Below are 55,502 nucleotides of genomic sequence, written 5' to 3' on the forward strand. Positions count from 1 at the left end.
AAAACGTGCTGCGCGGGAAATGTGCAGCTGCTCCGGGAAGACAAACCGTCCCTGTGTAATCGCCACCACACTCTCAGCGCAGCAGACCAGATCGTCCGCCGTCACCTGCTCTCCTGCATAGTACTCAATCGCATCCACAATGTCATCCGCATCTGTCAGAATACGTGTCGGCACAGGAAGAATCTTCAGTTCAGCCATTCTGCACCTTCCCTTCCCGTACAAGCGCAACCCCGGCGAGCGCGGCAATCTCCGCCGCTGTCATCTTCATCAGTACCTTGGAATAATGCGCCGGCATCCGCCCCGTCTCCAGATAGATCAGATCCATGCGAAAATCCACCATGTGGGCAATCGCATCATCGAGTGTATGTCCGTTTCGCCCCTCAATAGAGAGCTTGAGAGCAAGATTTATGCGCTGCTTCTTCTCTATCAGTGCCGCCTCGAAGTAGTCATCCTCGCGCGGTACCCCCTCACACTCCACCTTGCCGTGCACCAATGCGCCATCGTACTGCTCATAGGGCAGCTGAACACGCAGGATCGCATCCATGATTGTTCCGCACTGCTTCCCCTCATTGGCAAAGGGAATCGTCGCACCGATCACCAGACGCCTGGGCGTCCGTTCCACGACAGAAAAGGGCGTCATCTCCTCCGTCTTCGGCACGATCACCTCCGTACCAAGATAAGCAAAGAGTATCTTCACGCCCGCATACACAATAAAAACGACTGCGATCAGCAGATGCAGCCACCACGAAAATTCAGATCCCAATGTCCCGTCCTTCTTTCTCCGCCGTCATCGCCGCTTCCATCGGCACATAGAACTCCTTGGGCAGGCGCGTTATATGTCCCGTATCGCGATGCGTAAATACATTTTCTGAGAAGCCGCTCACCAGCAGTGTTCCCGCCTGATTGAGAATGCGGTAGGAGAACACCATCTTGGCCTTTGTGAGCGCCGTCGCCGTGGTCTCGATCACCAGCTCATCATCAAAATGACCTGGTGCATGGTACTCCGCACCGACCTTCGTGATTGGGAATACGTACCCCGCCTCCATCAATGCGCCCAACGTGATGCCGATGCGCCGCAGATACGCGACGCGTCCGATCTCAAACCAGCGGATGTAGTTCGCATGATGCACGACCGCCATCGCATCCGTATCGTAAAAATTCACCCGATGTGTTACCTCAACCGGCATGAAAACTCCTTTCAAACAATCTCTTCCATTCGCGCGGCACGCGCGAGATCCGCCTCCATGTGCGCCAGCTCCTCTGCACGCACAACGGGACGCCCCGACTCAAAAAACGTGCAGTGTGCGGTCTGCGCACCGATCGGCTGCGTTCGCAGCCCCGTTCGCCGCGCGAGCTCCTCCACCGTTCCCTCATTCCCATCCACGAGACGCACATTCTGCGGCAAAAGCTGCCGCATCGTATCCTTGAAATAGTTGAAATGCGTACAGCCGAGCACGATCGCAGAATAATCCGCAAAACGATACGGTGCAAACGCATCCCGCAGATACGCCTCCACCGCCGATGAGACGAACTCCTGCCGCTCGGCGAACTCCACCAGCTGCGGCAGTGCCAGGAGATCCACCAATCCGTTCGGGTCGCAGGAGGAAATCAGCCGTTTCAGCTTCTCCCCATGCACCGTGATCGGCGTCGCCGTGACGAGCACACGATGATCCGCATCGCGCGTGAGCGCCTTCTTGACCGCAGGCTCCATCCCAATGATCGGCACATCGTAGAGACGGCGCATCTCATCTACGGCCACAGAGGTCGCCGTATTGCATGCGACGACCACAGCATCGGCGCGCTGCTGCTCAATGAGAAAGCGAAACGCGGTACGAACAAAGCCGCGCACGGCGGGAACAGATTTCGTCCCATACGGCACATGATCGCGGTCAGCATAGAAGATAAACTCCTCCGACGGCAGCACACGGCGAGCATGACTAAGCACCGTCAGACCGCCATAGCCTGAATCAAACAGCGCAATGCGCATCTGTCCATCTCCTCTTCCTGATCGAAACCGACGGTTCTATTATAGCAACTTCTTCTCTCTTTGGCTAGTTTACGTTACGGCAGCATGATATTGTGGCGGGGCTATTATGGGAGAGTTTCTGTTGTTAGGCATCGGCAGCACGAGGGCATTCTTGGCCGTCCTCCTTTATCTTACCGGGATTCTGGCGATTTTAACGCGAAAATACGCGCTCACTTTTTTCCAGGAACTGGACAAGATGCCCGACTACCCTCGTACCAATCATGAACTGCAGGTGCTCAGAGGAATAAAGGATCAAAAGATATTTTTCATCATCTTAGTTGTCTATTTCTTCGCCATGGGAACAGTTACGCTGTGTTATGAATAAATATGCTGTATGCGCCATATTTTCTCATGGGACACAGAGAATCCGCTGTTATGCTCCCGTTGCATTCATACTTTTTCGCCCGCATAATCTGCCGCATTCTTTGACAAAATTGCGTGTCCCCTGTATAATCGATTTATTGAAATTTTATGATTCTTTTGTAACTGAGAAGGCATGGCAGTATGAAACAGCGGCTGACGAAAAAGGAATATCTCTTTGTCGCATCCCTCCTCTTCGGGCTGGTCTTTGGTGCGGGCAACCTGATCTTTCCCGCATCGATGGGTCAGCGGGCGGGGATGGAGATGCTGCCCGCCCTCGTCGGGTTCTGCATCACAGGCGTGGGGCTGCCCCTGCTCGGCATTGCGGCGATCAGCATTACGGCGAGTGACAGTCTCTCCGCGATTGGGAACAGGGTGGGGCGGCGTTTTTCCCTGCTCTTTACCTGCGCACTCTATCTCTGCATCGGGCCGCTCTTCGCCATCCCGCGCACGGCGACCGTTTCCTTTCAGGTTGGCATTCTGCCGTTCGTCGCCCCTCCCCTGCACGATGTTCTGCTCCTCGTCTTTACCGCGCTCTTCTTTTCCGTGGTGCTCTTTTTCTCCCTGCGTCCGTCGGGGATTCTGATCTGGGTCGGCAAGGTGCTGAATCCGCTCTTTCTCTTTTTTCTCGCCGTCATGATCGTCGCTGCACTAAGAGAGCCGATGGGCAGCGTGTGGACGATGCCGCCCGCCGGAGCGTACGCAGAGAATGCCTTTTTCACCGGACTGCTCGAGGGCTATAATACGATGGATGTGCTCGCCGCTCTCGCCTACGGCAGCATCCTCGTCGCGTCCATCCGCCGTCTCGGGCTGTCCTCGCCCGCTGGTCTCTCCTACAGCACGATCGTTTCGGGCAGTCTCAGCACACTGCTCATGGCGCTCATCTATCTCGCACTCACCTACGTCGGTGCACAGAGCCGTGCCGTCTGCGGCATTGATGCCAACGGCGGCGATGTACTCGCCCATATTGCGGCGCATTACTTCGGCGCGTACGGCGGCATTCTGCTCGGGATCACGATCACCTGTGCGTGTCTCAAGACCGCCATTGGACTCGTCACGGCATGTGCGTCAACGTTCGCCGTGCTCTTTCCGCGCAGTTTTTCCTATACAAAATACACCGTGCTTTTCTCCGTGTTCTCGTTCGCCATATCGAATGTCGGTCTCAGCCGCATTATCGCGTATTCCCTCCCCGTGCTCTACTTCCTCTATCCCGTCGCCATCGTCCTCATCGCCCTCTGTCTCATCGAGGGGCTGATCGGCTATCACCGCCCGCTCTATGTCTGGAGCATTGTCGGCACGAGTGCGGCCGCATTCTTCGACTTTCTCCACGCACTGCCGCCTGCTCTGCAGAATGCGGCTGCATGGACGCCTGCCCTGTGTACGGCAGGAGAGGCGCTCCCCCTCGCATCCCTCGGGATGGGGTGGGTCGTGCCCACGCTGATTGGTCTTTCGGTCGGTACGCTCATCTGCGCATGGCAAAAAGCGCACAGCTATTGACGCGGCGTCTCCTTTTTGATAGAATGCAAAGGTATTCCTTACAGCGTATGGAGAGGTGTCCGAGTGGTTTAAGGAGCCGGTCTTGAAAACCGGTGATGCGGCAACGCACCGTGGGTTCGAATCCCACCCTCTCCGCCATAATGAACAGTAAAAGGTTGTTATACGAAGGCTCTGCTTCGTATAACAACCCTTTTTGTGTTCTTTCCGTCGCTGCGCAGTTTCTCCCTGTCAAAAAGGGAGCGTCTCCGGCTCGCTCATACGCGCTCGCGTATGATGACCTTCTCCTCCGTATCAGTGTCGCGAAGCTGCACCGATACGTCCTCGGCAGATGCCGTCGGCACATTCTTGCCAACATAGTCGGCACGGATTGGAAGTTCCCGATGACCGCGGTCGATGAGCACGGCGAGCTGGATCGTGCGCGGCCGCCCAAGATCGAGCAGGGCATTCATCGCCGCCCGTACCGTGCGCCCTGTGTAAAGCACATCATCGACAAGAATAACGGTCTTGTCCGTGATGTCAAGGGGGATCTCCGTTGTGTGCACGATGGGCTGATAGGCGAGCTCGTTGAGGTCGTCGCGGTAGAGCGTGATGTCGAGTACACCGCGCGGCAGTTCCCGTCCCTCGATCTGCGCGATCTCCGCGCCGAGCCGTGCCGCGATCGGTACGCCGCGCTTGCGGATGCCGACGAGCACAAGATGCTCCGTCCCATGGTTTTTCTCTACAATCTCGTGCGCGATACGCATGAGAGCGCGGCGAATGCCGTCCTCATCCATCAGCACGGCCTTTTCTCTAAACTCAGTCATGCGATCAGCTCCTTCGGAGTGTGTGCAGAATCTCCTCCATATCCGCCGGCAGTGGCGCGGTGAACGTCATTTCCTCCTGCGTACGCGGGTGTGTCAGCGTGAGGGTCAGCGAGTGCAGCGCCTGTCCCGTAATGGCAAAGGGGTTCTTCTTCGCCGTATACTTCGTATCACCGACCAGCGGATGTCCGATGCTCGTCATGTGGACGCGGATCTGATGCGTCCGCCCCGTCTCCAGACGGCAGGCAACAAAGGTATAGTCGCCGAACCGCTCAAGCACCTCAAAATGGGTTGTCGCAGGCCTACCGTTCTCACGGACAATCGCCATTTTCTTGCGGTCCGTCGGATGCCGCCCGATGTCCCCCGTAATGACACCTGCGCGTTCGACGATGTTGCCGTACACGATAGCGCGGTACTCGCGCCGCGCCTCCTTGTCCCGAATCTGGCGGGCAAGATAGTGATGTGCCATATCATTTTTTGCCGCTACCATCACCCCCGAAGTATCCTTATCAAGGCGGTGGACGATGCCGGGACGCAAGGCGCCGTTGATGCCTGAAAGGTCACTGCAGTGATGAAGGAGTGCATTGACGAGCGTTCCCGTATGGACCCCTGCCGCAGGATGCACGACCATGCCGCGCCGCTTGTTGATGACAATAATATCGGCATCCTCATAGAGTATATCGAGCGGGATATCCTCTGCACATATCTCCGTCTCCTCTGCGGGGGGGAGCGTACAGACAACCATCTCCGCGCCGCTCAGTTTAAAGTTTGCCTTGCGCCGTTCACCATCCACGGCAACATTCCCTCCCGCAATAAGCCGCTGGGCATAACTGCGCGAGAGGGCAGGCATCTGACGCACCAAAAAGACATCCAGACGTTCACCCACACGATCAGAGGTAAATCTCACGACAGGAACTCCTTCTTCTGCACAAAGAGCGCCCAGAGGACGCAGATTGTTCCCAAGACAATGGCAATATCCGCAATGTTAAACACCGGCCAGATGCGAAAGTCAAAGAAATCAACGACACGCCCCATACGGATGCGGTCTGCCATATTGCTGAGTGCCCCTGCCGCAAAGCCGACACTTCCGTAGTGAATAAGTGCACTGCTCCGCGACAGGCGTGAATAAAGAAACAGAAATACGAAGAAGAACAGTGCTGCAGTGAGCAGGAACAACCACTGCTGATGCTCAAATATACCAAACGCTGCCCCGGGATTCAGGACATAAGTCAGATGAAAGACGGAAGGCACAATGGGAATGCTCTCTCCCGGCAGCATGGTCGTCTCCACATGATACTTGACCATCTGGTCAAAGAGTAAGATCCCGCCAAACAGTGCGGCGGCTTTCCGGCGACCGATCATTGCCTTCAATCGTCCTCCTGCTCTTTTGCTTCTTTCATTAACTGCGGCGCAGTCGATGGAGTTTCTCTTTCGTGCACCATATCCGGCATCTCTGCGATGGCATCGTTAATCAGGGCAAGCTCCGCCTGTACATTCCCCTTCATACGGCGCAGGAATTGGTGCTTCTCGCGCACCAGCCGCTCATACTCTGCGACAATGCTGCGTACCTTGTCTGCCGCCTCATCCAGCTGTGCCTTTGCCTGCAGCGTCGCCTCACGGCGTATGTTCTGTGCCTCCTTCGCCGTCGCCTCAAGGAGGCGGTCAGCGCCCTGCTTCGCGCTTGTGCTCATTTCCTCAGCTGTTTTCTGCGCGACGATGAGCGTCTCGCGCATACTCTGCTCGATGCGGCGAAACTCTCCGTTTGCCGAGCGTTCACGCTCCAGCTCGCCTCTCAGCCGCTCATTTTCATCCAGTACTGCCGTGTATGCCTTCATGATCTCATTGAGAAAATCGTTGACCTCGTTCTCGTTAAACCCGCGAAAACTCCGACCAAACTCCTTGGCATGAATATCCATCGGTGTCAGCATCGCGCTCCCGCCTTTCTTCAAAAGAATCGATGCAGTACAACAACCGTGCGTCCCTTCTTCGTCTGTCCGCGCACCTCAGTCACCTCGACGCGGCCGCGCCCACGCATGGATAGTACGTCCCCCTCTTTCACTGTCTTGGATGCACTCGCCGTGCTCTGCCAGTTATGCTTCACCTTATCGGCGGCGATGTCGTCCGCTGCACGGCTGCGTGAAATGCCGAATCCTGCCGCGACGATGGAGTCGAGCCGCAGCGACGCCACCGTCGCGCGGATCTCCTTCGTCCGCTCCTCACGCGGCGCAATCTCCGCCAGATCAGAGGGGGCGGTCTTGACACTAACCGCGCCGATCATCGTCAAGTTCTCGATCAGGAACGGGGCAATCTTGGCATCGCAGAGAATTTTCGCCGTATCAGGCGCGGGCAGAATATCGCCGATCATCTCGCGCTCGATGCCGAGTCCCATCACGGCACCGAGAACATCGCGATGTGTGAGCCGAGCAAACTGCCCGTTCCACGCTGCCTCCACGCAGGCGATGCCGAAATCCTCCGTCCGCCCTGCAAAGTCCCGATGGCGCAGCATCGCACGCGCGCGTTCCGCCCCCTGATAGCCGCCGTCAAAGTCGAGCTGCAGATCGTCATAGCTTGCGCGGATTGTTTCGGCAATCTCCTGTCCGTATGGGTCAAGGAAAGGACTGATACGGAATCTTCGCGTCTTGATGACCGCCTCAGTGAGATCGAGCAGGCGTACCGCTGTCTCCTCTCCATCACTGCCACGATAAAAGCGGAGAATCCGCTCCTTCTGTTCCGATGCCATAGTCCCTCCTCTGGAAAATGCTGTTATCCCTGCTGTTTGCCAAGTTCCTTAGAACGCTCTGCCGCCGCGAGCACCGCCTCGATAAGCGCTGCGCGCACGCCGGCATTCTCCATCACGCGCAGCCCTGCTGCCGTCGTCCCTGCCGGGCTGGTCACTGCGGCACGCAGTGCGGCAGGTGCAGCCCCATCAAGCACCATCTGTGCCGCTCCGAGCAGTGTCTGTGCAGCGAATACCTGCGCCGTATCATGCCGAAGCCCTGCGGCAACACCGCCATCCGTAAGTGCCTCGATCATAAGGAACGCATAGGCAGGACCACTGCCCGAAAGGCCTGTCACAGCATCAAGATCACACTCCTTCACCTCGACGACACGTCCCGCCGTGCCGAGCACCACGTCCACCGCTTTGCGCGCGGACGCATCCGCATCGCCGCTGCACGCATAGGCGGACATCCCCGCGCCGACGGCCAGTGGGGTATTCGGCATGGCACGGATGATCGGATGCCTCGGATATGCCGCTGCGATCTGCGCCATCGTCAGTCCAGCCACGATGGAGAGCACGAGTGCGCCCCTCCGCAGATACGGAGTCGTTTCGTGCATCGCCGCCGCAGCCGCAGCGGGCTTTACTGCCAACACGAGAACATCAATATGGGGCAGAAAATCCTCTGCCCCGACCTGTGCATTCACATGATACGTTTGACGAAGTACATCACACCGCGCTGCCTTATGCTCCGATATGAAGATATGGGACGGCGGGACTGCCCCCTCCGCTGTCATTCCTGCGATCATCGCCTCTGCCATCGCACCGCCGCCGATGATGCCGATCTGCTGTTTATCGCCCATGCTCTAACCTACCGGTCCAGGAAGGACATATTATCCCCAAGGCGGCGTTCCTCCTCAGAATAGCTGACGTTGACATTGCTTGGCGCACAGAGGATAACATTGTTGCTGATCTTCTTGATGTCACCATTAAGTGCATACGTCGTTCCGCTGATGAAATCAATAATACGGTTGGCGACACTTTTTTCCGTCTTTTCAAAGTTCAGCACAACCGGCTTCTTCTTCTGAAGGTTGACCGCCACCTGCTGTGCATCGTCAAAGGACTGCGGCTCGATGACAATGACATTCATACGGTATGCAGCAACAACATTATCAATTGGCGTCGCACCGGGAGCTGCACCGGCAGGCGGAGTAAAGTCGGGGAATGCTGAGAGATTTGCTCCTGTCTCGATGCGCGGACGTCCCGCATGCGAACCTATCTCTGTCACGGGTGCCGGTTTTCTCTCCTCTCGCATTTCGAGGTCTTCATCTTCCTCGGACGAAATACCGAATAGATTCTTAAAAAATTTCACAATCCCTCACACTCCTAGGGTATAGTCACGTGCACCAAAAATCGCTGTGCCGACACGCACCAGATTTGCACCCTCCTCGACAGCAATGCGGTAATCGTGTGTCATGCCCATCGAGAGATATCGAATATCTGCCTTGTGCGGTTCTGCCGCCTTCGTCTGCTGGAACAATTCATACATCGCACGAAAGAGCGGACGACACTGCTCCACATCCTCATAATTCGGCGCTATACACATAAAACCCTGCAAGCGAATCGAATCCATTCCATCAATTGCCGCAAGAAGTTCCTCAAGATCCTCACGATAGATGCCTGATTTGCTCTCCTCCCGTGCAAGGTTGACCTGTACAAGGATATTCTGTACCTTGCCGAACTTCTCCGCTGCACGGTCGATTGCCCGTGCCAAATGAACGGAATCCACTGAATGAATCAGATCAAACAGCCGCACGGCATGTTTTGCCTTATTCGTCTGCAAATGACCGATCAGATGCCACTTTACCTCACGCTCCAGCGTCTCCGCCTTATCCATTGCCTCTTGGATGCGGTTTTCTCCGATGTTCATGAGTCCCGCATCAATGGCTTCCTGCATGGCCGTGACTGGATGATTCTTCGTCACGGCAATCAGTTCTACCGGTGCATCCTTTGAGACGCGCGTCCGCCGTGCACGTGCCGCCATGATCTCAGCCTGCACCTTTCGAATCTGTTCGCCTATCATCACTCAACTCAACTCCATTACTGCCGCCATTCGCCCTGTCCTGCCTCCTGCGGCACGATAGGAGTAAAACCACGTATGATCGCACGACGTGCATGTACCCGCACAGTCAATCTGTTGTGGAGGAACACCTGCTTCCTCGAGCTGGATACGGTTTGCCTCCCATAGATCGAGATGCTGTTCCCCTCCCCTGTTCAAGACAATCTTATCGGCATCATCCGAAAAAGCACTGCGGAACTGTGCAGCAGCATCCTCACCGACAACATAGCAATCCGCACAAATGGAAGGCCCAATTCCTGACAAAACATCTGCAGGACGCGTCCCAAACTCCTCGCCCATATATGCCAGCGTCTTCATGCCAATCCGCCCGACAGTTCCGCGCCATCCGGCATGAATGAGTCCCATGGCATGATGTACAGGATCATAGAGCAAGACCGGCACACAGTCCGCATAGCAGAGCATGAGTGCAACACCGCTGTCATTGGTCACCATCGCATCAGCATCGGCGATACAGTCTGCATAGTCTTTTGCCCCGCGCCCCGCGTCACGGCGAAAGACACGCACGATCTCCGTTCCATGTACTTGCCGCAATGTACAAAGCTGCGCGGCAGAAAGGCCAAGTGCGGCACAGTAACGCTTTCGATTTTCGCGCACAGCGCGGGGATCATCGTCCACGTGCAGGGCCATATTGAGTGTATCATACGGCGGTGCGCTGACACCGCCATGACGCGCTGAAAATCCATGAATCAGCCGATCTTCAGGAAAGAGATCGAGCCGCCCGCTCCAGAGATTATTGCTGAGATGCTGCAGCACAAAACTCATACCGTCATCCTTTCCACAGGTTTGCAGACGCCGCATCGCTGACAGCCGTCAAAGCAAATCGGCGTCGACAGCAGATGCTGTGCACGATCATTCTCCTGCCACAGATAATGCTTGGAAAAGCCCATATCGAGGTGGTCCCACGGCAGATACGACTCCTCCTCCCACGCGGGGACGAGATATCGCTCCTCAGAGAGGCCGTCCGCCCGCATCTCTGCACCGAAATCCTTTGCCCCTCGCTTCATCGCTGCACGCACAAGAGGGGCGGCAAGGCGGCGGTCGCCGCGCGCAAGCACCGACTGAATACGCGCCTCTTTCGGTGACTCGAAATGAAGAATGATTTTTTTGCGGCGGCTGAGGGTCTGTGCCAATCGCTTCATCACGGCATCCATCCGCTTCTTGTCAGCAGCCGGCATCCACTGAAAGGGGGTAAACGGCTTCGGCACAAACGGGTTGACACTGAGCGTCAGTGTGCCGCGGCATCCTTTCTCATCCATATAATCTCGCAGACGCTGCGTGAGATCAATGATCGCGTCGATGTCAGCATCCTCCTCGAACGGCAGCCCCACCATAATATATAGTTTGAAATTAGGGATATGTGCAGCCGCGCCGAGATCAACAGCAGTAAAGAGATGATGCTCTTCAATCCCCTTATTGATGACGGCACGCATCCGCGCACTCCCTGCCTCCGGCGCAAGGGTTAATGTCTTTAACCCGCTCGCGGCAAGAGACTCAACAAGGCCCTTTGTCACAGAATCTGCGCGAAAGGATGCGACCGACATGGAGAGTCCCTCCCCGAGAATGGAGCGGCAGAGCGCATCAATCTCGGGGTAATCCGAAATTGCCGCTCCCATCAGTCCAATCTTCTTCCCATAGGCAAGAGCGTCGCGTACCTCCGACTCAATCACAGAAAGGGAGCGGTTGCGTGGACGGCGAAAACAGTACCCCGCCATGCAGAAGCGGCAATGACGTCCGCAGCCGCGTGCCGTCTCAATGAGATAGAAATTGAACTCCGTATCATCCGTAACAACGACGGTATGCGCCGGAAACGAATCAAGATCTTCCACCCACTGACGGACCACGCGAGGCGGGACATCCTGCGCTGGGGCAAGCGTCTTCAGTCCGCCGTCCATATCATAGGTTGGCGTATAGAGGGCAGGCACATAGACTCCGGGAACATGCGCAAGACGATGCAGAAGGGCTTCCCGCGCCTCGCCGGCTCGTACCCCCTCATGATAGGCATCCATCAGCGCGGGAAGAATTACTTCCCCCTCACCGATCACAAATGCGTCGATCATCTCCGCGAGCGGCTCCGGGTTAAACGTGGCACATGGCCCTCCTGCAATAACCAGCGGATCATGCTCTGTACGCTCTGCAGCAAAAGGACGGATGCGGCTGTGTACCAGCATTTCGGCAACATGAAAATAATCCATCTCAAAAGAGACAGCAAAACCGATGATGGCAAAGTCCGCAAGCGGTGTCTGCGTCTCCATGCTCATCATCGGAGTCTCTGAACGCACATAGTGCGGCATTTCATCGCGATCCGGCAGAAAAACACGTTCACACGCCGTATCGCTGCGCTCATTCAAGAGCTCATAGAGAATATGAATTCCAAGGTTCGACATACCGACAAAGTAGGTATTGGGATAAGCGAGGGCGAAGCGCGTACGTGCACCCGCAGGATAACGATAATATCCGCGTTCCTGTGCCAAACGCTGCCGCAGTCTTCCTCTCAGCCGATGATCCAATACCCTCTCTCTGCCTTTCGTATCTTATTCCTTCTCGCGGTGTGCGCGCAGTGTCTCCAGTTCCTCGATAAAATTCGTAATATCGTCGAATTTTCGATAGACCGACGCAAAACGAATATAAGCGACTTCATCGAAATCCTTGAGCCTCTCCATGACGATCTCACCGATCTTCTCGGACGGCACCTCCGGCTCTGTGCGGTTGCGGATCTCATGCTCGATCTCCGCAACAAAGTTCGTGATCTGCCCCATGGAAATATCACGCTTATCACACGAGCGGATGATGCCCGTCAGCAGCTTGTCGCGGCTAAACGGCTCACGGCGGTTATCGCGCTTGACGACCATGAGCGGCAGGCGCTCCACAACCTCGTAGGTCGTAAAGCGGCGCCCGCATTTGCTGCACTCGCGGCGGCGGCGGATGGTTGTCCCCTCATCCGCTGCGCGGGAATCAATGACGCGGCTGTCCGGCTGTTTGCAAAAAGGACACCTCATCGCCCTCCCCCTTTCTCATGTCAGGCAGGACCGATTCTAAATTGATTTGCACAATTACTGCTGTTCAGCAGCATTGCCGGCCGCAGGGGGCAAGGTATCTGTCAGCGTTTTGGTCGTTCGCGTAAACGTACGCTCCACGACGTCCCCCTCATCACCAAACTTTCCAAGTTTTTTCCCGTTTGCCGTCACTTCAAGAGCGCCTGCGTTGCCGGCGCGCACGACGATCGACTCTTTGCCCTGCCAACTCTGGGTCTTGCCATTCTCAATGATGCCCTCGAAGACATTCTTGCCGTCAACGGTCACTTCCGTCCAGCAGCGCTCAGTAAGATGCACGCTCACACGCACGTCCTTGGCAGCAGGTGTCGCCTCACGCGCCTCATCCACAGCGTTCACCTCTGCCGCAGGCGTCTTCTGCGCGGGCTGACTCTCCACATGCACGGGCGCTGGCGGGGTGTTTGTCTCACGCGCAGGAGAGTTGATGTACGAAACGAGTGCCGCACCGCCGCCGACCAGAGCAACGAGCACCACAATACCGGCGGCCAGCTTGCCGAGCATCCCCGTGTAGGAGGCGTGCCGGCTGCCAATGGATATCTCAGAGAGCGACTCATCGCCGATGTTGTTGAGCGAGATACGCCGCGGCTTCTCCGCGGCGGGCGGTGCCGTCGGCGCAGCTGCCGTTCCATTCTCCTCCGCGAACTGCTGTACCAGAGCCTCCGCATCCAAATGCAGAAATCCTGCATAGTTGCGGACGAATCCTTTAGCATAAACCATGCCCGGCAGCGCATCGATGTTCCCCCGCTCGATACTTTCAATATAGAGGGCGCGGATACTCGTGCCCTTCTCTATATCTGCAATTGTCAGTCCTTGCTTCTCACGAGTCTTTCGCAGGATGTCTCCGACCATGAAGCTCCCTCCCTGACTTTTGTCATATATTGAATAATTCCTTTTGATTATACACAAAGTAAGCAGCAAAAACAAATTTTTTCAATTCAGTTCCGCCGCAATCACACAAACAGCATCCGCAAACGCCTTCACATCATCCTCATGGGTAAACCGACCAAGGCTCACACGAATTGCCGTACGCGCCTCCTCCGAAGAGCATCCCATCGCACGCAGGACGTGAGATGGATGCGCTGCCCCCGCACTGCATGCACTCCCTGCCGATACCGCAAATCCTGCAAGATCCAGCCGGATGAGCAGTGCATCCTGCGCAGCCCCACGGATACCGAAGTTCAAGATGCCGGCAAGACGCTCCTCACTGGCGCCATAAAATCGAAGCCCCTCTATACGGGAAAGATCATCACGCAGCTGTTCCGTAAACGCGCGCAGCTTCGCATCCTCTTCCCCCATCTCCGCACGGGCAATCTCCGCTGCACACCCACAGCCGGCAATCCCTGCCACATTCTCCGTCCCCGCGCGCAGATCGCGTTCCTGTGCTCCACCGCAAAGAAGCGGTGTCATCTCAGCGGGATGACGTACATAGAGTACACCGACGCCCTTGGGTCCACAGAACTTATGCGCCGAAAGCGAGAGCGCATCGACGTGCAGTTTCTCCACGTCGAGCGGAATATGTCCGGCCGCCTGGACGGCATCCGTGTGAAACAGAATGCCTCGTTCCTCTAGAAGTGCGCCAATCTCTGCAATCGGCTGAAGCGTTCCGACCTCGTTGTTCGCCGTCATGATGCTGACGAGCGCCGTATCTGTTTGCAGTGCCGCCTCCACATCAGACAGTGTGATACGGCCTTCCGCATCAACGGGCAGCTCCGTCAGGGTATACCCATGCGCCGCCAGATCACGGCAGGTTTCACGTACCGCAGGATGCTCAACGGCAGAGGTCACGATATGTCTGCAGCCTTTCTTTCGCCGTCCCTCCGCCAGACTGCGCAGTGCCCAGTTGTCGCTCTCCGTACCGCCGCTCGTAAAGAATACCTCCGCCGGGGACGCACCGATAAGCGCCGCTGTCTGCTCGCGCGCGCGCATCACCGCGCGGCGTGCCGCCTGTCCGAAATAATGAAGGCTCGACGGATTGCCGTACACAGCAGTCAGATACGGCTGCATGGATGCAAGCACACGAGCATCAAGCGGTGTCGTCGCAGCGTAGTCGAGGTAAACCGGATGCTTCATTGATTGCACCCTGCACGATGATGTCCACGCTGTACAAGATCGGAAAGCGCAATATTGTTCAATACGCTGTTAATGCTCTCACAGACTTCCTCCCAAATCTGACGCGTCACACAATTTCCTGCTCGCTCACAGCTCTGATCACGCGCTTCCGCATCCGTCAGCAGACAGTCAACAAGGGCAATCGGTCCTTCGACCGCCGTGATGATCCGCCCTATCGTCACCTGTCCAGGCGGAAGCGCGAGTGTATAGCCCCCCTGCGCCCCGCGCACACTCTCTACTAGCCCCGCACGCCGCAGAGGCACCATCAGTTGTTCCAGATAATGTTCGGAAATTCCCTGTGAAGCAGCAATTGCATGCAGCGGAACAACCCCCTTACCATAGTGAAGAGCAAGCTCATAGAGAGCCGTCACACTGTAGCGGCCTTTCGTTGAAAGCTTCATAAACATCTCCCGAATGAATGGCCAGCACCAATCAATCCAGATAAAATTATATCCACATTATTATAAATGAGTTTCGTTTTCCTGTCAAAAACAGGTTTGTACCGAGTTCTTTATGTGCCCGTCGAACCAAATCCGCCGCCGCGTGCAGCCCCGCAGCCCGCTGCATCGCCGTCGGCAGTCAAGTAGCGCGTAAAGATCCCCTGTGCAATCCGCTCACCCGCTGCGATATGCACGGGCTCTTTCCCATAATTGTAAAGAGGAACGATGATATGCCCCTCATTGTCCGCGTTTCCATAGTAGTCCGCATCGATCACGGCGACGCCGTTCATCAGCATGAGCTGACGTTTCACCGCCATGCTTGAGCGAATGTAGAGCAGCAGGACCTCGTCCGCCTGCATATATGTCTTGAGACCCGTCGGCACCATAGCAAAACCATGCGGAGGAATCTCCGCAGCCTCCGCCGCTGCAAGATCATACCCCGCACTTGCGCCTGTCTTGCGTTCGGGGCATGACACGCCTGTCTTTACATACGCCGATACTATCTCAAATCCACGCTGCCTCACATTGTTCCCTCCAAATGAAACGCCGCTGCACCACAGTCGGCACAGCAGCGTGATAGATTCGGTACGGATTACGACACATCATCCCCCGTCCGCACCGGCTGTGCCGGCGTAATAGTCGAGACAGCATGTTTATAGATCATCTGCTGTTTTCCCATGACATCCATCATCAGGACAAAATTATCAAAGCCTCTCACGGTGCCCTTGATCTGGAAACCGTTCAGGAGATGGATCGTCACAGGAATTCCGTCTTTCCGTACCTGATTGAGAAAATTATCCTGTAAATTGATGACCTTAGCCGTCATTCTTCGGTGCTCCTTTCGCCTGCCATGCCTGTACATCCGTCAAAATACGCTCCAGCAGTTCCGGTTCCGTCCACGCGTCCGCATCGTACCAGCGGATGTAGGGCATCCTCCGATACCACGTCAGCTGACGCTTCGCAAAATGCCGCGTTGCCGTCTGCACGGCCGTGATGGCCTCCGCGCGCGTGATCTCTCCTGCAAGATGCGCAGCTGTCTCCTTATAGCCGATGCCCTTCATTGCAGGAGCATCGCGGCGCACACCGCTGTCCAAAAGGCGCTGCACTTCTGCGCACAGCCCTGCGGCAAACATCGCCTCAACGCGCTCATTGATGCGTGCATAGAGATGTGCCCTCTCCCGTGTGAGCCCAATGACGAGAGCATCATAGGGCGGTGCACCGCGCTTCATCGCATGCGCACACGAGATGCTCTCATCGCCGTAGCGCGCGACCTCGAGCGCGCGGATCACGCGGCGCAGATTGTTCGCGTGAATTCGCTCTGCCGCAGCGGGGTCACGATACGCGAGAAAGTGATGTACGCGGCCGCTGCCGCGGCGTGCGGCGATGCCCGCCATAGCTTGGCGAAAACACGTATGCTCCTGCGTCACGTTGAAGTCATATCCCTCGACGAGCGCCTTGACGTAGAGTCCCGTCCCTCCGACGACGAATGGCAGCCGCCCTGCTGCATCAAAGTCACGTACAAGTTCCGACACGCGCGCAACAAACTCCGTCACGGAGAATGTCTCATCCGCATCGAGCACGTCGATGAGATGATGCGGCACACGGGCACGTTCCTCCGACGTCGGCTTCGCACTGCCGATGTCAAAGCCACGATAGACAAGCATTGAATCCCCGGAGATGATCTCCGTTCCAAGCTCCTCCGCAAGGTGGAGTGAGAGCGCCGTCTTGCCCACTGCTGTGGGGCCAAGGAGAACGAGCAGAGGCGTCTTCCGCGCCCGCATCAAAGCTCCATCGTATCTCCGGGTGCCATGATATGCACCCTGGCTCGCGTCATGGCTTCCGTCACATCCTTGTAGTGCCGTGCCTCCTGCTTGATGACCGGCCACGTATTGTAGTGAATGGGGATCACATGCCCCGCGTTGACCCACTGCGCCGCCATCGCTGCATCCTCAAGTCCCATCGTATAGTTATCGCCGATGGGCAGGACGGCATAGTCGATGCTGTCCTTGCGCCCGATGAGCTGCATATCGCTGAACAGCGCCGTATCGCCCGCATAGTAGACCGTCCTGCCGCCGATATACACGACGAATCCGCAGGCAATCCCGCCCGCCACGCCCGCGCTGTGCTGGGCAAACGTCATGCGCACCTTGCCGAACGGCAGATTGAGCGAGCCGCCAATATTCATCGGGCAGGATTCAATCTCCGCCAGCGCCTGACTCTCACAGACACTGATAACCTCCGGGGTCGACACGATTTTCGCCCCTGTACGCGCCGCGATCGACGGCGCATCGCCCAGATGATCCCCGTGCGCATGAGAAACGAGAATATAGTCACACTCCACATCGTCTGCCTTAACGCTGGCGACGGGATTTCCTGTCAAAAATGGATCGACAAGCACCTTATGCGTCCCATCATCCAACAAAAATGCTGCATGCCCGTAGTAACTGAATTTCACCAATGCAATCACTCCCCTCAATAACACAGTAATTCATCTTTATTATACGTCCCGCCCTCATATTGTCAATAGAAAGAGGCTGCTGTACGAGGACGAAAAATCCTAGCACAACAGCCTATCTTTCCAAAAAATCTTATTTAATGCTCAGCGTCAGCTTCTCGCCGTTGATGTTCCACTCCTTGCTCGTGCCCATCGGCGCATCACAGGAGAGGCTGTCGGCAAGCGTGATCTCGCGGATGAACGCCTCGTTCCTGCGCGCAATCTCAACGAGGCGCGGGTTGCCCGAGAGGTCGAGCGCAATGTGATCCGTCACCTCAAGGCCGCATTCCTTGCGCATCGTCTGCGCCTTGCTGATGATCTCACGGACAAAGCCCTCCTCGATCAGCGCCTCGGTGAGCGTGGTCGACAGGGCGACCGTCACGCCGCCATAACTCTGGCAGTTATACCCATCACGCTGGGAGACCGTCACCTCGACATCCTCTGCTGTCACCGCAATATCGCCGTCGGGCAGATGGAGCACATAGCTTCCGCCTCCGGCGAGAGCATCCTTGACGGCTGCACCGTCGCTCGCCTCGAGTGCCTTTTTGACCGCACCCATCTGCTTTCCGACCTTTGGTCCGAGAACGTGGAAATTCGGCTTGACGTGATAGGCGAGGAAGTCCGACATATCGTCGCGGAAGATGACCTCCTTGATGTTCAGCTCATCCTCGATGATCTTCACGAAGAAGTCCGGCAGTTCATGTGCCGCCTTGACATACATCTGCCCCACCGGCTGGCGGTTCTTGATGTTCGCCGCGTTGCGTGCCGCACGGCCGAGTGTTACGACCTCAAGCACGACCTCCATATTGTCCTCAAGCGCGGGATCAATCCACGCCTCGTTTGCCGTCGGGAAGTCCGCGAGGTGCACAGAGATCGGCGCATTCTTGTCAACGGAGCAGACCAGATTGCGGTAGATGCTCTCCGTGATGAACGGCACCATCGGCGCCGCCGCCTTCACCGTCGTCACGAGTGCCGTATAGAGCGTCAGATAGGCGTTCTCCTTATCCTGCTCCATGCCCTTCGCCCAGAAGCGGCTGCGGCAGCGGCGGACATACCAGTTCGACAGCTCTTCGACGAAGGACTGCAGTGCCTTGGCCGCCTCTGTGACGCGATAGTGTCCGAGGCAGTCGTCCACCGTGCGCACCATCGTGTTCAGTCGCGAGAGCACCCAGCGATCCATCACCGAAAGCTGGTCATAGTCCAGCGTATGCTTGGTTGGATCGAATTCGTCGATATTCGCATAGAGCACGTAGAACGCATAGGTGTTCCACAGTGTCCCCATGAACTTGCGCGCGCCCTCCTGCACGGCATCGTCGTGGAAGCGGTTCGGCAGCCACGGTGCGCTGTTCTCATAGAAGTACCAGCGGATCGCGTCCGCGCCGTGCCGTCCGAGGGCATCCATCGGGTCAACGGCGTTGCCCTTGGACTTGCTCATCTTCTGCCCGTCCTTGTCCTGCACATGACCGAGCACAATGACGTTGCGATAGGGGCTCTTGTCAAAGAGCAGCGTGCTGATGGCGATCAGTGAGTAGAACCAGCCGCGTGTCTGATCGACGGCCTCGGAGATGAAGTCCGCCGGGAAGTATTTCTCAAAGAGTTCCTTGTTTTCAAACGGATAGTGCCACTGGGCAAACGGCATCGATCCCGAGTCAAACCAGCAGTCAATGACCTCGGGCACACGGTGCATCGTCTCTCCGCATTCCGGGCACGGGAATGTGATCGCATCAATATACGGGCGATGCAGCTCAATGTCCGCCGGGCAGTTCGGCTGCAGCTCGCGCAGCTCTGCAATCGAGCCGACTGCATGCTCATGCCCGCAGGAGCATTTCCATATATTGAGCGGCGTCCCCCAGTAGCGGTTGCGGCTGATGCCCCAATCCTGCACATGCTCGATCCAGTTGCCGAAACGCCCCTCGCCGATGGACGGCGGGATCCAGTTGACCGTCTTGTTGTTCGCGACAAGCGCGTCACGCACGGCCGTCATGCGGATGAACCACGAGGCGCGCGCATAGTAGATGAGCGGCGTATCGCAGCGCCAGCAGTGCGGATAGCTGTGCGTGAACTCCGGTGCCTTGAAGAGCTTGCCGCTCTTCTCGAGATCGTCGAGAATCAGCGGATCCGCATTCTTCACAAAGACGCCCGGCCAATCCGTCTCCTCGGTCATCTCGCCCTTTTCGTTGACGAACTGGACGAACGGCATATTGTATTTGCGGCAGACACGGTTATCGTCTTCGCCGAATGCCGGGGCCATGTGGACGATGCCCGTGCCGTCCTCCGTGGTGACGTAGTCGTCACAGGTCACGAAGAACGCCTTGTCACGCACATCCTGCGTCGCAAAGGGATAGAGCGGCTCGTACCTGCGGTGCTCGAGCTCGCTTCCCTTCATCGTCGCAAGCTCCTCGCGCTCGCCCCGCGAGCCGTCGAATACGCTGTCCGCGAGAGCTTCAGCAAGATAATAGACCTTGCCGCAGACGCGCAGTTTGACGTATGTTACATTTGGGTTCACGCAGAGGGCGAGGTTCGACGGGAGCGTCCACGGGGTCGTCGTCCATGCGAGGAAATAGGCGTCCTCGTCCGCCGCTTTGAACTTCACAATGGCCGAGCGCTCGGTGACATCCTTGTATCCCTGCGCCACCTCGTGCGAGGAGAGCGGCGTGCCGCAGCGCGGGCAGTATGGAACGATCTTATGCCCCTGATAGAGAAGCCCCTTCTTCCAGATCTCCTTCAGCGCCCACCACTCAGACTCGATGAAGTCATTCTCGTACGTGATGTAGGGATGCTCCATATCCGCCCAGAAACCGACGACATCGGAGAACTGCTCCCACATGCTCTTATACTTCCAGACCGACTCACGGCATTTCTTGATGAACGGCTCGATGCCGTACTCCTCGATCTGTTCCTTCCCATTGATGCCGATCGCCTTCTCGACCTCCAGCTCAACGGGCAGCCCATGCGTGTCCCAGCCTGCCTTGCGGAGCACCTTGCGCCCCTTCATCGACTGATAGCGCGGCAGCATATCCTTGATGACGCGCGTCAAAACGTGCCCGATATGCGGGCGGCCGTTCGCCGTCGGCGGGCCGTCGTAGAACGTGAACGTATCGCAGCCCTCACGCTGGTCAACAGCACGCTGTGCAATATGATTCTCGCGCCAAAAATCCGCAACAGCTTTCTCGCGCGCAGCAAAATCCAAATTCGTATCTACTTTTTCGTACAAAAGAATCCCTCCCGCAGCATACATAGTCATGCTATTCTAGCACGGGAACGGCGATTTTTCAAGGAATCCGTGCGTTTATCTGTCCCAAAAGGACAGGCATGCTAAAATCCGCACTTCGTCGCCAATAAAAAAGGAACTGCTGCACAAGTTCATGCACCAGTTCCTTTGAAAATCATGTAAACAGATCTTTGAACTTCTCCGTAAAACTCTTCTGCTCCGGATTCACCGCATCGCCGCTCAGCTCCGCGAACTCCTTGAGGAGCTCCTTCTGCTTCGCCGAGAGTTTCTGCGGTGTCGTAACCTTGACACGGACATGCTCATCGCCGCGTCCCGTGCCGCGCAGACTTGGGATGCCCTTGCCCTTGACACGCAGCACCGTGCCCGTCTGGATGCCTGCGGGGATCTTAAGATCAACCGCTCCGTCGAGTGTCGGCACCTGCACAACTGCACCGAGCGATGCCTGCACAAATGTGATCGGGATCTCGATGATGACATCGTTGCCGCGCCGCTGAAACAGCTTATGCGGACGGATGAAGATATAGACGTAGAGATCCCCGCTCGCGCCGCCGCGCACACCTGCTTCGCCGCCGCCCGTTACACGGACGCGCTGACCGTCGTCTACGCCGCGCGGGATGTTGACCTTGATCGTCTTCGTCACGCGCTTGCGCCCTGTCCCGCGGCAGTCAGAGCACGGCGTCTTGATGATCTTGCCCTTACCGTGACACTGACTGCACGTACGCGAGGTCATCATGCTGCCGAACATTGTCCGCTGCATCACCTGCTCCTGCCCGGAGCCATGACACGTCGGACAAGTCTCTGCCGCAGAGCCCTTTGCCGCGCCGGAGCCGCCGCAAGTCGGGCAGTTCTCCTCACGCGGGATGGAGAGCTCGACCTCCTTGCCGAATGCCGCCTCCTCAAACGAAATCTCCAGATCATAGCGCAGATCAGCCCCGCGTTCGGGACCCTGTCTGCGTGCACGGCGGCTGCCGCCGCCCATGCCGAACATATCGAAGATGTCGTTCATGTCGAAGCCTTCGAATCCTCCGCCGAAGGGGCTGCCCCCTCCGGCTCCCGCACCGCCGCGGCGCGGATCGAAGGCATCATGACCAAACTGGTCATACGCCGCCTTCTTCTGCGGATCCTTCAGCACATCGTACGCCTCGTTGACCTCCTTGAATTTCTCCTCGGCAGTCTTCGGGTCGTCACGGTTGAGATCGGGGTGATACTTGCGCGCGAGTTTCTTGTATGCTTTTTTGATCTCGTCGTCCGAAGCTCCCTTTTTGAGGCCAAGGACTTCGTAGTAATCGCGTTTCTCGCTCACGATACCACCTTACTTCTTATCGTCCTTGACTTCGGTGAACTCCGCATCGACGACGTTGTCGTCCTGCTGTGCTCCCTGCGCACCTGCGCCGGCATTCGCCTCTGCGCCCGGTGCAGCACCGGCAGCACCTGCTGCCTGCTGTGCCTGCTGATAGGCCGCCGCAGAGAGCTCATAGAGCGGCTGGCGAACCTCCTCCGTCGCAGACTTGATCGCTTCGAGATCAGAGCCCTTGAGCGCTTCTTTCAGTTTATCGACCCCCGCCTGCACCTTTGAGGCAAGCGCGCTGTCTGCCTTGTCGCCGAGATCCTTGATCGCCTTCTCTGCCTGATAGACGAGGGAATCGCCGGCGTTGCGTGCGTCGACGGCTTCCTTCTGCGCCTTGTCCTCGGCAGCATGTGCCTCGGCTTCCTTGACCATGCGGTCGATATCCTCTTTGCTCATGCCGCTGTCGGACTGAATCGTGATCTTCTGCTCCTTGCCCGTGCCGAGATCCTTTGCCGACACGTTGACGATGCCGTTCGCATCGATGTCGAACTTGACCTCGATCTGGGGGACGCCGCGCGGTGCGGGCGGAATGTCCGTAAGCTGGAAACGGCCAAGGGTCTTGTTGCCCGCCGCCATTTCGCGTTCGCCCTGCAGGACATGAATCTCAACGCCCGGCTGATTGTCCGCCGCCGTCGAGAACACCTGGCTCTTCGATGTCGGGATCGTCGTGTTGCGCTCGATGATCTTCGTGCAGACGCCGCCGAGGGTCTCGATGCCGAGCGAAAGCGGGGTAACATCGAGAAGCAGGACATCCTTGACCTCACCGACGAGGACACCGCCCTGGATTGCTGCGCCGATGGAGACGCACTCATCCGGGTTGACGCCCTTCGAAGGTTCCTTGCCGAGGATCTTGCGGATGGCTTCCTGTACCGCAGGGATACGGGACGAGCCGCCGACAAGAATGATCTTGTCAATATCATTGCCCGAGAGCCCTGCATCCTCCATCGCCTTGCGCGTCGGCACCATCGTGCGCTCCACAAGGTCAGCCGTCAGCTCATCGAACTTCGCGCGCGAGAGCGTAAGATCGAGATGCTTTGGGCCCGTTGCATCTGCCGTGATAAATGGAAGGTTAATGTTCGTCTGGCTCATGCTCGAAAGCTCGATCTTCGCCTTCTCTGCTGCCTCGATGAGACGCTGTGCGCTCATCTTATCCTGCGAGAGGTCGATACCGTTCTCCTTCTTGAACTCCTCGACCATCCAGTCCATGATCTTCTTGTCGAAGTCATCGCCGCCGAGCATTGTATCGCCGTTCGTTGCCTTGACCTCGAACACACCCTCACTCAGCTCAAGGATGGAGACATCAAATGTGCCGCCGCCGAGGTCAAAGACCAGCACTGTCTCGTCCTGATCCTTGTCAAGGCCATAGGCAAGTGCCGCCGCTGTTGGCTCGTTGATGATGCGCAGCACCTCAAGACCTGCGATCTTGCCCGCATCCTTCGTTGCCTGACGCTGGCTGTCATTGAAGTATGCCGGCACCGTGATGACCGCCTGCGAGACAGTCTCGCCGAGATACGCCTCTGCATCGCTCTTGAGCTTCTGCAGAATCATTGCCGAGATCTCCGGCGGTGTGTAACTCTTTCCGTCAATCGTGACGTGATAGTTTGGATCACCCATGTGACGCTTGATCGACGAGATCGTACGATCAGGATTCGACACAGCCTGATTCTTTGCCAGACGCCCGACAAGGCGCTGACCGTCCTTCGTAAAACCGACGACAGACGGCGTGATGCGGCTGCCCTCCGGATTCGTAATAACGACCGGCTCGCCGCCCTCCATCACGGAGACAACCGAGTTCGTCGTGCCAAGATCAATACCAATTACTTTTGCCATGTTATATTCCCCCAAAAATCATAAGATGTTATTTCGTTAGTTTCCGGCAACCTGCACCATCGCAGGACGAATCACACGTCCTCTCGCCTGGTAGCCCTTCTGGAGCACCTGTGTGATCGTGCCGTCCTCCGCATCCGCATCCTCCACGCGCATCACTGCCTGATGGAAATTCGGATCGAAGGGCTGCCCCTCTGCCTCGATGGTCTCAAGGCCGTGCTTCTGCATGACCTCACGCAGCTGCGTGTGAATCATCTCGACGCCCTTTTGGAACGCCTCGACATCCGTCTGCTCCACGGTGAGTGCCCGCTCAAAGTTATCGAGGAGCGGCAGCAGATCGCTGAGCATATTCTGTGTAATAACGGCGGCAAGTTCTTCTTTTTCCTTTGCCGTGCGGCGGCGGAAATTCTCAAAATCCGCCTGCAGGCGCAGGATACGATCGCTCTTTTCCTTCAGCTCCGCCTCGAGCGCGGCAATTTTATCCGCCTCGGCCAGGGCGCTGTCCTCCTCCCCTGCGGGTGCGTCCGCCGCATCCGTCTCAGTCGCAGCGTCCGCAGCAGTCTCAGGCTGCTCCTCTGCGGTATCCTGCACCTTCTCTTCTTTCTGCAAGCCGTTCACCTCTCCTACCACTTTAATTGATAGATCATTTCTGTCAAATTCGTATTGACATAGTCAAGGATGCGCATTGCTTTCGCATACTCCATCCGCGTCGGGCCGAGTACGGCGATCGTTCCGAGCAGCTTTCCGTCAACGTGGTACGTTGCTGTAATAAAGCTGCTGTCCCAAAACGTACTGCTCTCGTTCTCGCGCCCGATTGTGACCGTCAGTCCCTCTCCCGCATGCGTATGCAGGATATCCTTTACAAGATCCTCGCGCTCGAGGACGAGCAGCATCGCGCGTACGCGATCAAGATCCTGGAACTCTGGATTACTGAGGAGCTGCGCTGTTCCGCCAAGGTAGAGACGACCATCCTCACGTCCTTCGAGCGCACGGTGCATCACCTCCACCGCCGCGACGAAAATCGACTCATCGCCGATCGCATCGCGGATGCGGCGCATGTCCTGCTTTGTCACGGCACGGAGTGCCTTGCCTGAGAGCGTCTGATTCACCGCACCCGCCATACGCTGGAAGTCCGTGAACGTTGCACCGTCGGGAATCTCGACGATACGGTTTTCAACGAACCCTGCATCCGTCATGAGGACGGCAATCGCGTGACCGAGGTCAAGCGGCAGGAACTGCAGCATACGGAACGTGGACTGTGCGGCCTGCGGGGCAAGCACGAGCGACACGTTATGTGTCACATCGGCGATGAGGCGTGCTGTTTCCTGGAACACCTCATCCATGCGCCGCACATGCCCCTTGTACCAGTCATGAATCTTTGTCCTCTCGGCGTCCGTCACCGGAGCGATGGGCTGCAGCCCGTCGACATAGAAGCGATAACCCTTCGACGATGGAATACGCCCGGCAGATGTGTGCGGATGTTCCAGATAGCCGAGCATCTCCAGATCTGCCATTTCGTTGCGGATGGTGGCAGGGCTGATGCCGAGATTGTACTTTTGTGCAAGCGTTCGAGATCCGACCGGCTCCGCCGATGCGATGTAGTCATCGACGACCGCCCATAGGATTTGGCTCTTGCGCTCGTCCAGATCGTTCGACATTCACCCCTCTCCTTTCAATTCTGTTAGCACTCTATTGGTCTGAGTGCTAATCAAAATCTATAAAGAATATACAGCGTAAAAAACAAAAAGTCAAGTATAAAATGACAAAAAGTCAAAGTTTTTTTGATGATTTATTGCAAAAGGGAAGTGAGAGAAACAGTATCGTACGGATATGGCTGGCTGAGAAAGAAATACAGTGCGTGAAAGATCGGCAGACGCTGACCGGCACGAAAAAAGGAAAGACACAGGAAAATGGTGAAAAGAACGCATAAAAAGAGCTGCTGCATAAGGTGATCTCCCTGATACAGCAGCTCTTGAGAAAAAGTGATATCTCAGAGTGTGCCAAAGATACGGTCGCCCGCATCGCCGAGCCCCGGTACGATGTAGCCGTGCTCGTTGAGGCAGTCGTCCACTGCCGCGACGTAGATCGGTACGTCGGGGTGGTCTGCCGCTACGCGACGAATGCCCTCGGGTGCGGAGACAAGGCACATGAGGATGATGCTGCGCGCACCCTTGTCCTTGAGCATGGTAAGCGCTGCTGACGCACTGCCGCCCGTGGCGAGCATGGGATCGGGCACAATGAGGGTACGATCCTCGATGCCGCGCGGGAGCTTTGCATAGTACTCGACGGGGGCAAGTGTCTCGGGGTCGCGATAGAGCCCGATGTGTCCGACGCGCGCCGCGGGAATGAGGTTCAGGATGCCGTCGAGCATCCCGAGCCCTGCACGCAGGATCGGGACAATGCCGAGTTTCTTGCCCGCAAGCATTTTCGCATGGCAGTGTGCGACGGGGGTCTCGATCTCCACATCGCGCAGGGGGAAGTCGCGCGTGATCTCGTATGCCATGAGCATAGCGATCTCCGAGAGCAGCTCGCGGAATTCCTTTGTCCCTGTCTCCCTGCGGCGCATGATGGTCAGTTTGTGCTGGATGAGCGGGTGATCGACAAGATGGAGTGTCGGTATGTCGGACGGACGGAATGTGTCAGCCATGGGATGCTTCCTTTCCAAGGGGAGGAATGGGCCTCAGTTCTCCCCAAGATGTTCATAGAGCGGATATTTTCTGCAGAGCGCATCGACGCGGCGGCATGCCTCTGCGCGGCGGCTCTCGTCCGTCGGCGCATCGAGGACGTGTGCAATGATGCGTGCGACCTCACGCATGTCCTCCTCGCGGAAGCCGCGCGTAGTGAGCGCGGGCGAGCCGAGACGGATGCCGCTCGTGACGAATGGGCTGCGCGGCTCGAACGGAATGGTGTTGCGGTTCGATGTGATATTGACCTCGTCGAGGAGGGTCTGCGCATCCTTGCCCGTGATGTCCTTGTTCGTGAGGTCAACAAGCATAACATGCGTGTCCGTACCGCCCGACACGATGCGGTAGCCGAGCTTTGTGAGTTCGTCGGCGAGCGCTGAGGCATTCTTTACGACCTGTGCGCCGTACTCCTTGAACGAGGGCTGCAGTGCCTCGCCGAGCGCGACTGCCTTTGCCGCGATGACGTGCATCAAAGGCCCGCCCTGGATGCCGGGGAATACTGCCTTGTTGATCTTTTTCCCGAGCTCCTCGTCGCGTCCGAGAATGAGGCCGCCACGCGGGCCGCGCAGGGTTTTGTGCGTGGTCGAGGTCACGATATCGGCGCAGGGGACGGGGCTGGGGTGTTGTCCCGCGGCAACGAGTCCCGCGATGTGGGCCATGTCAACCATGAAGATGGCATCGATGCTTTTGGCGATGGCGGCGATGCGCTCAAAGTCGATGATGCGCGCATACGCCGATGCACCCGCAATGATCATACGCGGATGATGCTCGGCGGCGAGTTTTTCGAGGGCGTCGTAGTCGATGCGCTCGGTCTCACGGTCGACTCCGTAGGGGATGACTTTGTAGTAGCTGCCGGAGATGTTGACGGGGCTGCCGTGCGTGAGGTGTCCGCCGTCCGTGAGATTCATGCCGAGGATGGTGTCGCCCGGCTGCAGGAGCGCGAAGAATACCGCCATATTCGCCTGTGCGCCCGAGTGGGGCTGAACGTTCGCCCACGCCGCACCGAAAAGTTTCTTCGCACGGTCAATGGCAAGCTGCTCCGCAACATCGACATACTCACAGCCGCCGTAGTAACGCTTTCCTGGATAGCCCTCGGCGTACTTGTTTGTGAGAACACTCCCCTGCGCCTCCATGACGGCACGGCTGACGATGTTCTCCGAAGCAATGAGCTCGAGTTTCGTCCGCTGGCGGTTCAGCTCGTGATCGATCGCCTTTGCAATCTGCGGGTCTGCCTGGTTCAGCGCATCCATAATGCTCATCTGTGTTCTCCCTTACCTGTCTTTTTTCTGCTCGAGTGCCATGATTTTATCGACACGGCGTGCATGGCGGCCGCCCTCGAACGCAGTGCGTATCCATGCGCGCACGATCTCTCCCGCAGGGCCGATACCTGTCACGCGCCCCCCCATGGCAAGGACGTTCGCGTCGTTGTGCTTGCGCGACATGATCGCCGAATAGACGTCGGTACAGAGTGCGGCGCGGATGCCGTTGATCTTGTTTGCCGCGATGGAGATGCCGATTCCCGTGCCGCAGAGGACAATGCCGCGATCCGCCTTGCCGGAAACAATGTCAGCGCAGACTTTCTCCGCGATGTCGGGATAGTCCACCGACTCTTTGCCAAAGGTGCCGACATCCGTCACCTGGATGTCACTGAATTCGTGAAGCACCATCTTGACTTCTTCTTTGAGATCCACGGCTCCATGATCGCTGCCAATCGTAATGTTCATGAGCTCCTCCTTCTCTGCATGTATATTCGTCCTTATCTTAACACAATTCAATGAAAAAAAACAGATCATCGCTGCGCGTGTGCACGGAGGGCGAGCGAGAGGAAGAAGATGAGGGCAGCGGCAGCGACGATTGCCGCGCCTGCCGCGATACCGAGGTAGTAAGCGGAGAAGAGTCCGACGATGCCCGCGGTGAGCGCAGTGAGGACAGCGATGAGGTGGTACTCCTTGACACTGCGTGCCACATTGCGTGCCGCTGCCCCCGGCAGAACGAGGAGTGCGTTGATGATGAGGATGCCGACCCACTGGATGCTGACGGCGACGACGACGGCGAGCAGTGCGGCAAACGCCGCCTCGATGCGCACGACGGAGATGCCTCTGCTGTGTGCAAGCGACGGGTTGACAGAAAGCAGAAGCAGATGGTTGAACAGGAGTGCCCAGATCAGTACGACGAGAACATCGACGGCAAGCAGCCCTATAAGATCGGCCGGGGTGATGCTCAGTATGTCGCCGATGAGAAGTGGGGAAAACTTTGAAAAACCGCCGCCCCGACTCATGACCATGAGTCCAACAGCGATGGCGGTCGAGGAAAACACGCCGATAACGGTGTCTGCCGATGCGGCTGTCCGATACTTGATGTATGTGATGAGCAGAGCGAAGGCGATCGAGAAGATGATGAGCGCGGTGAGCGGTGAAACGATGCCGATGAGTGCGCCGACGGCAATGCCTGTAAATGCGCCGTGTCCGAGGGAGTCCGAGAAGAACGCCATGCGGCTCGAGACGACCATGGTCGAGAGAAGCCCAAAGAGAGGCGTCATGAGGAGGACGGCGAGGAGAGCGTTTTTCATAAAGGTGTACTCTGTCCACGAAAATGGCAGAAGCGTATCCATGATGTGGTAGATCAGTTCCATTCCGTCTCCTCCTCTCCTTCGCCGTGCTCTTCCGTCGGTGCGCGCAGGCGGCTGAGGTCGGGCAGAATGCCGAAGATCTCCTCCATTGCAGGAGAGCGGTAGACCGTCTCAGGGGTTCCTGCTGCGGCGACACCGTGGTTCATCAGGATGACTTTGTCCGCGTGGCGCGCAGCCATACCAAGGTCGTGCGAGATGAGGAGGATCGCCAGATCCTCCTTGGCGCGCAGTTCTGCGACGATCTCGTAAAAGAGCGCAAGCCCGCGCTGATCGACACCAGAGACGGGTTCATCGAGGAGGAGAAGGTTGGGAATAGGGTCAAGTGCAAGTGCAAGGAGAACACGCTGGAGCTCTCCACCCGAGAGTGCGCCGAGGCGGCGGTCGATGAGGTGCTCCACGTGCACACGGGCAAGACTTTCCGTCGCACGCGCACGATAGGGACGCGCCGAACAGATCCAGACAGGACGCGGTGTAATGCACGCCATGAAGAGATCCATGACCGTGGTCGGCGCACTCACATCGAGGCGAAGGTACTGCGGCACGTAGCCGATGACGGGACGCTCTGTATGACGCCCCTCGCCATCCACAAAGCGGATATGTCCTGTGTGCGGCACCTCGCCGAGAATGGCGCGCAGGAGTGTCGATTTTCCTGCACCATTTGGTCCGATGATGGCAGTGAGTTCGCCGCAGTGAAAGTGCAGATTGACATGTGAAAAGACATTGAACGTTCCGTAAGAGACGCCAAAGTCCTCGACGCGCGTGCAGCAGAAGTGTGCGCAGCCTTCTGCTGCGCCGCTGTGATGAAAGATATGCCTGAGCATGATGGTCCTCTGATTTGATTCCTAATCCGTCAGCCGGCGGAATTTCCATGTGCCGGCGACAATGCCGAAGATGGCGTAGAGTGCGATAACGCCAAGTGAAATGACAGAATAGTCCCCCGCTGTCCCAAGACTGCGCAGGAGATGACTCGTATGAGTCAACGGCAGAATCTCCACGAAACAGCGCACAGTCCCCGGCAGTGCCGCCGTGGAGAAGAACGTCCCGCAAAGAAAGGACATGGGCAGGAGGACGTAAAGATTAACCTGGCTCATCTCCTCATAGGTAGAGATATACATCGCCGCCAGAAATCCGATCTCGGCAAAGATCATGCAGTTCATGGTCAGTACAAGCAGGAAAAGCGGCGTAATGGCAAAATGTGCGCCAAAGAGATCGCTGAGCACGATGATGATGGCGGAGGAGATGAGGCCGCGCAGTACCGCACCCGCGACCTTGCCGATGACGAAAGCATCCGGACGGATCGGTGCAATGAGATACTCCTCAAGGCTCTTATGGTAGATGCGTTCCGCATGCACTGAAATGATGCTGTTAAAGCTGATGTTCATGGAGTTCATCGCCAGAAGGCCCGGGACAAAGAAGTCCATGTACGAACTGCCGCCAACATCGATACTCCGTCCCAGCCCCCACCCAAAGGCAATAAGAAACATGAGCGGTGAGATCATACGGCTCAGGATATATTTTTTCAGGCGGCGGCGCAGGACGATCCAGTCGCGCCAGAATACCGTCCATATATCGCCAAGCATCAGAGTCCCTCCTTCCGTCCCGTCAGCTCGATGAATACGTCTTCCAGATTTGTGGGGCGCAGGAGCACACGTGTCATCGTATCCTCGATTCCGCGCGCATAGGCGCGCGCTTCCTCCTGCGTGTGGAAAAAACGATAGGCGCGGCCATCCTCCCCATCCCATTCCACAGCATGTGTACCAAGCGACTCACAAAAGTCGTGCGGCGTCTGCAAGTCAACAAGCCTCCCCTTGTTGATGATGGCGACACGGGCGCACAGTGCCTCTGCTTCCTCGATGTAGTGTGTCGTAAGGAACACCGTCACGCCGCGTGCCGCAATGCCATGCACCATATCCCAGATATGGCGGCGAATCTGTGGGTCGAGTGCGACGGTCGGCTCGTCGAGAAAGAGGACGCGCGGACGATGGATAAGAGCACGTGCGATGAGCAGACGGCGCTTCATTCCCCCCGAGAGGCGGCGCACACCGTCATTGCGTACCTCCATGAGCGACATCTCCGTCAGCAGTTCCTCAATACGCGCCGTACGCTCCGCGCTTCCCATGTGATGCAGGCGTGCATGAAGCTCCATATTATCCCATACGGTGAGCTCCTGGTCAAAATTCACATGCTGCGGCACGACGCCGATCTGTGCCTTGACGTGACGTTCTGCCGCACGGATATCCTCTCCGCCGATGCGGATGGAGCCGCTTGTCGGCTGCGTCTGCATCGTGAGCATACGAATGATCGTGGTTTTTCCCGCGCCGTTGGGCCCAAGGAGACCGAACACCTCACCGCGCCGCACGGAGAGCGAAATATCCGCGACCGCCGTCTTCCACGCGCCCTCTTTTCTCTCATTTGTGTGCGGAAACTTCTTGATGAGATGCTCCATCTCGATCATCATGTCTTTGGTCATCATGCATCTATCCGAAACGGAATCTCCGCCATCAGCCGCGCCTTTTCCAGCACAGTCATGACGATCCGTGTTATGTCAAATCCTGCTTCCACGCGTGCATAATCCTGACGCAGGAATATATCCCGCATTTCCTCGAACTCATGCACCATACGATGGGCATGGCGATTCAGTGCAAAGGTCTCCGGCTCCGCCCCGCGCAGCTGCACAGTAAAATTCTTCAGTTCATTCGGTGTGCCGTCCGCACGAATCCATCCCGACTCGCCCTGCACCATAAAGAAGGAAGGGCTGCTGCTGTCCTTTGCCGCCGCAGACGAAGCTGCAAAACCATCATAGCGCAGGATCAAAAATCCTGACGTATCAATCCCGTTAAAGCCGATATTCGCCGCATAGGACACGGACTTAGGTGCGCCAAAGAGCGCCGCGATGAGCGCGGCATTGTAGACGTTCAGATCATAGAGTGCGCCGCCCGAGCAGGCCGGGTCAAACGCGGGGGCAACGTCATGTGCAAGGTAACGGTCATAACGACTCGAATATTGAGAGAAGTTCGCCTGCACAAGACGGATAGGACCAAGCTTTGGCAGCTGTTCCTTAATCCCTGCCAGATTGGGCAGAAAGAGCGGCGTCATTGCTTCGAACACATAACGCTGTGCCGCACGGGCGCACGAAATCAGCTTCTCCGCCTCCGCCAGCGTGGAAGTAAAGGGCTTCTCTACGATCACATGCCAGCCTGCAGCAACGGCCTGACACGCATAATCAAAATGTGCGCTGTTCACGATGCCGAGGTAGACGAAGTCTGCCGCATGGGATGCAAGCATTGCCTCATAGTCGGTCACGACACGTGGAATACAGAACTCGCGCGCCAATGCCTCAGCTTTCTCTCTGCTGTGCGGACGCGCGCATATCACGGGAACTTCGATTCCCTCCACCGTGCACAGCGCGCAGAGGGCCTCCCGTGCGATCATCCCCGTTCCAACGACTGCGATTTTCATGCAATACTCCTATCCATTCCTTTACATTTTCGATCGTGCCATTCATTATAACAGGGTCTTCCTACAAAGAAAAGAGCCCGCCACAGGAGCAGATGCTCCTGTGACAGACTCCAATCCTATACGCTGTGTTACTTCATCATTTTGATGTGATCTGCATCTGCACCCTTACGTCCCTGCAGCGCATCCCATGCATCGTTGGCACGCTCCACAAAAGCAGCACGAATCGCCGGGTTCTCACCGAGACCATGGAGGTAAGTGTTTACCTTAAAGCCCTGGCTCTCAAGAATACTCTTGTGCGAGTCTGAATCCTTGCCGGCCATGTCGTTGTGTGCATGATCGCCCGCAACCATCATGATCGGCATGAGCGTAACCATCTTGATGTGGTTCTGCTTGAGTTTCGGCAGGATCGTTTCAAGGCTCGGCCAGCCCTCAACCGTGTAGACATAGACGTTCTTATAGCCGAGCTCGTTGAGCTTTGCCTGAATCACGGAATAGTAAGCGTTGGAGACATGCGGCGTACCGTGTGCCATGAGAAGGAGCGCCTCATCCTTCCCCAGCGCCGGGAACTGGCTTGAGACCGCCTTGATGAACTCTGTCACGTCGTCTGACTGATCTTCCTGCCCCTGCCAGTACATGAGTGACGTACCGCAGGTCATCGTCTTGAACTGATCCTTATACTCGTTGTACACGGCCTTGACATAGGAATACTCCATGCCCGGGATAACATCGAGCGACACCAGTGCAACGCGGGAGTATCCCTCCGCTTTGAGCTGCATCAGTGCCTCCTCGGGTGTGGGGTAGTGCTTGCCTTCCTTCGCCGCGATACGGTCGATGATGATATGGGAGGTAAATGCCGTAACGACCTTCACGCCGGGGTTTGCGTCCTGAATATCACGCACGGTCGCCTCAATCGTCTTCTCACGCGTATCTTTGAACGTTGTGCCGAAGCTGGCGACAACGATGGCATCCTTGTTCGTGTAGTTTGCCATCTGCGGGTTCTCATACTTCAGAACACCGATCTCCGAAGCCTCCATAAGCGCCGGTGTCACCGTCTTGACCGCGGGGTTCAGCTCATACGCAGCCTCCGCCGGGCTGTACGATGAGAGTCCCAAAACCGCCGAGCACGCAAGTGAAGTGACCAGCATTTTCTTCCAGTTTTTCATTCCGACTCCTCCTAAAACAGAGGCTTCCCCCATAACAAGAAAGCCAAATGACTCCCCCATCAATTCAGTTCTATTATATATAGATTACGTTTATAGGATACATCGTCAACAGGAAATTGTCAACATACATCGACGACTTATTTTCCCGTATCCTGCTCGACATGATCCTTCCATGCATCCGATTTCTTGCTGCCGCTCGCACGCTCTGCGACGTAGGCACCGACAGCATCGTAGTTCGCACGGACGCCGCTCGATGTGTTCTTGTACGTCACGGCGTTTGCCTTTGATACACCAATCGCCCCCGCTTCCTCCGCGGCATCGATGTTCGCGCCGAGGTAGATGAAGTCCCAGCCTTCCTTCTCCTGCTTGTCCGAGATGAGTTTCTTTACCTTTTCCTTAGTGAACTCGGTGCTCGCGTTCTCCATTCCATCCGTGATGATGACAAAGATGACCTTTGTCCCCTTCTTCGCCGTGACCCCTGTCCGTTCCATGCGAAGAATCGTCCCGCCGACTGCATCGAGCAGTGCCGTCGTACCGCCCGTCTCATAGTCGCGCTCGGTCAGTGGATGAACATGGAGGATATTTCTGCGCTCATAGAGGAGATCCGTCTTGTCATTAAAGAGCACCGTCGTTACCTGCACATCGACATTGAGTTTTTTCTCCTTCTCAATCATCGAATTAAACCCGCCGATGGTGTCCGCCTCAAGTCCGTGCATCGATCCGCTCTTGTCGAGAACCATCACAAGTTCGATGCTGCTTGGTGTTTCCTCCAGTGCAGGCGCTTTCCGCACACTCTCTTCTGCCGCATGCGCCGACGCCGCTGCGGCACACATGAGACAGAACAGTGCCGTCAGCAGGATGGACAAAAACTTTTTCCGCATGGTAACCCTCCTATCTCTCAAGTCTTCTCTAGGGAATCACTGATAAAATGAAGTCCGTCGGATTGGTACAGATGTTTTGTCCTGTCCAGGAGACAAGCTGGACGCACAACAGCAGAGGCCATGTGGAGGATCCTGGGGTACAGGCAGGACGAAAAAGATGTACAAATACGACTGTGCTGAATTTATCAGTACTTCCTTGGATTATAGCAATGTTGAATAACATTCACATTAGAAAAGCAAAAAAGCCGGTCGCCCGGCATTCCCTCTATCTTTATTCCTACTCCCGTCCCACGCGGTTGATGGTCGTCAGACCGCGATAAACGGTCCCGATATCGAGATCGTCCCCGCGCGACTCCATGTATTTTTCCAGTTTCCGTTTGACACGCTGCAGTGCGTTATCGATGGATTTAACCTGACGATGCAGGTCAACGGCAATCTCCTGGTAGGACTTGCCGTCGAGATAGCTCATTAGAACACGCCACTCAAGATCGCTGAGAATCTCCTCCATCTTCTGCTCGATATCGATGAACTCCTCGTGACTGATGACCAGTTCCTCAGGATCGCTGATACGCGCACCGGACAGCACATCGAGCAGCGTGCGGTCAGAGTCCTCATCATAGATTGGCTTGTTCAGTGAGACATAGGAGTTAAGCGGGATATGCTTCTGCCGTGTCGCCGTCTTGATTGCTGTGATGATCTGGCGTGTCACGCAGAGCTCCGCAAAGGCACGAAAGGACGAAAGTTTGTCCGGACGATAATCACGGATCGCCTTGAAGAATCCGATCATCCCCTCCTGCACAATGTCCTCGCGGTCTGCCCCGATGAGAAAGTAGGAGCGTGCTTTGGAGCGCACGAAGTTACGGTACTTGTTGATAAGATAGTCGAGTGCCTCATCGCCGTCACAGCCTCGAATGCGATTCAACAGATCCTCGTCCGAACAACCATCGAAGACGCTGCTTTCCACAGCATCGTCTGCGAACGCATCTTTTTCGGTGTCAGATTCTCCCGGATCCAGCTCCTCGGGCACGGCTTGTTCATCATCCAACAAGGGCGTCTGCTTATCGCCGTAAAAAATCATACGATGCACCGTCTCTCCCAGAAAATCCCTCGCGAGGCGGACGGTACAGTTCCGCCCCACACTACAAATGTCCTAGATTTATTATAACTCTATTGTAAAAGTCCCGTCAAGAGACAAAAAAGGACTGCCGCACGATGGTTTTCACCTCGTGCACAGTCCCTATTTGTACCTCTTACACCGCTTTGTACTGCCCTTTGCGTCCCCTATTCAAAAAACAGATCACAGGACGCTGCTGCCTGGATAATAGGCTGCACGGGAAAACATCCCACCAGTCAAATCCAAGAGAGACAGCGCAGACGTGCGGATGACATTGACCGCTCCCCGTCAAGCGGGGACGGCTGAGGAAATTTACATCAGACGGAATTACTTCAGCTCGACCGTTGCGCCGGCCTCTTCGAGCTTCTTCTTGAGCTCCTCAGCCTCAGCCTTGCCGACGTTCTCCTTGACCGGCTTCGGTGCTCCGTCAACGAGCTCCTTCGCTTCCTTCAGACCAAGGCCCGTTGCCTCACGGACAGCCTTGATGACGTTGATCTTCTTATCGCCTGCAGCTGCAAGAACGACAGTAAACTCCGACTTCTCCTCGCCGCCTGCTGCGGGTGCAGCACCGCCGGCAGCAGCAACAGCAACCGGTGCAGCTGCGCTGACACCAAACTTCTCTTCCATAGCCTTAACAAGCTCGGAGAGTTCGAGAACGGTCATGTTCTCAATGGCTTCCAGAATCTGATCCTTATTCATGCTGTATACCTCCAAAAATATGTAAATTCTCTCTCAATCTGCTGTTTATGCGGACGCCTTCTGCGCACGCACAGCCTCAAGCACATAGACGGCATTGCGGATAACCCCCTGAAGCACGTTTACCGTGTTCGAGATCGGCGCATTCATGCTGCCCATGAGTTTTGCAACCAGCTCCTCGCGCGACGGGAGCGATGCAAGTGCCTGCACCTCAGCTGTATCGATGACCTTGCCCTCAACGGTACCGACCTTGACGGACAAGATGCCCTTTTCGTCGAGCTTGTTCTTCTTGATATAGCCGCAAATGACCTTTGCTGGTGCAACAGCATCATCTGCCGAGAATGCAAATGCAGTCGTACCTTCGAGATGCGGATCCAGCCCCTCAAGGCCAAGTGCATCCGCCGCACGGCGCAGCATCGTGTTCTTTACAACGTGATAGGAAACACCCGCAGCGCGCAGTTCACGGCGCAGCTCTGTATCCTGTGCCACAGTAAGACCGGTGTACGTGGTAAATACGGCTCCTTTCGCCGAGCTAAGCTGTTCTTTCAGCTTCTCGACGATGACTTCTTTCTTGTGATCTGCCATGTAATCATTTCCCTCCCTTCTTGTCGCCGTTCATCTTGGCACGTCCTTCCGTTCTCGCTGCGTCGGAACATCCTCCACGCAGGCCTTAACTGCGCGTCTGGTGTTCCTCCTTGCTCGAACAAAAATCCGCACCAATCTGGACGGCTCTTATTCTTTTGAATGAAAAATCTCCGGCTGCTATCCTGCCGGAGATGAATGTTCAAATTCACGTCCGGCCTCGGCAGGCGACCATGTCGTTAGATGCTTGCGCAAACCTGCTGTCTACAGCCCGGGGAAATTCCGTGCGCTGTTAAAAGAATTAGCTGAGCGCAACGGGGACGGCGGGTCCCATCGTCGCCACAACGGTGATGGAGCGGATGTACTGCCCCTTTGCCGCTGCCGGCTTCACGCGGATCAGCGTGTCGATGATCGCCTGATAGTTTTCGCGGAGTTTCTCCGCATCAAAGGAGGCCTTCCCGATGGGAACGTGGACATTGCCCGCCTTGTCCGTGCGGTACTCCACCTGACCTGCCTTGATTTCGCCGATGGCTTTCTTCAGATCCATCGTGACCGTGCCGAGCTTCGGGTTCGGCATGAGTCCGCGCGGGCCGAGCACCTTGCCGAGGCGGCCGACCGTGCCCATCATGTCGGGCGTAGCGACAGCAACGTCAAAATCGAGCCAACCGCCCTGAATCTTCTGCACGATCTCATCCGAGCCGACGAAGTCAGCCCCTGCTGCCTCAGCCTCAGCGACCTTCTCGCCCTTGGCAAAGACAAGCACGCGCTGTGTCTTGCCCGTGCCGTGCGGCAGGACGAGTGCACCGCGCACCTGTTGATCCGCATACTTCGGATCGACGCCGAGGCGCACATGCAGCTCAATGGTCTCGTCGAATTTGGCGGTCGCCGTCTTCTTGACGAGTTCCATCGCTTCCTGCGAAGCATAGAGCTTGCCGGCCTCGATCAGCTTCGCAGCGTCTTGGTACTTCTTACCAGCTTTTGCCATGAATAAACTCCCTTCGTGGTCATAACGGGCATACGCCCTTCCACTTTATCCCAGACGATCAGTCTGTGATCTCAATGCCCATGCTGCGGGCGGTGCCCTCGATCATAGACGTCGCCGCCTCGATCGATGCGGCGTTCAAATCCGGCATCTTGGACTCAGCAATCTCACGTGCCTTCGCACGCGGAAGCTTTGCGACCTTCGTCTTGTTCGGCTCGCCTGACGCCTTCTCAATGCCCGCCGCCTTCTTCAGCAGAACTGCTGCCGGAGGGGTCTTCGTGATAAAGGTAAAGGAACGATCCTCAAAGACTGTGATCTCAACCGGAATGATGAGCCCCGCCTGCTTCGCCGTACGCTCGTTGAAGTCCTTGACGAATGCCATGATATTGACGCCCGCCTGACCAAGCGCAGGTCCGACCGGAGGAGCTGGTGTCGCCTTGCCCGCAGGAACCTGCAGCTTCACGACACGCGCAACCTTCTTTGCCATCGACACATCACCTCCTTTCGGTGCGTATTATGTTCAAATCAGTTCGACCTGATCGATTTCGACATCGAGCGACTTCCCATCCACATCGACCTTTACGCCCATGCTTGACATATCGATCGATGTGATCTTGCCCGCATAGTCCTCGAATGCGCCCGAGGTGATGCGCACGGTATCCCCGACGTTCACCTTCGTACGGCGTTTCGGCTCTGCGCCGACCGAGCCCGAGAGAATGCGCTCCGCCTCCTCCGCCGTCAGCGGGATGGGATGCTTCTCCGAGCCGACGAAACCTGTGACGCCCGTCGTATTGCGCACGACGTACCATGAGTGTTCATCGACGATCATATCGACGAGGACATACCCCGGGAACACCTTGCGCGGGACAACCTTTTCCTTGCCGTCCTTGACCTCGATCTCGTTCTCCACAGGCACGACGACGTCAAAGATCATCTCGCTCATGCTCGCCGAGTGCATGAGGCGTTCAAGGTTCGCCTTGACCTTGTTCTCATACCCCGAGTAAGTGTGGATGACATACCATGCGCGATGCGGATTCGCCTGCCGGAGATTGAGTTCTTCCTTCTCTGCCATATCCCTCACCCCGTCTAGTAATGCAGGATAACCTGAAAAATGCGCGCAAAAATAGTGTCGCAGATCCAGATGAGCGCGCAGACGACAATGATCGCGATGCCGACGACACCGGTATAGGTCGCCAACTCACGCCGCGTCGACCACGAGACTTTCTTCATCTCGGCGACAACTTCCCGCAGGAACTTCACTATCTTTCCCATGATACGGGCTTTACTTCGTCTCTTTATGCGGCGTGTGCTTGCGGCAGAACTTGCAGTACTTGCTGAACTCCAGACGATCCGGGTTGTTCTTCTTGTTCTTGTTCGTGCGATAGTTGCGGCTATGGCACTCCGTGCACTCAAGCGTGATGTTGTTGCGCATGAATATCTACTCTCCTCATTTGTTATCGTGAAATCGCTCTTGCTAATTTATCATACTTGGAAAATGCTGTCAACGTGTGCCGCGCATTTTCCATCAGGAGACACCGAAGTGCTCCCTGAAAGCATAAAAGAACCCCCGTTGCGGGGGCATCAATCAAAATGGTGGCGGCACAGAGATTTGAACTCCGGACACTGCGGGTATGAACCGCATGCTCTAGCCAACTGAGCTATGCCGCCGTTATATGGAGCTGATGACCAGGATTGAACTGGTGACCTTATCCTTACCAAGGATACGCTCTGCCGACTGAGCTACACCAGCGCACAGACTTGGTTGCGGGGACAGGACTTGAACCTGTGACCTTCGGGTTATGAGCCCGACGAGCTACCGACTGCTCCACCCCGCGATAAAAGTGGTGGGCAGGGATGGATTCGAACCATCGTAATCCGAAGATGACAGATTTACAGTCTGTTGCCTTTAACCACTCGGCCACCTACCCATGATACTATGCAATTGGTTGCGGGGACAGGACTTGAACCTGTGACCTTCGGGTTATGAGCCCGACGAGCTACCGACTGCTCCACCCCGCGATATTCTGTCGTGTATTGCACTGACAATACGGTATTATACGGCAAAGGAACAGGCGCGTCAATACCTAAAATAGAAAAAAGGACGATGATGCGAAAGTTTTCCGTTTCGCATCGCCGTCCTCCGATACGCTCTCCTCCCAAAACGGCGGGACGAGAGGAATTCATTCTGCAGCATCACCATCAAAGAGATAGGCATAACGCTCCTTGAACGCCTCCTGTGTCATGCGATAGGCGTTCGCAAGTCCCGGATCGTCGAGGTCGCCCTTTTCGAGACGCATCATGAACCCGCGTGCAATGCGGTAGTGGACGGAAGCGATGTTGACCTTGCGCACCTTCGTCTTGCCCGTCTCTGGGTCACGGATCTCATCGAAGCGCATTGGCACCGCCTGATTGTCCTGAATCGTGATGATCGCCCCCGTATCCCCCTGCATGAGGAACTTGACAGCGGAGTAGCCGAGCGAGCGGCAGTAGTCAATATCATAGGCGATCGGCGCCGTGCAGCGCAGCTCATAGCCGATCTCCTTGTCGATGACGCTGATGGTGATGCCGAGCTTCTTCGTCTCGGCGAGCACCGCCTGCTTGATGATCTCGCCGAAGTCGAGCTCGCTGTAGCGGATATGACCGTGCTCGTCGGTAACAACATTGCCGAGTTTCGCAAAGTCCTCCTCGGCGATCTTCTCGATCACGCCCTCAGCAATGACGGCAACGCCGTAGTTGCGTCCCGTGAGGTAACGCTTCACGATCGAGCCGACAATCACGTCAACGACCTGCTGCAGCGGGATCTTGTCCTGTGCAAACTCCTCGGGGATGATGGTGATCGCCGCGCCTGCGCTCCGCCCCATCCCGAGGGCAAGATGCCCCGCCGTACGGCCCATGGCAATGGTGAAGTACCAGCGGTTGTTCGTCGTGCTCGCATCCTCCATGAGGTTCTCGATCTCCATCGTGCCGAAGGCACGCGCCGTCTCAAAGCCAAATGTCGGCACGCCCTCGGGAAGCGGCAGGTCGTTGTCGATGGTCTTCGGGACGTGGACGACGTTGATCGTGCGCCCCATCTTGCGTGCATACTCGGAGACCGCCATAGAACTGAACGCCGTATCGTCGCCGCCGATGGTCACAAGATGCGTCACGCCAAGCTCGGTCAGTGTCTCGACCACGGTGCGGAGGTCGGATTCCTTCTTTGTTGGGTTGAAGCGCGACATCTTCAGAATGCAGCCGCCCGTCAGGTGAATGCGGCTGATGTTCGCAGGCTCAAGGCGTACGTAGTTCTTCTCGCCGCGTGCAATCCGCGAAAAGCCGTCGTAGATGCCGAGCACATCCCAGCCGTGCCGCGTTGCCTCGCTGACCACGGCAGAGATGACGCTGTTGATGCCGGGCGCAGGCCCCCCGCCGCAGATAATCGCAATCACATTCTTGATGCCAATCATGAACATGCCTCCTCTTTAGAATTGTCTGTACTCCGTATAGATTCGACAAAATGAATTGTTTTCCTGCTCTCTTTGTCAACGATTCGTCACAGCTCGTATTTTCATACGAGTTATGACATAAGCCGCTGCACAAGACGGTACACATCGGCATCGCTCAGCTGAAAACGCGCCCTGTGATTCAGAATATATGACCGTACGACATCGCCGCGATCCGTAAAACGATCCGAACAATCCTCCAGAATCACATTTGGATGTGTAAAGAAGACTATGCCATCCACCCAGACGCGTGTGCCTACAGGCTTCAGATACTCCGCCAAGGCATGAATCTGATGCTTGAGCTGCTTGACGGGGTTCCGCATGGCAACGGTGTAATCCGTGCCCCGCCGTCCCGTCTTCTCCTGTTCCCAATCGCCTGCGTGCGGAGTGATCGTCCCGCTGTGGTGCTTCGTATTCACGATAAAGGCGCCGTTGCATCCAATGACGACGATGCTGCAGTAGGCGCCGGGCACCTGCACATTGCTCAGGACGTGATAGCTGTCCGGCAGCTGCCGCAGGACATCCAACGCCCGCTCCACCCCCTTGTCGCCCGAGGCAGACTTTCGATAGGCGTGCCAGAAGTGCTTGCCGACAGCCCCCGTAGCCGCAAAGGTGAGCAGCACGGGAATGGCAACGCCCATGTGAAGCAGGTGTCCGGATAGGATGTTGCGCATCCACCACAGCCAAATCAGTAAGCAGGAAGCGCCAAAAACACCCGCGAGAAGAAGATTCCGCTGTTTCTCATGGGCAAAGGAGGATTCCCGTGCATGCAGTACCGCCATATAAAACAACCTTTCTCAACGATGATATCTGCGTGCGTCACCGCTTCCTGCGGCTGCGCCGCCCGATGTTCGTGACGGTCTTGCCCGCCTTTTTGCTGCGCGGCTTCGACTTCGTGCGCTTGGGCAGCGCTCGGCGTTTTGCATCGCGCGGCGGATGTGCTTTTTTCTGTGCGTCCCCCTCCCCTGCGGGCGGTGCGGGACGCTTTTTTTTCTTGACTACGTCACGGCGCAGGCATGCCTTCAGCGCCGCCTCCATCTTGCGGAGTTTTTCGTGCTGATGCGGCGCAACGAGTGTGATCGCCTTGCCCTGTGTCCCTGCGCGCCCCGTGCGGCCGATGCGGTGGATGTAGTCGGTCACCGTCGGCGGCAGGTCGTAGTTATAGACGTGGGTCACGCCCTCGATGTCGAGTCCGCGCGCCGCAATGTCCGTCGCGCAGAGGATCTGCAGTTTTGCACTGCGGAACTGGCGCAGGACGAAACTGCGCTGCGTCTGCGTGAGGTCGCCGCTGAGCGCATCGACGAGATAGCCACGCTGTGCGAGCTCCATCATGAGCGCACGGGTGCGCTCCTTCGTGGCGCAGAACACCATGGCAAGATACGGTGCCTCCTCGTTGATGGAGGCACAGAGGCGGTCGAGCTTGTCCCCTGCACTGACGGGTATGACGACCTGTTCGATGGCGGCGAGTGTCACGGTCTCGCCCGCGAGACGAATGTGCGCGGGGTTAGTCATGAACCGCTTGGTCAGGCGCACAATGCGCTCGGGCATCGTTGCCGAGAAGAGTGCGAGCTGATAGTCCTGTGCCGCAGCACCGAGCAGGGTCTCCACATCCTCGATGAAGCCCATCTTCAGCATCTCGTCCGCCTCGTCGAGGACGACCTTGTTCACACGGCCGAGCGCAAGCGTTCCGCGCCGTACGTGATCGAGCAGACGTCCCGGCGTACCGATGACGAGCTGCGGACTGCGGCGCAGCTTTTCCTTCTGCCGCTCGATGTCCGCCCCGCCATAGATCACAGTCGTTCCGATGCCAAGAGGCTCCGCGAGCGATGCAGCGACGTGTTCGATCTGGATGGCGAGCTCGCGCGTCGGTGCAATAACGAGTGCCTGCGCTGCCGCACCCTGCGGCTTGATGCGCGCAAGGAGCGGCAGGAGATAGGCGAGTGTCTTGCCCGTCCCCGTCTGCGCCTGTGCGATCACGTCACGCCCCGCGCGCATGGGCGGGATCGCCTGCTCCTGCACGGGGGTCGGCTGCGTGATGCCCTGTTTTTGGAGGAGTGCGGTCAGCGTCTCCGAGATGCCGAGCTGATCGAAATGCGTCATGATGAAAGTACCTCTGCGCCTGTCTCTGTGATGAGAATGGTCTTTTCCCACTGCGCAGAGAGCGTCCCGTCCTTCGTCCGCACCGTCCATCCGTCCGTGCGGTCTACAGTGACATCGTAATCGCCCGCATTGATCATCGGCTCGACCGTGAACACCATGCCCGGCACCATGAGCATTCCCGTTCCCGGCTCACCCTCATGCGGGACATACGGCTCCATGTGAAAGTCCTTGCCGACGCCATGACCGCCGAGTGCCGTGACGACCGAGTACCCGTTGGCATGCGCCCAGTCGCCGCACGCCGCACTCACGTCGCCGAGGAAATGCCACGGGCGCGCCGCAGCGATGCCGCGCTCCATGCACTCCTTCGTCACCTTGACGAGCCGCTCCGCTGCCGCCGGCACCTTGCCGATGAGATACATCCGCGAAGCATCCGCATAGTAGCCGTCCACGATGACGGTCGAGTCGACGTTGATGATATCGCCCTCTTTGAGCACATCCTTGGTCGACGGAATCCCATGACAGACCACATTGTTGATCGACGTACAGATGCTCTTGGGGAAACCCTCGAAGCCGAGGCAGGCGGGAATGCCGCCGTGCGAGACAATGTACTCGTGCGCCGCACGATCCAGCGTCTCCGTGTCAACGCCCGGCGCGACGAGCGTCCCCATGAGATCGAGCACTGCATCGTTGATGACAGCGGCACGGCGGATGCCCGCGATATCCGCCTCGTTATTGATGATCTTGTGCGGCGGACGCACCTGTCCCTTGATTACATCATAGCGAATGGAGGCGATGCGCTCGTCAAAGTCCTCGTGACATTTTTTATATTTCTTGCCGCTGCCGCACCAGCATAGGTCATTTCGATTCATTCCTGCACTCCTTATCATCCTGACATTTCTCTCCTCGTATTATAGACCGAAAAAGAGTTTTTATCAAAGGTTTTCCGTACTGTACAGCGTCTGCCTTGACATGACAGAAGGGATAAGCTACACTTAACACGTTGTTAATTTCTATTAAAAAGAAGGTATTTTAGTGAAATTCCCACGTTGGCTGCTCATTCCGATCGTTCTGATTCTCCTGTGTTTCGCTGCTGCGGTGCTGCTCATGTGCACATCCCCCGGCGTGCCCGTGCTCAACTACCATCAGGTCGAGGACAAGGACGGCAACCCACTCACACTGTACTGCGACCAGTTTGACCAGCAGATGGCATACCTTGCAGAAGAGGGCTACCATACGATCACGCTGGACGAGATGATGGACGCGGCGGAAAGCGGTGCGCCGCTCCCCGCAAAGCCTGTCGTCATTACCCTCGATGACGGGTACGTTGACAACTACGAGTATGCCTATCCAATCCTAAAAAAATATGGATTCAAGGCAACGATCTTCCTCATCAACGATTTCACGGGCGTCTATCCAAACTATCTGACGTGGGAACAGATCCATGAGATGCAGGACTCCGGGCTGATCAACTTTGAGAGTCACACGATGACGCACGCGAATCTATCGGAGCTAACCTCGCGCGACGAGCTGCGCCATGAGATCGCCGACTCCCGCGTCGCTCTCTCAGAGAAGCTGGGCAGAGAGATCAGCTACATTGCCTACCCGGGCGGACGCGTCACCAATGACGTCGAGGAGATCACACGCGCAGCCGGATACCGCGGCGGCTTCACCGTTCACTATGGTCTTTCTACACCTACAGAGGGCGCATACCAAATGGACCGCATCCCCATCTTCGGCTGCAATACGCATACAATGACGCGCTTTAAGCTGCGGGTGGCATTCGCTCCGCTCATCGCACCATTCGAAGATTTACGTCTGGATTTGCGTGCATGGGGGCTCTCCCTAATCGCCAATTATCTCCCGATCCCCTAAGATTCGCTTCTTCAACACTGTCTGCATCGCATGCGCCACGTGGTCATCGATGATACGCGTGTCTCAGGCCATTGTTCATGTTCATTTCATTTAAGGCTTAAACTTACAACCAGCCCCTATGATGGCAGCAACTATCCACGCCAGGACGGAGACATAAACGAGATTAACATAACCGACACACATCCCCCCCGAGCCGGCATGAAGGAGGCGGCGCCCCAAGTATGCCGCTTTGCAGGCTTGCAGACAAATAAATGCTGCAGGCAAATTGTAGACAAACACAATATTTTTGTGAATAAACTGTAAAAGATTGGGACAGGACGCAAAAAATATGCTATAATGCCCGTATTGGTTATTGTGTTTAAGGAGGGCTTTTCATGGATTTTGAAGCACTGGTGAAAGCGAAGTTTGACGAGGCTTATGCGGCGACGGAGCATCCGAAGAAATTCTTCCTCACGGAGAACGGACGCGGTGTTGTCGACGGCGGCGAGATGTACAACGCACTGCTCCACGATGTGCTCGATGTCGTTCAAAAGGCAGTCATCGGCATTCTTAAAGAAAGCCATCACAACTAAAAATGTAAAAAACACAAAGGCTTTGCCATACAGAACGGTGTGTATGACAAAGCCTTATTTTTTTCCTTTGAAATTATGGGGCCGCCCTTTATGCTGCTCAGGTACTCTCATAGCGGAACGGTTCAAGCTCCCACATAGCACCTGTCAGACGTATGACATCGACATCGGTGAACACGCGAAGTGTCGGATGCACATCCTCCTGCGGGAAGAGAGCAATCGTCGCCGCCTCCTCCCCATACTGGAAGAACGCCTCAACGGCACTGTGATCGATATAAAGCCGCAGAGAGAGCGTATGATCGACGTAGAGTTTGAAGGAACGCGTGCCGCGTCCGCCGGAGCGCATCCCCTTGCGGTCGATGGTCATCACCTGCTCCAGCCGGTGATAGCGGAATACCAGTTTCTCTGCTCCATAGACCAGCTCGACGGCAACGGTGTAGACATCTCCCATCTCGATGTCGAGCAGCAGCTCTGTGAGGTCAAAGAGCTCCGTTTCATAGGCACTCTTCCTCGCCATCTCAAGGGCTCGCTCTGTCTCGCGGTGGCGCAGAGCCTTCAGCTCGCGCACCGGCTCAGAGAAAATATGTCCCTGGCGCAGCGTCAGTACACGCGGCAGCGTCAGGCTGTGCATCCACCCATCCGCACGCGTCGGATAGTCGTCCTCACGATCGGGCATCCCCATCCAGCCAATGAGGATATGCCGACCCTCATGCGTCATGACCTGCGGCGCATAGAAGTCAAACCCGTGATCGAGTTCCTTGAACCTTCCATGCATCAACATCTCCATCGCATCCATCGAGGCATGTCCCGCGATGTAGCCCGACTGATAGAGATTTTGCCGGTCATAGGCACGCGCGGGAACCCCCTGCGGACAGAACAGCAGCACATCATAGTCGCCGAACGAGAGGAGATTTGGACATTCCCACATATAGCCGAAATCCTTCAGCTGTGTTTTCAGTTCACCGCGGCACTCCCAGCCGTCCTCCGTCTCACGGTAGACGAGAACGCAGCCGCGCTCCTCGACGGTCTGCGCCCCAATGATGAGATAGCGTACCCCATCACGGGTGAAAAGGTATGGATCACGAAAATGTGCCGTAAATCCGGGCGGTGGTCCATCAATGATGATGTTCTCCTTTTTTACCGCACCCGCCGCCTTCGTATACGTACCAAAACGCTGTGCAGAGCTGCGGTTTCCCGCCGCATCTTTTGCATTGCAGGTATAAAGAATGCGCAGCCGTCCGTCCTCCTCTGTTCCGCAGCCCGAGTAGCAGCCGTCCTTATCATGTGCATCGCTCGGCCACAGAGCAATCTGTGGAACAGTGTAGGTACAGAAATCGCGCGTCTTCGTATGCGCCCATGTCTTGTTTTTGTGCGTGCAGCCGAAGGGGTTCCATTGATAGAAGATATGCCAGCCATTGTGATAGGAAAGCCCATTCGGATCGTTGATGAGACCGAACGGCATTTCCAGATGAAATCGATTATGCAGGCGCTCGGTAAAGGGAAATCCCGCGGCAAGACGCGCATCGATCTTCCGCTTGTCAAAATTCTCCACAACACTCACTCCTCGGGGCGAAAGGTAACGAAGGTCAGACCGAATGCGACAGCAAAGCCGACAATATTGACAAGGATGTAGGCGGGAAGATGGTCAAGGTAGAGCAATGTGCCCGGCAGCACCGTAATGCCCATGCCCGTTCCCGCAAGGTGCAGGAACCCCGCGGCGGCACCCGCACAGGCCCCCCCGGCAAGTCCGCAGATAAAGGGCCGCATGAAGCGCAGATTGATGCCGAAAATCGCCGGCTCCGTGATGCCGAGGAAGGCGGGCACGGCAGAGGAGATATAAAGTGCACGCTTTTTCGCATTGTGCGTACGTGCCGCAACAGCGACGGCAGCGCCGCCCTGTGCAACGATTGCGCCCGTGATGATGGCATTGAACGGATCAACGCCCGTCGATGCGAGGAGCTGTACCTCAAGTGCATTGAACACATGATGCACACCGAACACGACAATCACCTGATGCAAACCGCCGACAACAAATCCGCCGATGCCGTACGGCAGCTCCAGAAAGGTACGTACCGCACCGAAGATAACGATCTCCAGTGTGTGCATGATCGGACCGATAACGAGCAGGCCGAGCAGCATCGAAACGAGCAGCGTGAGGAAAGGTGTGACAATGAGGTCAACGATGTCCGGCACAAAGGTCTTGAACCATTTCTGCAGACGCGCGGCAAAGATGCCGAGCACGAGCGCGGGAAGAACCGAGCCCTGATAGCCAACCACGGGAATTGGAATCCCGAAGATCTCCATGGAGAGCGGAACAGCATCGCCTGCTGCGATGGCGTAGGCGTTCGGCAGCTGTGGTGCGACGAGCATCAGCCCGAGCACGATGCCAATGACAGGCGTCCCACCGAAACGGTTCATGGTTGACCAGCAGACGAGTGCCGGCAGAAAGGCAAAGGCGGTATCTGTGAGAATCTGACTCATGCGTATTAGGTTCTCATTCATCCCAATCCCAAGACTCTGCGCCATCCCGCGCAGCCCCATAAAGAGTCCTGTCGCGACGAGCACGGGAATGACGGGGACAAAGACATCCCCGAGCGTACGTGATACCTTCTGCAGCGGCGTCATCTGTTCGTACGCCTCCTGCTTTCCGCTGGCAGCAGCGGCCGCGAGATTCGTCCCCGCAATAAAGGCATCATAAACCTTGTCAACAAAGCCCGTACCGAGGATGATCTGATACTGTGCGGCAGCAAAGAACTGCCCCTTCACGCCGTCAATGTTCTCAATCGCCTTCTCATCAATGAGCGTCTTGTCGTTGACGATCAGCCGCAGCCGTGTTGCACAGTGCTCGGCGCTGCGGACGTTTCCCGCCCCGCCGACGTACTTCCAGATCAGTTTGGCGACGCGCTCCTCCTTCGGCAGATTCGGATCGATCTCCGCACCTGCGGCAGTGCTGTGTTCCTCCTGCGGTGCACCGTCCTCCTCCGCATCATCGCCCGAGGAGATCTCCGCGCCGTCCAGTGTAAAGGTGATTTTCCCATAGTCCGCTGCATTCGTGACAAGCACGGGTGTTGTCGTCTCATACCCTTCCGCGCGGATGGCATCGGGGTCAAATTCAAGCAGGAGCTGCCCCTTTTGCACCGTATCGCCCTGTGCCACATGCGAGGTAAAGTGCTTTCCCTCAAGTTTCACCGTATCTACTCCGACATGGATAAGCAAGTCCACACCATCTGCGGAATGAATGCCGATGGCATGTTTCGTCGCAAAGAGCACGGTCACCTCTCCATCGACCGGTGAAACAACACGCCCCTCCGGATCGGCGACAGCAGCGCCGCGCCCCATTGCCCCGCTGGCGAATGCCGGATCCGTCACCTCGGACAATGGAATCAGGCGTCCGTGCAGCGGACTGTCCAAACGAATATCCTGCATATGGATTCTCCCCGTGAAATCACATCGATGCGCCCCTCAGCGCATATTCTAATGAAAAGTTTACTAATTTATTTTTTCATTGTCAATGGGAACTGCGCATCCCGCATAAATCCGCAAAATCATTTTACAACCCAAAACCTATATGGTACAATAATGATGGAAAGGTTCATACATATCACAGTTGGGGGAGGCACTACAGATGTCTGTAAAGTATGAGGTCAGCGTGACCGCCATCGGGAAACTGGCGAGCAAATTCCTCGAGACGAACAACAGCATCATCCTGCTGGATGAGGAAACGCACCCGAATCTCGCAGAAATGGTCATCGAGCACACCTCAAGCGAGCTCAAAGGAACCATCACCGTGGGAGATACTCTTATCCTGGGAAAACAGAAGTACAAGATTACGCGGGTTGGCGAAAACGTGAACGAAACCATACGTGAAAATGGACACTGTACCCTGCTCTTCAATACGACAGGATCGATGCCCGGTCAGATCGAACTGGAGGGCAGCGCGGTTCCGCCTCTTTCTGTGGGGGTAAAATTCACGTTCTGCGGGAAATAAGACACCGTCAAAAGAGTCAGCCATGCTCGCTGGCTCTTTTCTGGTTCATACACAAAGATAGAAAATGCGGCGCAGCATGACATCATCTATCTTGGCTGTCCGATCTGGTATCAGGACATGCCAATGTCAATCTGCACCTTCCTCGAAAGCCATGATTTTTCCGGAAAGATCATCACTCCATTCTGCACAGGATCCGGCAATGCGATGCGCGGCATGGAAGCGGAAATCCCAAGCTGTAAAAGAAAGACGCTTTTCACCAATAACGTGAAGAGCGTCTTTTTCCATTGTCTACATCATCGCGTCCATCGCATCAAAAATCGGCAGGAGAAAAGAGAGTACGGCAAAGAAGATCACCCCCGCGACAAAGACAATCATGATCGGTTCGGCAAGTGCCGCCGCACGCTGTCCAATGGCCTCCGCCCTGCGGCCGCAGTAGTCCGCCGCCTGTGGGAGAATATGCTCGAGTTCCCCTGCCTCCTCCCCAGCGGCCAGCATTCCCCGCAGGAGCGGCGGCAAATATGGCTCATCTGACAGTATTTGTGTAAGGCTGTGTCCCTCAATCAGGCAGCGTTCAACATGCTGCAGGCGTCGCTCAAGCACGCGATTCCCCGTCACGGTGCAGGCAAGCGCAACAGCCCGATCCAGGCGAATTCCACTGTGCAGCAGAATAGCCAAAATTCGCAGGATCATCTGCCATGTGCCAAATGACACAAGATCTCCCAAAATGGGCAGATGCAGAAGAAACCGATCCCACAGGAAGCGCACAGACGGCACACGCAGGACGAGCCCGACGGCGGTGAGGATCGTCCCCCCCACGAGTATTGTCTGAGCAGGTGCAGCAGACATCTGTGCGGATACGGCGAGAAGAAGGCGCGTCGGCAAGGGGAGTGCAGTGTGCAGATCCGCCAACAGTACGGCGAAGATCGGCAGGACGAACACCGTCATGAGAGCAAGAACGAGCAATGTCGCTGCCAACAGAAAACACGGATAGAGAAGCGCACTGCGAACCGCCTCGCGCGTCCGATGTACTTCCGTGAGGAAGGAAGCAGCTGCCCGCAGAACAACATCGAGTGCGCCGCTTTCCTCACCAGCACGCACCATGCCGACCAGGACGGACGAAAACACCTGTCTCTGCATGCTCATCGCCTGGGATAGAGACATACCATGCATCACGGCGCGATGAAGCGTACGGATGACACGTCCCATCGATGTGCCGTGCTCCCCCGCAAGGAGTCGTTCCAACGCACAATGCACGGGAATCCCCACGGCAAGAAGTACGGAAAGCTCTTGAAGGAAAGCAATGCATTCCTCCGCTGTTATCCCCGAACGCAGGCGCAGAATGCGTGGGAAATGAAAAACACGCCGCTCCTCGATCGAGAGAACCGACGCGCCGCGCTCCATGATCATCCGCGCCGCTGCAGGCGGGCTTTCTGCCTCGATACTTCCGTGCACCTTCTGTCCATCTGCTGCGCGCGCTGTATAAGAATACACCGTCATGCGAGGATCCCCCGCCTCCTGAGCAGTTCCTCAGCCGCCTCCATCGTCTGCATCCCCTGTGCACTGCCGCTCATCATGAGTGCCGTGAGCTGCTCATAGCGCCCCTGCCGCAGGATGTTGCGTACAGCAGGCGTTGCCGAAAGCACCTCAAATGCAGCAACGCGCCCGCCGCCCCGCCGCGGCAGGAGCCGCTGGACGAATATCCCGCGCTGCATGGCATCAGCAAACTGGGCGCGCACCGCATCGCGCACATCAGCCGGGAACAGGCTCTCCACACGCCGCGCTGCCTGTGCCGCTGATGACGCATGAAGTGTCCCCACGACGAGTATTCCCGTCGTTGCCGCAAGAAGTGCCGCCTCCATCGTCGCGCGGTCGCGTATCTCTCCGACGAGAAGGAGATCCGGATCTTCGCGCAGGGCACTGCGCACCGCATTGGGAAATGACGCGAAATCGTGTCCCAGCTCGCGCTGACTGAAAAAAGAACGATCCGGCGCAAAGATATACTCAACCGGATCCTCCAATGTGATGATATGAGCACTGCGCACATGATTGATGGCATCAATCAGTGCGGCGAGCGTCGTCGTTTTGCCCGCGCCCGTCGCTCCGCAGAGCAGCACCAGTCCATCGTGCGCATCAAGCGATGTGCGCAGTGCGGACGGCATACCGATTTCATCCGGTGTCATAATACGCTCCGGCAGGAGACGCAGAGCAAGAGAAAGTCCGTCGTGCGTCCGATAGAAGTTCCCACGGAAGCGGCGTTTCTCCCAGACCCATGCAAAATCCACATCCCCTGCTCTGAGCAATGCACGCTGCTCGGCAGAAAGCATGCACTCCGCACACTGCTCCATGAATGCGCCGCTCGGCACAAAGTTCTCTGCCATGAGGTTCCCATCACGGCGTATCTGGACATGCTGACATGGAGCTGCATGGAGGTCAGACGCATTCCACACCGTCATATTTCGCAGGAGAGCCTGCCATACTTCCATTTCATCCATAGAGCGCACGTTCCACCTCCTCCATCGTCGTCTGTCCGGCAATTGCTTTGGCTATGCCGTCCTGCCACAGTGAGTGCATGCCTTCCTGCTCTGCCGTTTGCCGCAGGACATCCCGTGATTCCATCTCAAGGATTGCCGTGCGGATCCGTGCGGAGACAGGAAGCAATTCATGTATTGCCATCCGCCCACGATAACCGCTTCCATGGCAATGCGGGCAGCCGCGCCCGCGTGAGAGCGTCATGCCGACATGGTACAGACCACCAAGCTGCAGTGCCTCATCGGAGTCCGCCGCAATCTCATAAGTCTCGCAGCAGCGATCACAGACACGGCGAACGAGGCGTTGAGCGATCACGCCCGAAAGCGTCGCTGCAAGCAGATAGGGCGGCACCCCCATCTCGATCATGCGGAAAACAGCCGACACGGCATCCTCCGTGTGCAGCGTCGAGAAGAGTGCATGTCCTGTAAGAGCAATCCGCACCCCCATCTCCGCCGTCTCACGGTCACGGATTTCACCAAGCAGGATCTTCTGTACATCCTGCCGCAGTGCTGCACGCAGCCCAGTGACAAAGGTCAGTCCTGCCTCCGGACATACTTCAAACTGACTGATTCCGTCAATGCGCCGCTCCACGGGATCCTCAAGGGTCATAATATGACAGGCGGGATCGTTCAGTTCTGCGAGAGCCGCATAAAGCGTCGTCGTCTTGCCGGAGTTCATCGGCCCACAGACGAGAAGGAGCCCTGTGGGCCGATGGATGAGTCGTGAAAAGATTTCCTCATTCTCCTGTGTGAATCCAAGCTCTGCACAGCTAAGAAAATGATCTGCCGCATCCATGATGCGCACCACCATCCGCTCGCCGCCCACGACGGGAAGCACAGCTGCGCGCATATCGACGGCACGCCGGCCGCGCAGATAGCGAATCTGGCCGTCCTGCGGACGATTCCGCTTTGCCGTATCAATTCCTGCCATCACCTTCAGCCGTGCAATAACGACAGGCGCAAGCGCTGCAGGAAGCAGGACGGGATGCTCCCGCAGGATTCCATCAATACGAACGCGGATGCGAAGTCCGCCGTCCACCGGCTCAAGGTGAATGTCCGTCGCTTCCTCATCAAGGGCTGTATCCAGGATAACATTGACAAGGGTCAGGACGTGACTGCTGCGGCTTTCCCCATCGGGAGCGCCATGCCGCACCTCACGTGCAGCATACAGCACCAGGCGCTGCATAGCTTCCGCCTCCATGCCGATTGCCCCCTTTCCATCACAGCATCTTCCGCTGCCCGTAGTCTACCGCGAGGAGATACAATCCACAAGCCGGTGCCGTAGGAGGGGCGAGACGGCGGTCACGCGCCGCAAAAATCTCGGCAAAACGTGAGGGAGAAATACGCCCCATACCGACTGCCGCTGCCGTGCTGACAATGTTCCGCACCATGTGGTAAAGAAAGCCTGTGCCGTGCACATAGATTGAGAGCCGCCCCTCCTCCTCTGTCAGCCGTATCTCATCGAGCGTGCGCACAGGCGACATTGGTGCACCGCCCGCCGCACGGAACGAAGAATAGTCATGTGTCCCCTTGAGCAGGAGCAGCACGGCGTGCATCGCCTCATGATCGAGCGGCTGAAAGACCTGCCACGCATAGTTTCTCGTAAATGGATTCGGCACACGGCATTCTTCTATACGATAGACGTACGCTTTGCCCGTTGCGCTGTGACGTGCACTGAACTCCCGCGGCGCCTCCCACGCCTGTGACACAACGATATCCGGCGGCAGGAGCCCGTTCACTGCACGCGGCAGATGCTCTGTCGGAATTCGTCCATCCGTAAAGAAGTTCACCACCTGTCCATAGGCATGAACTCCTGCATCCGTACGCCCAGCTGCTGCCAGTTCCACCATCTCACCGCAGATCTTTGCAAGTGCTCCCTCGAGGACATTCTGCACCGCCAAAACAGGCGGGGTCTGCCGTTGGAAACCGTGATAATTCGTCCCGTCATAGGCGATTGTCAGTGCAATATTTCGTGCACGCTGCTTCATCATCTCCACATGCTCAGGGCGCAAAAGTCAGCCCTCCCATACTTACGGCGCAGATTCCGGCCGCACCGACGACGAACACGAAGATCGACACATAGTCCACACGTCCTGTATGCAGCTCTTTCATCTGCGTGCGCCCCTCGCCGCCGCGATAGCAGCGAGATTCCATCGCAAGAGCCAGTTCATCCGCCCGACGAAAAGCAGAGAGAAAGAGCGGCACGAGAACGGGCACAATAGCACGCATCCGCTGCACAATACTGCCGTGCTCGAAGTCCGCACCGCGTGCCTTCTGTGCCTTCATGATACGATCCAGTTCCTCCAGCAGCGTGGGGATGAAGCGCAGCGCAATGGTCATCATCATCGAAAGCTCATGCACGGGAACGCCTACACGACGCAGCGGCGAGAGGAGTGCTTCCAGCCCGTCCGTCAGGCGCAGGGGACTCGTTGTCAGTGTCAAGAGGGTGCTCAGCAGGATAAGCAGGATGAGCCGCAGACCGATATATGCACCGCGAACCAGCCCCTCCTGCGTCGCCGTAAACGGACCGGCAGAAAAAAGCTCCGCCCCGGGCGTCATAAAGAGATGAACGCCGAACGTAAAGAGCACAATCCAGAGGATGGGGCGAATCGACCGCAGCTGCATCCCGAGCGGTACACCCGAGAAAATCATGAGAAGCACGACACTAATGCCAAGTGCCGTAAAGCCCTCCACACGATCGACAAAAAAAATCAACAGCAGAAAGAAAAAGAGCAGG

Annotated in this window: 61 protein-coding genes, 6 tRNA genes and 2 pseudogenes (1 of these 69 running past the window's edge); 8 read left to right on the forward strand and 61 right to left on the reverse strand. The window is 56.7% G+C overall.

What is annotated here, in order from left to right; genetic code table 11:
- The 4 genes and pseudogenes from HMPREF0908_RS07585 to murI all read right to left on the reverse strand — a co-directional run.
- Positions 1-198, reverse strand: a pseudogene (locus HMPREF0908_RS07585) (F420-0:Gamma-glutamyl ligase); the annotation flags it as partial.
- Positions 191-709, reverse strand: coding sequence for a hypothetical protein (locus HMPREF0908_RS07590; RefSeq protein WP_006690899.1), 519 nt, complete (start codon positions 707-709; stop codon positions 191-193). The gene HMPREF0908_RS07590 and the pseudogene HMPREF0908_RS07585, both read right to left, overlap by 8 nt.
- A 43-nt stretch (positions 710-752) precedes the next feature.
- The gene (locus HMPREF0908_RS07595; RefSeq protein ID WP_006690900.1) at positions 753-1,187 is read right to left on the reverse strand and encodes an acyl-CoA thioesterase; all 435 of its coding nucleotides are present in this window, start codon (positions 1,185-1,187) and stop codon (positions 753-755) included.
- An 11-nt stretch (positions 1,188-1,198) separates the two neighbouring features.
- Positions 1,199-1,987: a glutamate racemase gene (murI, locus tag HMPREF0908_RS07600; RefSeq protein WP_006690901.1), complete on the reverse strand. Its 789-nt coding sequence runs from the start codon at positions 1,985-1,987 to the stop codon at positions 1,199-1,201.
- Between the two features lie 106 nt (positions 1,988-2,093).
- On the opposite strand from murI, the gene HMPREF0908_RS07605 reads away from it, so the two are divergent.
- From HMPREF0908_RS07605 to HMPREF0908_RS07615, 3 genes are all read left to right on the forward strand, one after another.
- Entirely contained in the window at positions 2,094-2,351 is a 258-nt protein-coding gene (locus HMPREF0908_RS07605) for a hypothetical protein (RefSeq protein WP_006690902.1), read from the forward strand.
- A gap of 179 nt (positions 2,352-2,530) precedes the next feature.
- Positions 2,531-3,883 carry a branched-chain amino acid transport system II carrier protein gene (gene brnQ, locus HMPREF0908_RS07610; protein WP_006690903.1) on the forward strand — a complete coding sequence of 451 codons (1,353 nt, stop codon included), beginning with the start codon at positions 2,531-2,533 and terminating at the stop codon, positions 3,881-3,883.
- Positions 3,884-3,932: 49 nt separating this feature from the next.
- Positions 3,933-4,021 (forward strand) — tRNA-Ser (locus HMPREF0908_RS07615).
- Between the two features lie 116 nt (positions 4,022-4,137).
- Here HMPREF0908_RS07615 and pyrR read toward each other — a convergent pair.
- The 23 genes from pyrR to hrcA form a co-directional block, all read right to left on the reverse strand.
- Positions 4,138-4,686 carry a bifunctional pyr operon transcriptional regulator/uracil phosphoribosyltransferase PyrR gene (pyrR, locus tag HMPREF0908_RS07620; protein WP_006690904.1) on the reverse strand — a complete coding sequence of 183 codons (549 nt, stop codon included), beginning with the start codon at positions 4,684-4,686 and terminating at the stop codon, positions 4,138-4,140.
- A 4-nt stretch (positions 4,687-4,690) separates the two neighbouring features.
- On the reverse strand, positions 4,691-5,590 hold the full coding sequence (locus HMPREF0908_RS07625; protein ID WP_006690905.1) for an RluA family pseudouridine synthase: 900 nt from the start codon (positions 5,588-5,590) through the stop codon (positions 4,691-4,693).
- On the reverse strand, positions 5,587-6,045 hold the full coding sequence (gene lspA / locus HMPREF0908_RS07630) for a signal peptidase II (RefSeq protein WP_006690906.1): 459 nt from the start codon (positions 6,043-6,045) through the stop codon (positions 5,587-5,589). The genes HMPREF0908_RS07625 and lspA overlap by 4 nt, the downstream gene beginning before the upstream one ends.
- Before the next feature lie 5 nt (positions 6,046-6,050).
- Positions 6,051-6,611 carry a DivIVA domain-containing protein gene (locus tag HMPREF0908_RS07635; RefSeq protein WP_050755871.1) on the reverse strand — a complete coding sequence of 187 codons (561 nt, stop codon included), beginning with the start codon at positions 6,609-6,611 and terminating at the stop codon, positions 6,051-6,053.
- Between the two features lie 17 nt (positions 6,612-6,628).
- Complete coding sequence (locus tag HMPREF0908_RS07640) at positions 6,629-7,423, reverse strand: YlmH family RNA-binding protein (protein ID WP_006690908.1); 795 nt, start codon at positions 7,421-7,423, stop codon at positions 6,629-6,631.
- A gap of 23 nt (positions 7,424-7,446) precedes the next feature.
- Entirely contained in the window at positions 7,447-8,262 is an 816-nt protein-coding gene (proC, locus tag HMPREF0908_RS07645; protein ID WP_006690909.1) for a pyrroline-5-carboxylate reductase, read from the reverse strand.
- An 8-nt stretch (positions 8,263-8,270) separates the two neighbouring features.
- Positions 8,271-8,771, reverse strand: coding sequence for a cell division protein SepF (locus HMPREF0908_RS07650; RefSeq protein WP_006690910.1), 501 nt, complete (start codon positions 8,769-8,771; stop codon positions 8,271-8,273).
- 6 nt (positions 8,772-8,777) lie between these two features.
- Complete coding sequence (locus HMPREF0908_RS07655; RefSeq protein WP_006690911.1) at positions 8,778-9,482, reverse strand: YggS family pyridoxal phosphate-dependent enzyme; 705 nt, start codon at positions 9,480-9,482, stop codon at positions 8,778-8,780.
- Positions 9,483-9,485: 3 nt separating this feature from the next.
- Entirely contained in the window at positions 9,486-10,301 is an 816-nt protein-coding gene (gene pgeF, locus HMPREF0908_RS07660) for a peptidoglycan editing factor PgeF (RefSeq protein ID WP_006690912.1), read from the reverse strand.
- Entirely contained in the window at positions 10,298-12,046 is a 1,749-nt protein-coding gene (locus HMPREF0908_RS07665; RefSeq protein ID WP_040572622.1) for a radical SAM protein, read from the reverse strand. Before HMPREF0908_RS07665 ends, pgeF begins: the two co-directional genes overlap by 4 nt.
- Positions 12,047-12,070: 24 nt before the next feature.
- A complete protein-coding gene (gene nrdR / locus HMPREF0908_RS07670; RefSeq protein ID WP_006690914.1) occupies positions 12,071-12,535 on the reverse strand; it encodes a transcriptional regulator NrdR in 465 nt (154 codons plus the stop codon).
- Positions 12,536-12,589: 54 nt separating this feature from the next.
- The gene (locus HMPREF0908_RS07675) at positions 12,590-13,438 is read right to left on the reverse strand and encodes a helix-turn-helix domain-containing protein (protein WP_006690915.1); all 849 of its coding nucleotides are present in this window, start codon (positions 13,436-13,438) and stop codon (positions 12,590-12,592) included.
- A gap of 81 nt (positions 13,439-13,519) precedes the next feature.
- Entirely contained in the window at positions 13,520-14,659 is a 1,140-nt protein-coding gene (locus HMPREF0908_RS07680; RefSeq protein ID WP_006690916.1) for a cysteine desulfurase family protein, read from the reverse strand.
- Positions 14,656-15,099: an RrF2 family transcriptional regulator gene (locus HMPREF0908_RS07685; protein ID WP_040572623.1), complete on the reverse strand. Its 444-nt coding sequence runs from the start codon at positions 15,097-15,099 to the stop codon at positions 14,656-14,658. The genes HMPREF0908_RS07680 and HMPREF0908_RS07685 overlap by 4 nt, the downstream gene beginning before the upstream one ends.
- Before the next feature lie 110 nt (positions 15,100-15,209).
- Entirely contained in the window at positions 15,210-15,662 is a 453-nt protein-coding gene (dut, locus tag HMPREF0908_RS07690) for a dUTP diphosphatase (RefSeq protein ID WP_006690918.1), read from the reverse strand.
- Between the two features lie 68 nt (positions 15,663-15,730).
- The gene (hfq, locus tag HMPREF0908_RS07695) at positions 15,731-15,964 is read right to left on the reverse strand and encodes an RNA chaperone Hfq (protein WP_006690919.1); all 234 of its coding nucleotides are present in this window, start codon (positions 15,962-15,964) and stop codon (positions 15,731-15,733) included.
- Entirely contained in the window at positions 15,954-16,919 is a 966-nt protein-coding gene (gene miaA, locus HMPREF0908_RS07700) for a tRNA (adenosine(37)-N6)-dimethylallyltransferase MiaA (RefSeq protein WP_006690920.1), read from the reverse strand. Before miaA ends, hfq begins: the two co-directional genes overlap by 11 nt.
- Complete coding sequence (locus HMPREF0908_RS07705) at positions 16,919-17,596, reverse strand: metal-dependent hydrolase (RefSeq protein WP_040572624.1); 678 nt, start codon at positions 17,594-17,596, stop codon at positions 16,919-16,921. Before HMPREF0908_RS07705 ends, miaA begins: the two co-directional genes overlap by 1 nt.
- A gap of 130 nt (positions 17,597-17,726) precedes the next feature.
- Positions 17,727-20,846 carry an isoleucine--tRNA ligase gene (gene ileS / locus HMPREF0908_RS07710; protein ID WP_040572625.1) on the reverse strand — a complete coding sequence of 1,040 codons (3,120 nt, stop codon included), beginning with the start codon at positions 20,844-20,846 and terminating at the stop codon, positions 17,727-17,729.
- Between the two features lie 172 nt (positions 20,847-21,018).
- A complete protein-coding gene (dnaJ, locus tag HMPREF0908_RS07715) occupies positions 21,019-22,167 on the reverse strand; it encodes a molecular chaperone DnaJ (protein WP_006690923.1) in 1,149 nt (382 codons plus the stop codon).
- A 9-nt stretch (positions 22,168-22,176) separates the two neighbouring features.
- Complete coding sequence (gene dnaK / locus HMPREF0908_RS07720) at positions 22,177-24,042, reverse strand: molecular chaperone DnaK (RefSeq protein WP_006690924.1); 1,866 nt, start codon at positions 24,040-24,042, stop codon at positions 22,177-22,179.
- Positions 24,043-24,078: 36 nt separating this feature from the next.
- Positions 24,079-24,669: a nucleotide exchange factor GrpE gene (grpE, locus tag HMPREF0908_RS07725; protein WP_006690925.1), complete on the reverse strand. Its 591-nt coding sequence runs from the start codon at positions 24,667-24,669 to the stop codon at positions 24,079-24,081.
- A complete protein-coding gene (hrcA, locus tag HMPREF0908_RS07730) occupies positions 24,663-25,697 on the reverse strand; it encodes a heat-inducible transcriptional repressor HrcA (RefSeq protein ID WP_006690926.1) in 1,035 nt (344 codons plus the stop codon). The genes grpE and hrcA overlap by 7 nt, the downstream gene beginning before the upstream one ends.
- 101 nt (positions 25,698-25,798) lie before the next feature.
- On the opposite strand from hrcA, the gene HMPREF0908_RS11050 reads away from it, so the two are divergent.
- Entirely contained in the window at positions 25,799-25,969 is a 171-nt protein-coding gene (locus HMPREF0908_RS11050) for a hypothetical protein (protein ID WP_006690927.1), read from the forward strand.
- 60 nt (positions 25,970-26,029) lie between these two features.
- On the opposite strand, the gene upp is transcribed toward HMPREF0908_RS11050, so the two are convergent.
- The 27 genes from upp to map all read right to left on the reverse strand — a co-directional run bounded on the left by upp (position 26,030) and on the right by map (position 44,677).
- Complete coding sequence (upp, locus tag HMPREF0908_RS07735) at positions 26,030-26,686, reverse strand: uracil phosphoribosyltransferase (protein WP_006690928.1); 657 nt, start codon at positions 26,684-26,686, stop codon at positions 26,030-26,032.
- Between the two features lie 33 nt (positions 26,687-26,719).
- Entirely contained in the window at positions 26,720-27,982 is a 1,263-nt protein-coding gene (gene glyA, locus HMPREF0908_RS07740) for a serine hydroxymethyltransferase (protein WP_006690929.1), read from the reverse strand.
- Between the two features lie 12 nt (positions 27,983-27,994).
- The gene (gene rpiB / locus HMPREF0908_RS07745; protein WP_040572626.1) at positions 27,995-28,447 is read right to left on the reverse strand and encodes a ribose 5-phosphate isomerase B; all 453 of its coding nucleotides are present in this window, start codon (positions 28,445-28,447) and stop codon (positions 27,995-27,997) included.
- A gap of 65 nt (positions 28,448-28,512) precedes the next feature.
- The gene (locus HMPREF0908_RS07750) at positions 28,513-29,355 is read right to left on the reverse strand and encodes a metal ABC transporter permease (protein WP_006690931.1); all 843 of its coding nucleotides are present in this window, start codon (positions 29,353-29,355) and stop codon (positions 28,513-28,515) included.
- Positions 29,346-30,173: a metal ABC transporter ATP-binding protein gene (locus HMPREF0908_RS07755; protein ID WP_006690932.1), complete on the reverse strand. Its 828-nt coding sequence runs from the start codon at positions 30,171-30,173 to the stop codon at positions 29,346-29,348. Before HMPREF0908_RS07755 ends, HMPREF0908_RS07750 begins: the two co-directional genes overlap by 10 nt.
- 21 nt (positions 30,174-30,194) lie before the next feature.
- A complete protein-coding gene (locus HMPREF0908_RS07760; RefSeq protein ID WP_006690933.1) occupies positions 30,195-30,932 on the reverse strand; it encodes an ABC transporter permease in 738 nt (245 codons plus the stop codon).
- On the reverse strand, positions 30,932-31,825 hold the full coding sequence (locus HMPREF0908_RS07765; RefSeq protein WP_006690934.1) for an ABC transporter ATP-binding protein: 894 nt from the start codon (positions 31,823-31,825) through the stop codon (positions 30,932-30,934). The genes HMPREF0908_RS07760 and HMPREF0908_RS07765 overlap by 1 nt, the downstream gene beginning before the upstream one ends.
- On the reverse strand, positions 31,822-32,811 hold the full coding sequence (locus HMPREF0908_RS07770; protein WP_006690935.1) for a Gfo/Idh/MocA family protein: 990 nt from the start codon (positions 32,809-32,811) through the stop codon (positions 31,822-31,824). Before HMPREF0908_RS07770 ends, HMPREF0908_RS07765 begins: the two co-directional genes overlap by 4 nt.
- A gap of 128 nt (positions 32,812-32,939) precedes the next feature.
- Positions 32,940-33,974 carry a sirohydrochlorin cobaltochelatase gene (locus tag HMPREF0908_RS07775; protein ID WP_040572627.1) on the reverse strand — a complete coding sequence of 345 codons (1,035 nt, stop codon included), beginning with the start codon at positions 33,972-33,974 and terminating at the stop codon, positions 32,940-32,942.
- Positions 33,975-34,111: 137 nt separating this feature from the next.
- Positions 34,112-34,855: a vWA domain-containing protein gene (locus tag HMPREF0908_RS07780; RefSeq protein WP_006690937.1), complete on the reverse strand. Its 744-nt coding sequence runs from the start codon at positions 34,853-34,855 to the stop codon at positions 34,112-34,114.
- A 277-nt stretch (positions 34,856-35,132) separates the two neighbouring features.
- Positions 35,133-35,933: an RNA polymerase sporulation sigma factor SigH gene (gene sigH / locus HMPREF0908_RS07785; protein ID WP_006690938.1), complete on the reverse strand. Its 801-nt coding sequence runs from the start codon at positions 35,931-35,933 to the stop codon at positions 35,133-35,135.
- A 363-nt stretch (positions 35,934-36,296) separates the two neighbouring features.
- Positions 36,297-36,668 carry a 50S ribosomal protein L7/L12 gene (gene rplL / locus HMPREF0908_RS07790; protein ID WP_006690939.1) on the reverse strand — a complete coding sequence of 124 codons (372 nt, stop codon included), beginning with the start codon at positions 36,666-36,668 and terminating at the stop codon, positions 36,297-36,299.
- Between the two features lie 45 nt (positions 36,669-36,713).
- The gene (gene rplJ / locus HMPREF0908_RS07795; protein ID WP_006690940.1) at positions 36,714-37,250 is read right to left on the reverse strand and encodes a 50S ribosomal protein L10; all 537 of its coding nucleotides are present in this window, start codon (positions 37,248-37,250) and stop codon (positions 36,714-36,716) included.
- 298 nt (positions 37,251-37,548) lie between these two features.
- Entirely contained in the window at positions 37,549-38,232 is a 684-nt protein-coding gene (gene rplA / locus HMPREF0908_RS07800) for a 50S ribosomal protein L1 (RefSeq protein ID WP_006690942.1), read from the reverse strand.
- Between the two features lie 58 nt (positions 38,233-38,290).
- Positions 38,291-38,716 (reverse strand): 50S ribosomal protein L11, encoded by a 426-nt coding sequence (gene rplK / locus HMPREF0908_RS07805; RefSeq protein ID WP_006690943.1) that lies wholly within the window; start codon positions 38,714-38,716, stop codon positions 38,291-38,293.
- Positions 38,717-38,749: 33 nt separating this feature from the next.
- A complete protein-coding gene (nusG, locus tag HMPREF0908_RS07810; RefSeq protein ID WP_006690944.1) occupies positions 38,750-39,301 on the reverse strand; it encodes a transcription termination/antitermination protein NusG in 552 nt (183 codons plus the stop codon).
- A gap of 14 nt (positions 39,302-39,315) precedes the next feature.
- Positions 39,316-39,501, reverse strand: a complete 186-nt coding sequence (gene secE, locus HMPREF0908_RS07815; RefSeq protein WP_006690945.1) for a preprotein translocase subunit SecE — start codon at positions 39,499-39,501, stop codon at positions 39,316-39,318.
- 10 nt (positions 39,502-39,511) lie between these two features.
- Positions 39,512-39,661 (reverse strand): 50S ribosomal protein L33, encoded by a 150-nt coding sequence (rpmG, locus tag HMPREF0908_RS07820; protein ID WP_006307107.1) that lies wholly within the window; start codon positions 39,659-39,661, stop codon positions 39,512-39,514.
- A 159-nt stretch (positions 39,662-39,820) separates the two neighbouring features.
- Positions 39,821-39,897, reverse strand: a tRNA-Met gene (locus HMPREF0908_RS07825).
- 6 nt (positions 39,898-39,903) lie between these two features.
- Positions 39,904-39,979, reverse strand: a tRNA-Thr gene (locus tag HMPREF0908_RS07830).
- 9 nt (positions 39,980-39,988) lie between these two features.
- Positions 39,989-40,064 (reverse strand) — tRNA-Met (locus HMPREF0908_RS07835).
- 7 nt (positions 40,065-40,071) lie between these two features.
- Positions 40,072-40,157, reverse strand: a tRNA-Tyr gene (locus HMPREF0908_RS07840).
- Positions 40,158-40,172: 15 nt separating this feature from the next.
- Positions 40,173-40,248 (reverse strand) — tRNA-Met (locus tag HMPREF0908_RS07845).
- A 161-nt stretch (positions 40,249-40,409) separates the two neighbouring features.
- Entirely contained in the window at positions 40,410-41,672 is a 1,263-nt protein-coding gene (gene pfp / locus HMPREF0908_RS07850; protein ID WP_040572628.1) for a diphosphate--fructose-6-phosphate 1-phosphotransferase, read from the reverse strand.
- A gap of 110 nt (positions 41,673-41,782) precedes the next feature.
- Complete coding sequence (locus HMPREF0908_RS07855) at positions 41,783-42,490, reverse strand: nuclease-related domain-containing protein (protein ID WP_006690947.1); 708 nt, start codon at positions 42,488-42,490, stop codon at positions 41,783-41,785.
- A 37-nt stretch (positions 42,491-42,527) separates the two neighbouring features.
- Positions 42,528-43,808, reverse strand: coding sequence for a DEAD/DEAH box helicase (locus HMPREF0908_RS07860; protein ID WP_006690948.1), 1,281 nt, complete (start codon positions 43,806-43,808; stop codon positions 42,528-42,530).
- Positions 43,805-44,677 (reverse strand): type I methionyl aminopeptidase, encoded by an 873-nt coding sequence (gene map / locus HMPREF0908_RS07865; RefSeq protein ID WP_040572629.1) that lies wholly within the window; start codon positions 44,675-44,677, stop codon positions 43,805-43,807. Before map ends, HMPREF0908_RS07860 begins: the two co-directional genes overlap by 4 nt.
- Positions 44,678-44,840: 163 nt before the next feature.
- Between map and HMPREF0908_RS07870 the strand changes: the two genes are divergently transcribed.
- Positions 44,841-45,680 (forward strand): polysaccharide deacetylase family protein, encoded by an 840-nt coding sequence (locus HMPREF0908_RS07870; protein WP_006690950.1) that lies wholly within the window; start codon positions 44,841-44,843, stop codon positions 45,678-45,680.
- Between the two features lie 374 nt (positions 45,681-46,054).
- Positions 46,055-46,252 (forward strand): hypothetical protein, encoded by a 198-nt coding sequence (locus HMPREF0908_RS07875; protein WP_006690951.1) that lies wholly within the window; start codon positions 46,055-46,057, stop codon positions 46,250-46,252.
- 97 nt (positions 46,253-46,349) lie between these two features.
- On the opposite strand, the gene HMPREF0908_RS07880 is transcribed toward HMPREF0908_RS07875, so the two are convergent.
- Positions 46,350-47,801 carry a sucrose-6-phosphate hydrolase gene (locus HMPREF0908_RS07880; protein WP_040572630.1) on the reverse strand — a complete coding sequence of 484 codons (1,452 nt, stop codon included), beginning with the start codon at positions 47,799-47,801 and terminating at the stop codon, positions 46,350-46,352.
- A gap of 5 nt (positions 47,802-47,806) precedes the next feature.
- On the reverse strand, positions 47,807-49,675 hold the full coding sequence (locus HMPREF0908_RS07885; protein ID WP_006690953.1) for a glucose PTS transporter subunit IIA: 1,869 nt from the start codon (positions 49,673-49,675) through the stop codon (positions 47,807-47,809).
- A gap of 199 nt (positions 49,676-49,874) precedes the next feature.
- Here HMPREF0908_RS07885 and HMPREF0908_RS07890 point away from each other — a divergent pair, with 199 nt between their 5' ends.
- Positions 49,875-50,237, forward strand: a complete 363-nt coding sequence (locus tag HMPREF0908_RS07890; protein ID WP_006690954.1) for a PTS glucitol/sorbitol transporter subunit IIA — start codon at positions 49,875-49,877, stop codon at positions 50,235-50,237.
- 102 nt (positions 50,238-50,339) lie between these two features.
- A pseudogene (locus HMPREF0908_RS11450) lies at positions 50,340-50,405 on the forward strand (flavodoxin); the annotation flags it as partial.
- Between the two features lie 120 nt (positions 50,406-50,525).
- Here the strand turns inward: HMPREF0908_RS11450 and HMPREF0908_RS07895 are convergent.
- The 5 genes in view from HMPREF0908_RS07895 to HMPREF0908_RS07915 are tightly spaced (at most 19 nt apart) and all read right to left on the reverse strand, a layout consistent with a single transcriptional unit that may run on beyond the window.
- Positions 50,526-51,734, reverse strand: coding sequence for a type II secretion system F family protein (locus HMPREF0908_RS07895; protein WP_006690955.1), 1,209 nt, complete (start codon positions 51,732-51,734; stop codon positions 50,526-50,528).
- Entirely contained in the window at positions 51,731-52,729 is a 999-nt protein-coding gene (locus tag HMPREF0908_RS07900; RefSeq protein ID WP_006690956.1) for a type IV pilus twitching motility protein PilT, read from the reverse strand. The genes HMPREF0908_RS07895 and HMPREF0908_RS07900 overlap by 4 nt, the downstream gene beginning before the upstream one ends.
- Positions 52,722-53,966, reverse strand: coding sequence for a GspE/PulE family protein (locus HMPREF0908_RS07905; protein WP_006690957.1), 1,245 nt, complete (start codon positions 53,964-53,966; stop codon positions 52,722-52,724). The genes HMPREF0908_RS07900 and HMPREF0908_RS07905 overlap by 8 nt, the downstream gene beginning before the upstream one ends.
- 19 nt (positions 53,967-53,985) lie before the next feature.
- Positions 53,986-54,753: a tRNA pseudouridine(38-40) synthase TruA gene (gene truA / locus HMPREF0908_RS07910; RefSeq protein ID WP_040572685.1), complete on the reverse strand. Its 768-nt coding sequence runs from the start codon at positions 54,751-54,753 to the stop codon at positions 53,986-53,988.
- Between the two features lie 13 nt (positions 54,754-54,766).
- Positions 54,767-55,502 carry the 3' portion of an energy-coupling factor transporter transmembrane component T family protein gene (locus tag HMPREF0908_RS07915; RefSeq protein ID WP_006690959.1) on the reverse strand. It continues 95 nt past the right edge of the window, so 736 of the gene's 831 nt are visible here — the last part of the coding sequence; its start codon lies off the right edge, out of view; its stop codon occupies positions 54,767-54,769.

The sequence above is a fragment of the Centipeda flueggei ATCC 43531 genome, from assembly GCF_000160695.1.
Classification (GTDB): Bacteria; Bacillota; Negativicutes; order Selenomonadales; family Selenomonadaceae; genus Centipeda; species Centipeda flueggei.

Excerpts from the sequence above, each read along its gene's own strand:
- HMPREF0908_RS07595 (WP_006690900.1), bottom strand. The coding sequence starts at position 1,187 with ATGCCGGTTGAGGTAACACATCGGGTGAATTTTTACGATACGGATGCG.
- murI (WP_006690901.1), bottom strand. The coding sequence starts at position 1,987 with ATGCGCATTGCGCTGTTTGATTCAGGCTATGGCGGTCTGACGGTGCTT.
- HMPREF0908_RS07605 (WP_006690902.1), top strand. The coding sequence starts at position 2,094 with ATGGGAGAGTTTCTGTTGTTAGGCATCGGCAGCACGAGGGCATTCTTG.
- brnQ (WP_006690903.1), top strand. The coding sequence starts at position 2,531 with ATGAAACAGCGGCTGACGAAAAAGGAATATCTCTTTGTCGCATCCCTC.
- pyrR (WP_006690904.1), bottom strand. The coding sequence starts at position 4,686 with ATGACTGAGTTTAGAGAAAAGGCCGTGCTGATGGATGAGGACGGCATT.
- lspA (WP_006690906.1), bottom strand. The coding sequence starts at position 6,045 with ATGATCGGTCGCCGGAAAGCCGCCGCACTGTTTGGCGGGATCTTACTC.
- HMPREF0908_RS07635 (WP_050755871.1), bottom strand. The coding sequence starts at position 6,611 with ATGCTGACACCGATGGATATTCATGCCAAGGAGTTTGGTCGGAGTTTT.
- HMPREF0908_RS07640 (WP_006690908.1), bottom strand. The coding sequence starts at position 7,423 with ATGGCATCGGAACAGAAGGAGCGGATTCTCCGCTTTTATCGTGGCAGT.
- proC (WP_006690909.1), bottom strand. The coding sequence starts at position 8,262 with ATGGGCGATAAACAGCAGATCGGCATCATCGGCGGCGGTGCGATGGCA.
- HMPREF0908_RS07655 (WP_006690911.1), bottom strand. The coding sequence starts at position 9,482 with ATGATAGGCGAACAGATTCGAAAGGTGCAGGCTGAGATCATGGCGGCA.
- pgeF (WP_006690912.1), bottom strand. The coding sequence starts at position 10,301 with ATGAGTTTTGTGCTGCAGCATCTCAGCAATAATCTCTGGAGCGGGCGG.
- nrdR (WP_006690914.1), bottom strand. The coding sequence starts at position 12,535 with ATGAGGTGTCCTTTTTGCAAACAGCCGGACAGCCGCGTCATTGATTCC.
- HMPREF0908_RS07675 (WP_006690915.1), bottom strand. The coding sequence starts at position 13,438 with ATGGTCGGAGACATCCTGCGAAAGACTCGTGAGAAGCAAGGACTGACA.
- HMPREF0908_RS07680 (WP_006690916.1), bottom strand. The coding sequence starts at position 14,659 with ATGAAGCATCCGGTTTACCTCGACTACGCTGCGACGACACCGCTTGAT.
- HMPREF0908_RS07685 (WP_040572623.1), bottom strand. The coding sequence starts at position 15,099 with ATGAAGCTTTCAACGAAAGGCCGCTACAGTGTGACGGCTCTCTATGAG.
- hfq (WP_006690919.1), bottom strand. The coding sequence starts at position 15,964 with ATGACGGCTAAGGTCATCAATTTACAGGATAATTTTCTCAATCAGGTA.
- miaA (WP_006690920.1), bottom strand. The coding sequence starts at position 16,919 with ATGCGGGCGCGGAAGACGCCTCTGCTCGTTCTCCTTGGCCCCACAGCA.
- dnaK (WP_006690924.1), bottom strand. The coding sequence starts at position 24,042 with ATGGCAAAAGTAATTGGTATTGATCTTGGCACGACGAACTCGGTTGTC.
- hrcA (WP_006690926.1), bottom strand. The coding sequence starts at position 25,697 with ATGTCGAACGATCTGGACGAGCGCAAGAGCCAAATCCTATGGGCGGTC.
- HMPREF0908_RS11050 (WP_006690927.1), top strand. The coding sequence starts at position 25,799 with ATGACAAAAAGTCAAAGTTTTTTTGATGATTTATTGCAAAAGGGAAGT.
- upp (WP_006690928.1), bottom strand. The coding sequence starts at position 26,686 with ATGGCTGACACATTCCGTCCGTCCGACATACCGACACTCCATCTTGTC.
- glyA (WP_006690929.1), bottom strand. The coding sequence starts at position 27,982 with ATGAGCATTATGGATGCGCTGAACCAGGCAGACCCGCAGATTGCAAAG.
- rpiB (WP_040572626.1), bottom strand. The coding sequence starts at position 28,447 with ATGAACATTACGATTGGCAGCGATCATGGAGCCGTGGATCTCAAAGAA.
- HMPREF0908_RS07750 (WP_006690931.1), bottom strand. The coding sequence starts at position 29,355 with ATGGAACTGATCTACCACATCATGGATACGCTTCTGCCATTTTCGTGG.
- HMPREF0908_RS07755 (WP_006690932.1), bottom strand. The coding sequence starts at position 30,173 with ATGCTCAGGCATATCTTTCATCACAGCGGCGCAGCAGAAGGCTGCGCA.
- HMPREF0908_RS07760 (WP_006690933.1), bottom strand. The coding sequence starts at position 30,932 with ATGCTTGGCGATATATGGACGGTATTCTGGCGCGACTGGATCGTCCTG.
- HMPREF0908_RS07765 (WP_006690934.1), bottom strand. The coding sequence starts at position 31,825 with ATGATGACCAAAGACATGATGATCGAGATGGAGCATCTCATCAAGAAG.
- HMPREF0908_RS07770 (WP_006690935.1), bottom strand. The coding sequence starts at position 32,811 with ATGAAAATCGCAGTCGTTGGAACGGGGATGATCGCACGGGAGGCCCTC.
- HMPREF0908_RS07775 (WP_040572627.1), bottom strand. The coding sequence starts at position 33,974 with ATGAAAAACTGGAAGAAAATGCTGGTCACTTCACTTGCGTGCTCGGCG.
- HMPREF0908_RS07780 (WP_006690937.1), bottom strand. The coding sequence starts at position 34,855 with ATGCGGAAAAAGTTTTTGTCCATCCTGCTGACGGCACTGTTCTGTCTC.
- sigH (WP_006690938.1), bottom strand. The coding sequence starts at position 35,933 with ATGATTTTTTACGGCGATAAGCAGACGCCCTTGTTGGATGATGAACAA.
- rplL (WP_006690939.1), bottom strand. The coding sequence starts at position 36,668 with ATGAATAAGGATCAGATTCTGGAAGCCATTGAGAACATGACCGTTCTC.
- rplJ (WP_006690940.1), bottom strand. The coding sequence starts at position 37,250 with ATGGCAGATCACAAGAAAGAAGTCATCGTCGAGAAGCTGAAAGAACAG.
- rplA (WP_006690942.1), bottom strand. The coding sequence starts at position 38,232 with ATGGCAAAAGCTGGTAAGAAGTACCAAGACGCTGCGAAGCTGATCGAG.
- rplK (WP_006690943.1), bottom strand. The coding sequence starts at position 38,716 with ATGGCAAAGAAGGTTGCGCGTGTCGTGAAGCTGCAGGTTCCTGCGGGC.
- nusG (WP_006690944.1), bottom strand. The coding sequence starts at position 39,301 with ATGGCAGAGAAGGAAGAACTCAATCTCCGGCAGGCGAATCCGCATCGC.
- secE (WP_006690945.1), bottom strand. The coding sequence starts at position 39,501 with ATGGGAAAGATAGTGAAGTTCCTGCGGGAAGTTGTCGCCGAGATGAAG.
- rpmG (WP_006307107.1), bottom strand. The coding sequence starts at position 39,661 with ATGCGCAACAACATCACGCTTGAGTGCACGGAGTGCCATAGCCGCAAC.
- pfp (WP_040572628.1), bottom strand. The coding sequence starts at position 41,672 with ATGATTGGCATCAAGAATGTGATTGCGATTATCTGCGGCGGGGGGCCT.
- HMPREF0908_RS07855 (WP_006690947.1), bottom strand. The coding sequence starts at position 42,490 with ATGGCGGTACTGCATGCACGGGAATCCTCCTTTGCCCATGAGAAACAG.
- HMPREF0908_RS07860 (WP_006690948.1), bottom strand. The coding sequence starts at position 43,808 with ATGACGCATTTCGATCAGCTCGGCATCTCGGAGACGCTGACCGCACTC.
- map (WP_040572629.1), bottom strand. The coding sequence starts at position 44,677 with ATGAATCGAAATGACCTATGCTGGTGCGGCAGCGGCAAGAAATATAAA.
- HMPREF0908_RS07875 (WP_006690951.1), top strand. The coding sequence starts at position 46,055 with ATGGATTTTGAAGCACTGGTGAAAGCGAAGTTTGACGAGGCTTATGCG.
- HMPREF0908_RS07885 (WP_006690953.1), bottom strand. The coding sequence starts at position 49,675 with ATGCAGGATATTCGTTTGGACAGTCCGCTGCACGGACGCCTGATTCCA.
- HMPREF0908_RS07890 (WP_006690954.1), top strand. The coding sequence starts at position 49,875 with ATGTCTGTAAAGTATGAGGTCAGCGTGACCGCCATCGGGAAACTGGCG.
- HMPREF0908_RS07895 (WP_006690955.1), bottom strand. The coding sequence starts at position 51,734 with ATGACGGTGTATTCTTATACAGCGCGCGCAGCAGATGGACAGAAGGTG.
- HMPREF0908_RS07900 (WP_006690956.1), bottom strand. The coding sequence starts at position 52,729 with ATGGATGAAATGGAAGTATGGCAGGCTCTCCTGCGAAATATGACGGTG.
- HMPREF0908_RS07905 (WP_006690957.1), bottom strand. The coding sequence starts at position 53,966 with ATGGAGGCGGAAGCTATGCAGCGCCTGGTGCTGTATGCTGCACGTGAG.
- truA (WP_040572685.1), bottom strand. The coding sequence starts at position 54,753 with ATGAAGCAGCGTGCACGAAATATTGCACTGACAATCGCCTATGACGGG.